Raw genomic sequence first — 57671 nt, forward strand, 5'->3', positions numbered from 1 at the left:
GTTCCGAAAGCTTCGACGCAGGCCGATTTGCAATCGGCAGTGACGCGCGAGCGAAAAGATAAGGGCTGAAGCAGATCGGGTCTTTGCGATTGCGTTTCGGTTAAATGTTTGGCCACGTGCCTTGCCGGCGGGCAAGTTCCCAGTCCGCATCGTATCCACGCTCCGCGAGCAACATTGTTTGTGGAAGCAAGGCGTTGAGGAGAACCGAACACAGCCGATTGTCATGCGCCTCACGCAGCTATCCCAGCAAACGGGCCGCCATTCGCCACATCGTCGATATCGGCTTCAGTCAAAGCCCTTGGATAAGCTCCTGTCCGAAGCACGGTTTGGGCCGTTCGGCGGCGTTGCGGGCAACCAAAAAATTCAGTCAATGATCTGCCGTCAACGCGGCGGCCGGGTGGACCTAACCAAACTCGCTCTCTGCGGCATCGACAGCTCCCGCCCCAAAAAGGCCACTGCGCCAATATTGCCTTGAGTACGATCAACGGTTGTGAGAGGTCGCGATGACAAGAGCAGAGCCGAGCGATATTTCGCTGACCTCAGCGATGCGCTCATCGCCAAAAACACACCTGCAGGCAGGAGCGAAAAGTGGCTACTAACGATCTGATATACGATGTAGGCGTAAATGACGGAGCCGACTCCGCCTATTATCTCTGGCGGGGATTCAGGGTGCTCGGCATAGAGGCGAGCCCGGTCTTGGCTGAAAGGCTAAGGGAAAAGTTCGAGCCGGAAATACGAGAAGACCGCTACACTCTATTGGAGGTTGGAGTGGCGGATGACGATGGCACAGCTGAATTTTGGATGTCAGACGTCACTGAGTGGTCATCTTTCAGCAAGAGTGTCGCGTCGCGCGACGGGACGCCTCATCGCGCCGTGCAAATACCAACCAGAAAATTCTCGGCGATAGTTGAAGAGTTTGGAGTTCCGTTTTATTGCAAGGTGGATATTGAGGGTAATGATCGGTGCTGCGTGAGAGGTTTGACCGGGGATACCGTGCCTCCTTACTTGTCGATCGAAATGTCACACAAGGATGGTGGTTTGGATCTCGACCTGCTCGACTCGTTGGGATATCGGTACTTCAAGGTAATTAGCCAGGTGACGCGCGCTCAGCCGACTCCATCGCTGATGAGAATTGATGGCTTGCTCTCGGGTTTTCCCAAGAAGGCGTTAAGGGCAGCGATTAAGCGAACTTTGGGTGTGCGGTCTTTCCAGGGCCGAAAATTTCCTTTGGGCTCGTCCGGTCCGTTTGCCGAGGACACGCCTGGCCGGTGGCGCTCGGTTGGCGAAGTCAGACGGCTTTGGGCATTTTTGAAGGATATCGATGAAGGTGCGGGCAAAAACCGTCTCGGCGAGTGGTTTGATTTTCACGTCAAGCGGTAGTTGCTCCTCTTTCCACCGGCGCGAGGGTGCCGCGAGATCGGTGGGCACGGTTGATCGGCCGCTTACATTGTGCTCACCGGCAGCTTATCCTTGCGATTTCCAGCGAGGCCAAAGCCTGATTGTCGGGGCTCTCGTCCAAGGAGATTCGCATCTTGCGCTATCTCTTCGAGAGAGTACGCATTCGACACCGGCCAGCGCGAGCTGCATCGCGGGGCGGACGTCGTCTCCGTCGCGCCGCAGGTATTCGATCTGCTTGACTACCTGATCCGCGACAGGGAGCGAATTCCGGAATAGGGCCGCGCACTCGACAACCACCGTCAGGACCTGCTCAACGCCGAGATCTCCAACGGACAGCGCCGTCTCAAGGAGCTGGCGGCCGAAATCGCCCACTTCAAGTTCATGAAGGCGGCGGCGCTGGGCCGCTTTCCGGACCACAAGGTTGTGATCGCCGCTGGTCACGGCGCGACGGCGCGTTCGACCCCAATATGATCCAATTTTCCGCCGACTGGCTGCTGCCGTCGTGCCTGATCGCCGCCGCAATTTCGGTAGGAATGGCGTTCGGTTCACGGAAGTTTCCGGGGCTTTGAGATTTCACCCCGAGACCGTCGGCAGTTGATGGGAAGCGGATTGTGGTCAGTTTGCTAGTTACGGGTTGCGCGGGCTTTGTCGGCTTTCACCTCGCGCGACGTCTGCTGGGCGAGGGTAAGCCAGTGATAGTAATCGACAATCTCAACGTTTATTACGATCCGGCGCTCCGCTGGCGTGCTCTGAGCCAGGGCTTGCTACCCCTTGCTGCTTTATCTTGCCGTGTTTCGTTTCATTCAAGTCGGCAGCAAACGTGAGATTGCGACGTCGCCTCGACACGTCACCGCCGACTCCGACGGGGCGCCAGACCTCTCGATCACTTTCGACGAAAGTTTTCACGGATGGTGCCGCACCCGGGCGACCGCGTGGATCGCGCGGGTGCGGAAGCGGATCAAGGTTTCTGCGGTCTGGTCAGGAACGAGTCCTGTACCCAAGTGGGGCTATTCGACCCGGCTGTCACGACCTGACCGGGATCGACCCGACCGGTTTGACCGGCCAGAGACTGGCTCAGGAGCGCAAAGCTGTGGCTTGCCAGGCACGACGCTGGCGAGCCGCCCTCACGCGGATCATCCGCCACGGTCATCGCCCCCGACCCAGAGTTCGCAACGCCGCTGTTGGCGACCAGGTCTCTGATCTCGCTAAGCAGAGCAGAAGCAGACCGCTGGCTTGCAAGCCCCCCGGTCCCGGTGCTCCTGCCGGTCGTGGTCGTCCCACCATTCGCGATCGAGTCCTGATGCTGACTTAGCCACCCGGGATCTTGGCCTGTGGTGGCCGAAGAATTCGCCACCGTGGCTTTCGGCGGTGACGTCGGAGCCGGCGCGGTCGCTGGTGGGGGATCCGTCACCGTGATGGTGTGTGGCGCACCTTTTATCACCGCGCCGGAGACCGGGTCTTTTGCGATGGCGGTTAGCGTGAGTGTCGAGGCCGGATCACCCCCGCGCGTGTAGTTCGATGTCAGCGTCAACCCGCTGTCGACCTGCTCGGCGGTCAAGGTGACGTTATTTCCGTTGAACGTCTTGCCATCGAGCTTGTCCGTGATCGTCTCGTACTGCGGCAAGCCCGTAATGCTCGCGGTCACGACATCGTTGGGATCGGTCGTTGCCACCTTGACTCCCAGATCGACCGTGCCGCCCTTCCCGTGCACCGACAGTGTGGGATCCGCGATGGTCAGGACCGGCGTGTGCGATGACGTGGTCGTTACAGGTGTAGACGCGGATGCAGATGCCGATGTGGCTGTAGGTGGGTCGCCGAAATACCTGGCCCATGCCGCAGCCTCGAGCGGCTTGTGGTCGGCGGAACTGGTGAAGCGATATTGTCCGCCGGAGTTCGAATCCCAGGCATTCACGAAGCTGACGTTGACGCCCGATTGATGCAGCGTGTCGGCGAGCCACTTTACGAAGGTCGGATTGTCGGTGAGACCCGCGCCGTCGTGCGTATTGCCGGCGCCGGTCTCGGCAATTGCGAATGGCTTGCCTGCCGATTTGGCGAGATCGATCAGCTGCTGCAGCGTGGTCGCATGGCCCGCGCTGCCATCGAGTGACCATTGGTTGGAGGCCGGGTAGGTGTAGTAGTGCTGGAGGTTGACCGGATCCGTCGCCCATTGCTGGACGCTTGAATCGTAGACAGGGTGAGATGAGTTGAGGACTTGCCCGCTCTTGTCCCAGTCATACAGGTGTGTCGGCGTACCGTAGGGGAAGACATCGCCGTAGACGTCGGCGGCGATGATATCGACATACTGGTTCCCGGGGTAAGCCGTCTTGATAACGTTGCTGGCGTTGCTGTAATTCACGACACTCGGATTCCACGCCACCTTGACATCCACGCCATTGGCCTGGCCCGCGGCGTGCAAGACCGTGGAGATGTGCTGGAAGGCCTTGACCCAATCGGCGCGTGTCGCGGCGTCATTGCCGGCATAGGACGGCATGGTGTCGATGTTCATCTCCCAGCCGGGTCGCCAGATCTGTGTCGTGAAGCCATTGTCGGCCCAGGCCTTGACCATGCCCTGCAGAACGGAATCGTATTTCCCGGCCGTGAAGTCCTTGTAGAACTGATCAGGGGTTCCCGAGCCTGATGCCGTCGAGGTCATCGGCAAGCCGATCACCGGTGTAACACCTTTAAGCACTGGCGACTGCGCCATCGAGGCGGCATTCCAGCTCGATTGGCCAACCCAACCCGAGACGGGCAGGCGCTGATCGCCATACTGGTCGATGAACTGCGGCTTGGATTTCATCAACGTTGAGAAGGCGCTGAAGTTTGCTTCGAAACTCGCCTCCTCGTTCGAATCAAAATAGTTCGGGTTTCCCACAAAGACGCCGAGAGGAAATGGCGTTGCGCCGGCAGTGTTCTGACTCATTGCTTGGTGTCCTTGCTGCTATTTTCTTTCAACCGCGTCTAAGCGGCGATTGCGAAATAGTAATGTCGTCTCTCGACACCCAGCCGCCGCGACTCCGCCACGTATCTGGCAGCTCAATCGCGGTGCCGATGACGCAATTGAAATGCCGACGCGGAAGGGACTTCACGATAACCTCCGGATAGCAGGACCCGCACGTCGAGGCATGACGGGGAGACCTTGCCCGACGCTTGCCTTATCAGGTGCCACCAGACTCGGTGGGCTTTGGCTGTTCTGCGGGCAGACGAATCCTTGCGGGCAAAAATTCGCAACGGGGCCTGGAAGACGACAGCCTGCGCTACGCAGGTATCGTATCGACCGACCGGGGGCTGATGGTGCTCAAGGAATGTTCTTCGTTCGGGTCATCGACGACTTCGCCGCTCACGACGGCCACGAAGCCGTGGCCATGTTTGCGATCGCAGCGCAAGAAGATCGCGCCGTAGTGCTCTGTTGAGCAGGATGCCGGTGTATATGCGATGTGCCTAATCAATTCGCGGGTTTCAAGCAGGAGGGCCGAGCGAGACTCTGCCATGGTCCGACAACCGGCGCGCGCAAGTGCTTTCGGCCTCAGCGAAGCTGCGGGTTCCCTATGGGAGCCGTGCCGCCTTCGACAGTCGCGGGGCCGATCGTATGTTTCAACAAGGCGCTAAGGACGTATCCCGCCTGAAGAGCAGCGGCGAATAGGACGGTCGACCACAGCGCCTGCGCCTGAGGCCACTCCTGAACGATCGACAACGTGGTCAGTGCGATGGAACCGAGGAACAGGAGCGGCAGCACAACAAAGAAGCGAAACCGGATTCCCAAAGCCAGTCCAATCAATGCACTACAAACTGCCGGCGTGGTCACACCCTGTTTCTCCTTTACGCCATACTTCTTAATGGCCGGCGTCTAAGATTGGTTTAAGGGCTTGAGTCAAATTGTGCTGACGTGGAGGTTGCGTGCTGGTCCAATCCACATGCGCAGAAGCAGTATCGACACATCTTTTTGCAAGGCTGCCGCGCGCATGTCTGCTGCTTGCCGAGGTGTCAAAGGCGTGATGTCAATCCGTGCAGTTGATCAATCTTCGTTGTGCGACTCGCGCTGCGCGCAAGTTCTATGCCCCTGTGAGCAATCGCGCATCACGAATTGATTGATCGTGCATCATGCTGTGATCGATCGACGCGCGTCACAACTTTGCAATGCGGAGAACGAATGAGTTTGTTGGTGCGGTGCCACAATATCGCTGCGTTTGATAAACAACTTCCCCAGCAATTCGCGCGAATTCCAACCTTGTTGGCAAGCCTTGATGCAAGACCTTTTCGCAGTGGCCGACTCTTTTCCGTTCTCATTTGATGCATGTGTTCGTTTTCGTCGTGCGGCCTACGGCCGTTGAAATGAAGAGGTTCGTGATGTCCGCAACTACGTATGGCTCCGACGGTCTCCGCGTACTGACGTCAAACCGCGGGACCTCATTGCAGAGACCGTTTCAGCTTTTCGTCATCGCCGGCGACTTCGTGCTCGTCGTGTTGAGCTACATGGCTGCGGGCCTGCTCTATCGCGAGTACATGAGTCTGCCGACCGATCCCGATAATTCACTGGGTGCCGGATTGATCGTAGGCATCGTGTTTATCATGGCCGCTTACTTTCAGGGCGTCTATGACAACCACAGATTGCTGAATACACTTTGGCAGATGCGCAAGGTCGTGGTTATCTGGCTGTTTGCGCTCACCACACTCGCGGTCGCCGCCTTCCTGCTGAAGTCCACGGCCAATCTGTCCCGCGGGACCATCATCCTGTTCACCGTCCTGGGAGCGACTGGACTCATCGCGCACCGCGTCATCTGGCGCTACTGCTTGTCGTCGGCCTTCGCCAAGGAACGGCTGATCGACCGCAAGGTCATCCTGCTCAGTCTGCGGTCGCTGGATTTCACCTCCAACCGGTTCAAGGATCTCCGCAAGCATGGCTTTGACGTCGTGTGCCACTTCGTGCTCGACGCTGCGCCGGATCTGGATGACAATGCCTGGAACCTGCAGATCGCTGATGTGATCCGGCAATCGCGCGCCGCCGACGTCGATGAATATCTCGTGGCGATCGACTGGAACGAACTGCCGATGCTCCAGAAGCTGTGTCAGCACCTGCGGATGGTTCCGCAACCGATCCGCCTGTTGCCCGATTTCCCGATCGCCGATCTGGTCTCGAGGCCCTTCCTGCCCGTCAGTGGAACCGTCGCCATCGAGATACAGCGGCCGCCGCTGACGGTGCTCGAGCGGATCCAGAAGCGCTGCCTCGACATCGGGCTTGCATCCTTTGCGCTGCTGATGCTGGCGCCGCTGATCACAGTGGCCGCGATCCTGGTCAAGCTTGATACGCCGGGGCCCATCATCTTCCGGCAGTCGCGTCGCGGCTTTAACGGCAAGCCGTTCCAGATCTGGAAGTTTCGCAGCATGACCGTGACCGAGAACGGCAGCACGATCACACAGGCCAGGAAGCAGGACTCGCGGGTGACCCGGGTCGGGCGTGTGCTGCGCAAGACCAGCATCGACGAGCTGCCGCAACTCTGGAACGTGCTCCGCGGCGAGATGTCGCTGGTCGGCCCGCGCCCGCACGCGTTGGCGCATGACAATTACTACGACCAGGTGATCAGCAAGTACGTGTACCGCCATCACATGAAGCCCGGCCTGACCGGCTGGGCCCAGGTCAATGGTTTCCGCGGCGAGACGCCGACCATCGACTTGATGGAGAAGCGCGTCGAGTACGACGTTTGGTACGTGAGCAACTGGAGCATCTGGCTCGACATCCGGATCATCCTCCGGACCGCGGCCGCGCTGATGTATCAGGAAGCCTATTGAGGCCGCGCCTTGGCTTCAGACCGCGAGCATGCTGCTGCCCTGGATCGTCATCAATGTCAGGTTGCCGGTCGCATAGGCGCCGGTATCGATATTGGCACGGTTTTCCAGCAGTTCTGGAGTGCGCACCGGCGTGTGGCCGTGAACGATGTACTTACCGAAGTTCTGCTGGCTTCGCAGAAATTCCTCGCGGATCCAGAGCAGGTCCGCTTCCTGCTGTTCGGCGAGCGGTACGCCGGGGCGCACACCAGCGTGGACGAAAAAGAAGTCTCCACAGGTGAAGGTCAGCCGCAGCTTGCTCAGAAACTCCAGGTGTTGGCGTGGCATCGCGCGCGCCAATTCCCGTACCAAGGCGTGCCGCTCCTTTTCGTCAGGGCTGGGGGATGGGGCTAGCCCATAGGACATCAGCGTGTACAGCCCACCGACGCGGAGCCACTCGGTCAGGAGCGATGGGTTGCGCAGGACGTTGCCGAGGAACACTTCGTGGTTTCCCTTCAGGAAGACCGTGTTGCCTCGATGGCTGCGGTTGATCAGGATATCGAGGGTCGATCGTGAATCCGGGCCGCGGTCGACGTAATCACCCAGGTATACCTCGATCGCATAGCGCGGGCGGCTGCGCGCGACGTCGGCGTCAATGACCCGCAGCATTTGCCTCAGCAGATGTGCGCAACCATGTATGTCGGTCATCGCATAGATTCGTACACCATCCGGCAGTTTTGGCTTGTTCTTGGACGAACGCGATCGGAGCGGAGGCGACATCTGATGGTGGGAGGTCTCGATAAAGTATTGCAACATCTTAGCTCTGAAACGGCGCTCCCGCGAGGTACGTCTCACGAATCGAAGTCCATGAGCCCGCATAGGCACGCCGAAGCACGGGCAAGATGACACCAAGACGGCGCGGCGCTGCGTCGCACAAAATTTCAGGGGGTGAAGCGAGGTGATTTCCGGTCGCGTCGCGATCCGCCTCCCGCCGGTGCGGCTCAACCGGAAATAGCTGCCCTGTCGTCGACCTTGATAGCCTCTTGGCTCGAAGAGGTTGTTCGAACAACCTCGCTTTTGGCCTCCGTCCAGCAGTCGAAACGGGGGTTAGCTCAGTATTGAAACACCAGATCAGGATTGCGCGGGTTCACATACCGGACGTAAGTCCGGTTCGGACCATAGTAGTAATGGGGTTCTTCGCTCTTTGTGCGCGGATCGAGAGTGTAGGAATAGGCCTGCTCGAGCGAGCGATGCCGAACATAAACCGCTTCCGGGCAACCGCATCTCGGACCGCAGTAGGGATTCGGCCCGCGATCGATCTGCACGACGGTTGCTGCGGAGCGGGCCTGCCGCGGATGGACCGCATAGTCGGCAGCGCACGCCGGCGTGGCGAAAATGATCAGCGTCGAGGCGAGCGCAACAAGGTCTACATAGGATCGTGACATCGCTTAGGTTCCCGTGATTGCCATCAACCTTAGACGTTCGCTTCAGTATGAACAACCAGGCGGATATTTTGGAGTGGAAAGATTGGATGAAGTGTGGCGGAGATGGATCAGTAAGTCTCGCGCGCATGCGCTGCTGGTCACCTCCGCGTTCGTGGCTTTTTTGCGCCCGATTTCAGCCACGCAGTGTTGGAGCGAACGTCGGATCGATAGATTGAACCACGTCTTGCAGAAACGCTTTGCCGCGATCCGATGCCCTCCGATAGGCGGATACGATCGCTGGTTTTAACTCCGGCCGGCGGGTCATGATCAGCCGGACGTCGCTTCGTACGAGGTCCTTGATGTCCGGGTCGGCGAGCGCATCGAAACGGCCTGCTATGTCGAGCCGCACCGGCATCAATCGCGCATCGGTTGGCGCGGTCAAATAGCCCATCTTCAACGCCTCGAACACGACGGGATCGTGCGGGTCGCGTTGAGCCTGCAGGAGCGCCAGAGCCAACCATAACTCAGGGCTGTACGGCGAGGTCGACAGAGTCTGCTTGACCCTGCCAAGCGCGTCGGTGTGCTGGGGTGATCGAACGGTCGCCGGCTTTTTTCGGCCAGACTCGATCGCCTGCAACGCAGCGATCAAGGTATGATTGTTTCTTAGTTCCGACCCGAAAGGGGAGAGCGCTGCAAGAAGGGACGGCACGTCTCCAGCCCAGGGCGAGCTTATCTTGGTTGCATCCGATGGAAATGCTGCGCGCTCCAGCGCCGTCATCTCCGCCAGGGCCGAGACCATGACATAAGATCCGACGGCCAGCGCCAATGCCATCAGAACGATGCGAATTCTGCTCACGGAAGTCATTGAAGCTTCGCTAGCGTTTAAGGCCACTGGTCCGGCCCGCAGATTGTGCAAGTCCCAGTCCGATCGTCACCGCCACGATAATCCGGACCGCGGGGCTCAAGAGGCTCGCATCGAGGAAGCTTTCGCAGAATACAAGCAGGACGCCGGCGGCTGCGGCCGACGCGAAGAAGAAATCGCGTCCCCGTCTGACGGCGCCGCGAAAGGTAAAGAAGAACAGCTGGGCGGCGAAGCCTGCCAGGATCACGAGCGCCAGTCGCCCCGACTCGATCGCGATCAAGACCGCTGAGGAAGGAGGGACTGCCACTGCCGCGGCGCCGAAGTCCTGATAGGCTCTCGATGCCAGAGCGAATGTTCCGACGCCAATTCCCAGACGCGGTGCATCGGAGAGCAGGCGTCCGGCCAGTGCCGCCGCTTCCGGGGCGAAGCTGACGAGTCCAAGTAGGCCCGAATCACCGGACTGAAGGCGCTGCACGGCGAGGGCGCCGGCGATCGCCACGAGAACCACAAACAAAATCGCCGATGGCCAGGAGCGAAATCCCAGGCGGCGGGTGGCGGCAATGAAAACGATCACGGTCAATCCCAGGCCAACTGCCGCCAATAGTGTGCCTCGTGCGAGGCTCGCCATTGCGGCGACCGCCGCGGCAATTCCGAACAGGCCGCAAAGAAGCCCAAGCCACAGCGGAACGGAGGCCAGATTCCGGATATCCTGCTGGTGTAAGTGCCGTTCGATTGCCCGGGCGACGAGCGCGGCATTGGCCACCGTGGCGAGCGCGGCTGCTGCCGGAAATGAGCTCGTGGGCGCGCTTGCGTCGGGAAGCATGCCGGCGAGCAGATCGAGCCGGCCGAGCAAGACCTCGACCGACATGAAGGTCGTTACCGCGCACAGCACGAACAAGATTGTTTCGGCCCTGTGGCGATCCTTGGCGAGGATGACGGTCGACACCACCAACGACACGTCGGCCAGATAAAGAAAGAGGCTTCGCAGCGTCGCGCCGGGATCAAGGCTGATGCGGCCCGGCAGCAATGGGTCGTTCAGTGCGATGGAAGTCGCCGACCAGATCGGATGTGCCAGCGATGAAGGCAGTGGAAAGGTTTGCAGTACCATCCAGACAACCGGAATCAGAATCGCGGGCGCAAATCGCTTCAACAACGGCGCGGTCGACGCGATTTCAGCCTCCGGTCCCCTCGCCGCAATGGCCAGCATGATTGCGGCGACAAGCGCTCCCGCATGCTGTGCGAAAGCAAGATTGGCTATTGCCAAGATCGGAGTTGCGGCCAGCAGTACGATCAGAAGGTAGGAAGCAATCAACAAAATGTGAGACTTCAAAGCAGGATTGGGATCGGGGCGGGATGGAGTTCACCGCGACAAGGGGCGGCGAGCGCCAACTATCGCATACGCGGACACACGACGCCAACGCGGTTCGCCGATCGCGCTGCTTCTCGAGCATGTGACCCGACGGGTAGACAGCATCATCACCGGTCCTTGGCACCATCGGTGGAATGCAGCATCGAGTTGCGAAGTTGTACGAGCGGGATGCTCCGCTCCTTGTTCAGCCAAGGGAACCGTGACGAGGCCGTCGCCGGCTGGGTTATCGAGCATGGCAGTTTTGCGACAAGTAATGGAGAGCCGTAGGCAATCCGCCGATCGGCACCGCTCCATGGATCGCGGTCGGCTTGGTCGCAATTTCGACCGAAAGGTCGGTCGCACCCTGCCAGTCGCTGGCCGCAAGCCTCGACGCGTCCGCAGGCAGCAATAGAGCCGCACCGCCCTGGATCACGGATGCTTCGAATTGCGCGCGCTTTTCTCCTGCTAGCAGGACCACGTGCGGCCGCGTCAATCGTGACAGCGGTTCCAGAACGATAAGCACGACTTCAATGCCGTTCTTCCCGCATTGCAGGCTCAAACCTGCGAGCCGCGCATCCGATCTTGCGCTGTCGACAACATGCATCGCTGAAACGGCGTCGGCGCCGCCGTCAGGGTCTCTGCTCTTCACCAGCCGCCATCCGCCTTCAAGCTGTGTCGATTGGCTGCCGGTCTCGACCTGCCTGAATGCCTCCTCGTCGCACCGCTGACGCTGCTCGGGGCTGACGCCGAACGCGCAATTAAGCATGCCCGACCGCGGCGGTTCGGCACGGCCGGAACCACTGGCAACAATCAATAGGGCGGCGCAGAGGAGGGCTACACGCATCATAACAACGCTGACGGAACTCTCATGGAACAAGATTTTTCACGTCTTGCCCAACAACTGCATCAGAAAGATGATCCATCGCACCGCGCAACTTTGTTGAATGCGCCAGGTAGCTGGTTTCCTCAGAACGCAATCGTCGCCGACCGATCACCATGGCACTTTCTTATCATACTACGTGTCTCGCCCATCACGGGCGCAGATGAGGGCTCGCAACGAAACCGCGCGCGTGGAACAAGAACCAAAGAGTCGCTTACGCGCTCGTGTTCATCGACAAATGCGGACCTGCCTGGAACTTAATCGTCGACGCGATGCAAATGAGGCGCGCCCTTGCCTAATTCATGATCGAGGGGCCGGCGATCTGTAACTGCGCTGCAACTACATCCTCATATTCTCGGCTGCGACATTCTCTCCTTATTCTGACCATCTCCTGCGGCTTCGTTTGCGCCACTTCGGGATTTGGCCAGATCTAAATTGGCCAGATCTAAACTGGCAAGTGATGGGGATCAGTCTTGAGACGCAGCGTTTTAGTTTGGGGAGTCTTGCTCGGCATTCTGCTGTCCTCGGCGGGGTGCGCGATCATGCCCATGTCTGGTCCGGAAGATCACGTTGTCAAAAGTGAGATAACGCGATCAGGGCCTGACTACGCACTGGTCAAGCTCACAGCGACTGTCGTCGATATCCTGAAGGAATATGGCCCCGGCGCAATCGCGGGGTCATTTCCTGATCACCGGCCGCCGCCAGGCATCAGGTTTGGCATTGGGGACACGGTGGCGGTGTCGATCTTCGAAGCCGCCGCGGGAGGCTTGTTTATCCCGGCAGAGGCCGGTGTGCGGCCAGGTAACTTCGTGGCTTTGCCGAACCAAAACGTTGACTTGAACGGGTTCATTACCGTTCCCTATGCGGGCGCGGTGAAGGCCAACGGCCGCACCCCGGCCGAGATCCAAAAGGACATCGTGAAGGCGATCGGAAATCGCGCTATCGAGCCGCAGGTGGTGGTGTCCCTGATCACGCAAAACACCTCGCTCGTCAGCGTGCTGGGCGAAGTGAAAACGCCAGCCCGTCTGACGGCGAATGCGGCCGGCGAGCGGGTCCTTGACTTGATTGCGCGCGCCGGTGGCCTGTCGGGGCCGGGCTGGGAGAGTTGGGTGACGCTCGAGCGCGCCGGCAAGCGTGCCACAGTTCCGTTTGGAGCCTTGATGTATCAGCCGGCCAACAACATTTGGGTACATCCCGGCGACACCATTTATGTCTACCGCGAACCGCAAGTCTTCCTCGCTTTTGGGGCGTTCACGATAGGAGGAAGTTTTGGAGGACAGGCTCAGTTCCCGTTCGATATGTGGAAGATCAGCATGGCGCAGGCGATGGCCAAGGCTGGCGGTCTGATTGATGCGCAGGCCGAGCCCGCAGGCGTCTATGTCTATCGGCGCGAGCCGCGCGAGCTGGCGGAACGACTGGGCATCGACTGTTCGAAATATCCCGGGCCGCTAGTGCCGGTGGTCTATAACGCCGACTTCCGGGATCCGGCCGCCTTCTTCCTCGCAAGCAAGTTTGAGATGCGGGACAAGGACGTGCTGTTTGCTGCGAACGCCGCTACCGTCGACACGGCCAAGTTCCTGCAATTCGCTCGGTTGGTGATTGGCACCGCCAACGACACGATCGTCACCGCGAACAACGCGCAGATCCTGAAGATCAGCACGCGCCAGTGACTTTCCTTGGTCCAGGACGCTTGGCCGGCACCGCCGGCCCAGCCGCCCTGGCCTGAATTCACGGGAGTCGACGCAGGGTCTCGGTATGGCATGCCCGATCAAGCTGAGTACGGCCGCCGGTTTTTGGGTTTCGAACAGTTTTCGAAGTCTCGCTAATCGCGCCGCTCTCATTGACGACGGTCCAGTACGTACGGAGCCGGATTGGTCCGTTAGTCGGCGGACGGCCGCGCACCGCGCCGACGAGGCACGTTACGCCTTCACGCCCCCACCCCACGCAAACGCCTTCGGCGCTTGGTGTGGTTGAGGCGCTTGTACGTCCCCAGATCACGCGTCAGTCGACGTATCCGTATCTCTCGTAATACCGGTTGCGATAATAGCCCGCGCTGTAGATATCGTAGCGGGTCATCACCGCCATGTTCACCTTGTTGAGCACTGCGCCAAGCAAGCGCTCGCGGACGATCGGAGTCTCGCTGAGCACGCGCTCCAGGATATCGACCTTGGCCTTGGCCCATTCGATGACGAGTACGTAAGAGTCGGCCAGCGCTCCGGTGGCCCGGACGTCGATCACTGGCGCGAGCGGGCTGAGGTCGAGAACGATGCGGTCATAGTGCTCCCGCAGATGCTGGAACAGACGTTCCATTTGGGGAGAGGCCAGCACGTCGCTGGAGTTGGAAAAGCGCGAGCTCACGACGCACGGAAGGAAATGCAGATTGGTTTGTGGATCAATCCAAACTGCTTCCGTCCAATTAACCCTGCCCAGGACGACATCGATCAAGCCGGCCTTCGCCGTGGGGGCAAGCCGCGCGGTAAGGCTTGGATTGCGGATATCGCCGTCGATCAGAAGCGTGCGGGAGCCGCCTTGTGCCACGGTTTGAGCGAGTGCCTCGCTGATCGTAGATTTACCTTCATTGGGGAGCCCCGAGGTGATGCCGACGACCTTATTGGACGATCCGTAGCTGCTGAGATCGCAAGCAAGCTTGATCGAACGAAAGCCCTCGGCAAAACGCGAGAAGGGCGAATTGATCACGTATCTGCCGACGCTGTCGTTGGCGGTAAGCAGACGATCGCGATGTGGCTGCGGGAAACTGGAGCCGAGTTCGGATCGTTGCGGCAGACCCGAGGCCTGGGCGGGGGCCGGCCTTGCCGCCGGCGGTTGGGCTCTTTTCGCCCGTCTGTTGAATAGCCGCCCTGCTTTGGACAGCAGAGGATGCCCGGATAGACCCACGCTCTGCTCGCTGCCGATCGTTGGGATTGAAGCGAGACAGCTGGTGTGGAGATGCTGCTCGACCTGGGAGACGGTTCGGAACACGCGGTCCAGCATGTCGAGCAGGATGGCGACGCCCCCAGCGAGGATTGCGCCGCCGATCAGCGTCGCCAGCAGAATGAGGGTTGTCTTGGGCGATGTCTTGTTGGGAGCATTGGACGCCTGTGTGATCACACGCGCTTCAGTAATCGGAAACGATTGCTGCTGAACCGAGACCATGTACAGCTGGAGGAAGTTGTCGGAGAGTGCCCGGGCGCTCTGCGCATTGCTTTCCAGATCGCGGAGTGCGATCTGCGCCTGGTTGGTTCCGTTGGACAGTGCGATTGTGTCGTTCAGGCTCTTCTGACCGGATTCCTCGCGCGCTTTCGCGATTGCAAGGTCGCTCTTGTAAACCTCGGCCGTACGCCGCAGTTCCTCGGTGATCGAATGCCTGATTTCGCGCATCTGGTTGCGCAGATTGACGACCGCAAGGTGAGTCGGCCCGTATCGATTCGACCAGTCGGCCTGGCGCGCGGCATAATCAAGATAGGTCTGGCGCAGCTTGGTAATCACCGGATTGTTCATGGTGTCGGTCACGGTCGCCAGATCGTTTAGGATGACCTTGGAGTCGTTGTCGTCCGCATTCAGAATGGACGTGATCCGCTCAAGCTTGGCCTGCGCCTCGGCACGCTGAGCGCGGGCCTGGGTGAGCGAGCTGTTGATCTCCGCGAGCTGCTGCTCGGTGAGGAGGCGCCCGCCGGCATCGACGATGTTGTTCTTGGCCTTGAAGTCGACGACCGCGCGTTCGGCGGAGGAAGCTTGCGCCCGGAGTTCCTTCAATCGATCCTGCAGCCAAACCGCCGCCCGCCGCGACGCCTGATATTTCGATTCCAATGAATCGTTGATGTAGCCGTCGGCCACCGCATTGGCGACCCGGGCGGCCTGATCGGGAGAAAGCGCCTGATAGGAGATCTCGATGACATAGCTCAGGCCGACGCGCTTGATCGAGAGATTGCTGGCCAATTTGCCGATTGCGATTCGCATCAACGCGTCTTGGGACGGACGCTGTTCCGGAAACAGCCCGGAAAACAGGTCGGAGATGCTAGTGAGCAGTCCACCTTCGTTGCCGGTGAACTCCCGCGAATCGAGCAGGTTCAGTTGCTTGATGACGGATGTCGCGATGGTCTCCGACTTAAGGACTTCGACTTGGCTGTCGACCATGGCCGAGTCGATCGGACTGTCGCCGCCCGCTGGTGCCTGGGTCTGCAGCCCCTGCATCTTGCGGCTGTCGATCAAGAGCACGGCAGTGCCCGTATATCGCTTTGATGCCGTCAGCAAATAGACACCGGCAAGGCCCATGCAGAGGCACATCACGAAAATCATCACGGGATACTGGCGGCCAATCAGCGAGACCACGACAGAAAGCGTCTGCTCCAGCGAAGCCGATTCTTGGGTGGGAGATTCGATCTCGCGAGGGGAGGGGATTCGAGTTTGGAGCATCCGGCTCGTCTACCTGACCTGGGTTCTTGGATTGTGCCGTGTCGAAGCAAGCTGAAACCTGTCAGCCCGCACTGAACGCATCACCGGATTGAACGTGCCAAATAAATGTGTCAGCAAGAGTGCGGTGCATCATACATTTCCGGAACCGCCGAACATCGACGTGTACCGGTTCAGGACGATCTCGCGCGCTAGGTACGGCCCCGGCTAATTACCAACACGGCAATTCCCATGCCGTTCAGCAGCGATATCGCGAGCGATAAGCCAGGATATATGCAACAAAAAAATCGACAATCGAGCGGAAAGGGGTGTGCAAACTGTCGCGGCCAATGCGACCAGAACGGGCGCCCCGACCCGTGATGACCAGAACTGTGACGGGAGAGCTCATTTCGGTGGCAACCTCGCGTGGCCTGTTCCCGGATTCCACAGGCAGAAACGGGAACCCCCAAGTTGCGCTTGTCCTTGATGTTCAGTGAAAAAGGTGCCGAACCAGAGATGGTCCTTCGGCAACCTGCTCGGAACCGACCACGGTCATCAATCAAAGTCTTTGATGCCGGAATCGTGTTTCCATTCGACGAGCGAACTTGCCACGTCGTATTCGAACTTGAACCCGCTGGCGACCAGCCGTTTCGGCAGGATGTTGGTGGAGAACCATAGTTTCCGGATTCGCTCACGATTGATCCCGGTCTTGATGCCGACCTTGTGCAGCATCTCGAACGGAAGGACGGCGAGGTTCATGAACCACACCGGAATGGTCAGTGTCGGCTTCTTGTAGCCCGCGGCTTGCGAGAAAGCCGTGCAGATCTCGCTGATCGTGTAGCGGCGCTCGTAGCAGAAATTGTAGACCGACACCCCGTCGTTGCGCGTCGCCATGAAAAGCATCGACGAGACGAGATCCTTGACATAGCCGCACGACTTGATGGTGTCGGTTCGGCCAGGATAGATGAAAGCCCGTCTTTCCAGCAGCCTCGACAGCCGCGTGAAATTGCCCTGCTCGTAAAGGCCGTAAATGACGGCGGGGCGAACGATCGTGAGCCGCCTTGCCGCGTCCTCCGATTGCCACAGCCGATGGATGGCTTCGGCCGAGAGTTTGGAGCGTCCGTAGGCGCTGACAGGCGCGGGCTGCGAATCCTCGTCGAGTGGGGCCTCGCTCGGGCCGTAGATGGATATTGAGCTTGTGAATATAATGCTCCTGCTGCCGGTCTCCTTCGCAAACCGGCACACGTTCACCGCGCCGAGGACGTTGGTGTAGTAATACTCGCCTTCCGGGTGGCCAGGCGTCGTGTGGATCGCCGCCAGATTGAAAATATCGACGGACGCTCCGCGCGCGAGCTTCGGGTCGAGCGGCTCGCGGACATCGTGGTTGACGTATTCGACGCCGGCAATCTGCTTTCTCGGTTTGCCGATATCGACGGCGACGATCCGATCGTATTGTCTGGAGGCGATGAGCCTGTTCATCAGATGAGTTCCGATGAAGCCGGCGCCTCCGAAGACGATGGCCTGAGTGGGGCTCGACATGCGCTCAGGCCCCAATTCGAGTGAAGGTGCTGAATTCGGTGCGATAGCTTTCCACCTGGATCTCATGATTGACCGCACCCATTGGATCGACTGGGACGCGTGGTCCGACAAGGACTGCGGTGGGTGTTGCGCGCGCCATCAATACAACTCGCGGTATTCATAGCGGAATGAGGTCGAACCCGCAGAGATGCCGAGGATCCGTTGCAGCTTCTGATAACCATTCAGCGCCACGGTGATACAGTCCGTGCTGCCCGCATAGCAGACCTGAACGTTGATGGACTGCCCGCACGAGTTGTTCACGGTCACGATCTGATCAATGATCTTCGGATTGATGACCTGCGGGTGCGTGGATGGATGGACCGATATGCAGGCCGTTCCGTCCGGCGCCTTATGGGCGGGGGCATATGTGCCCTTCATCGGGGGGAATGGGTTCGCGGGCATCGGCGACACTCCGGTTCCTCCATACATCGGCGCCGATGATCTTCCAAAGCCGACAATCTGGGCTTGCGCAGCTGATGCGCAGAGCAGCGCAGCGAGGACAAGGCTGCATGAAATGCTGCTGACGTGGCCGAAGCGGCCTGACGGATGATCTTTGTTCATGCTCTAGTCGCTCAGCGTTCAGTGCCGGTCTCGAGAATCTCGATGAGACCGAAACCGGAAACATGATGAAACGAGACTTTCTGGCCGCCGAACAGTATCGCGGGCTCGGGCGAGCTGACCGGCACGATCTCGACGCCTGATGCCGCCAGGGCATCTAGCGCCTGCTCGGCTTTGGGGCATGCGTAGCACAGGTGATAGATCATGGTGCCGGTTCGCTTGATCAGCTTGTCGATCGGAGAGGGACCGTCGCCCGGCCAGATCACCTCCACGTCGGGCATCGCGGGGTGATGCCACATGGCGAGGTTGACGCGCTGTATCGGGTCGAAGGCAGAGTTTCCCGCGCCATAGCCCAGTGACGCCAGGTAACGAAAGGCCTCCTCCGGGGATGCGACCGCAAGCCCGAAGTGATGGAAAGCCAGTGCAGCCAATGCTGGTGCGATGTCTTTCGCCGAGCGGTCCACGTGGTCTTACGCTTTCTTCTCGATCAGATCGGCGAACTCGCCGACATTCTTGAGACCTCCGATCTCGGTCGCGGAGAATTTCACGCCGAAGGCTTTCGAGACAGCCAGCACAAGGCGGATATGGGACAGGCTGTCCCAGCCATCGACGTCGTCGGCCGTGGTGTGCGGCGTAATAGCCAGGTCATCCTCGTCGAACACGTCCTGAAAAACAGCGGTGAGTTTGCTGTAGACCTCGGCCTTTTCCATTGCGTCATCCTTTGTCGATTGTGTTGGCGGTGCCGGCGCGTGGATAACTTGCCGGTTAGTTGCCCGGTGCGGCGGTCACCAGCTCCGAAGAGCGCAGGGTGGTGACCTTTGGTGCTGATTTGTCAGGTGTCTCCTGGCAGACGAACGAATCCAGCTTTCCCGCCAGCCTGGTCGACCAGATATCGGCCAGATGCCGCTTGGCATGCACCTCGTCCGAATAGTCGAGGTCGTTGTCGAGGTCGTCCATGCTCAGCGAACTGAAGTTCCGCCGGTCGCCGAATTCCTGCAGCAGGTCCTTCAGCGCCTGCCGGTAGCTCGGTTGATACGGGCTTGCATCGCGATGCCATGCTGGGATCGGCAGGTCGACGAGCACAATTTTCTCCCCCGAGTCCAGCAACGCCTGGATGGTCTGTTTCAAGACTTCGACCTGGGCAGCGGAAATCTCGGTCGTGCGCCCCATGGTCTCCTTCCAGTATTCCAGCGCCTTCTGCTTGTCCTCGGCCGACATCACGACGCTTTCGCGCTCGTCGTCGGTGCGTTGGGCGCTGGTGCGGCCGGTCAGCGCGAGATTAACGCCGGCTCTGGCCTGGCGCGCGACCTTCTCGAGCAGCAGGAACGGTCGGATCGCCATGACGCCCGCGTCCAGCCAATGCGCGGGCAACACCGCGACGGGGCCGTTCTGCGTACGACGGTAGAAGCCATACCGGTACCGTTCGATATCGATATCCGTCTCGCCGCGATGACGGTCGCCCTCCGCATATTTCACGTCCGAATCGACGAACATGCCGAACCAGACGCCGATGACGAAGGTGTTCAGTCGGCGCTCCTCATCGCTCTGCACCTCGTGGACCAGATTGATCACCTGCCTGACCTCGGAAATGTTGGCGCCTCCCATTGCGAGGTTGCTGACCTTGGCGCAGCCAAGGTTCGCCTGCACGAGCTTCTGCCGGAACCCGACTCCGGTGTTCGATGCTCCCACCAAAATGACCTTGCTGTCCGGGTTGGCCAGCACGCTGCGGCCGAGGAAGACGTATTTGGGAACCGTCATGTAAAGCGTTTGTTCCGCGGCCTGGAAATCCCGCGGACCGGCGCGCGATGGATCCGGAAAGACGACGAACGACGCACCGGCGAGCAGCACGTAAAGGAAAGCGAAGGACAACAAGGCCATCGCCGACTGCCGAAGGATGTATTTCAATTTCAAAACGCCTTGTAGACGAAGTCCGGAGCCTTGTGCAGCAGGGTAGCAACGGCGACGATCGCCATCATCTTGCCTGCCAGGTGCAGATTCTTTGTGATCTCGCTGCCCTGGATTGCCGACAGAGTGATCGGGATGCGGAGGCGAGCCTGGATGAGATCCAGGCTTAACGCCGCCATGCTGAACGCCGCGGCTACCACGACGAAGGTGCCCACGACGCCGGCGACGCCGAGCCGCGCCAACAGATAGGTGAATTGCGGCAGTTCGGGGACCCATAGGCAGGTCAGTGCGAGCACGAAATAGGCAATCGTGAGGCCACGCGCTACATAGATGTAGGCGGTGGACTCGGTGAGTGCGCGATAGCGCTTCTTGCCCAGGCGCTCGGTGCAGGCCACCTGCCAGAGCTTGTTGATGCTTGCGCCGGCACCCATCAGGAGGCCGTAAATCACGAAGACCGCCGTCGTGCCGTGCCAGACGCCCATCACGCCGAACGTGATGAAGAACGCCAGCACGCCGAGATACGACGTGAGCGCAGGCGAGGGGAGCCAGGTCATCAGGAGCATCACGAGCGGGTTAAAGAGATAGAGCTTGAACCACTGCGATAGCGTCATGTGCCAGCGCTGCCAGAACTCGAGGAAGCTGCGCGCCGAGAACGGCTTGTCGAAATTCTCCGGCAACTGCTGCCCGAGCAGGGTTCCGATGCCGATCACGATGTCCATGTATCCGGAAAAATTGAAATACAGATAGACCGTGTAGAGCGATGCGACCGTCGCATAGACGGCGCATAGCTTGAGTAACGGCAGGCCGGTCGGCTGTAGCAGGTGCGGACTGAGAAACGTGAAGGCGTAGTCGGCGGTCGCGGCAATGATGACAAACTTCACATAGCCGGTGGCGATCCTGGAAAACGCCGCGTAGACCACGGACTGGTCGAGCTGAACCGCCGCCTTTCCATCCATCGTGCTGAAATCCTGATAGCGCTGTATCGGACCGGAGACGAAGCACAGGAAGTTGCAGGTGAAGCGAAAAAACGCCAGCGGACCGATTCGCTCGGCCAGATCTCCCGACCGCACGTCGACCATGATGTGCAGGATCCGGAACAGGATGTACGAAAGCCCGACGGTCAGATAGGGGAACGAAAGCTGGCCGAACACTTCGAAGAACGAGAAGCGCTTGAGGAACACATAGCAGCAAAGTATCGCCACGACACCCACCGCCAGCACGAGGGTCGACTGGCGGAGGTGGAGCGCGGATATGCAGACATAGCCGAGCGCCAAAAAGGCGGCCAGCGGCAACACCTGCGTGACGTCGCTAAGGTAGCTTGCGATGAAGACGGCATTCGCGGCCCCCAGCACGAACCGTCGATAGACGACCGATTCACTGATGTGGAAGGCAATGACTGCCGCGGCAAGAAACGCAAAAAACAGGGGGGATGTCAGACTCATGTCCGTGAGCTCGAGGCTGTCCGAAGTTCTCGTTCAAGTTTGTCGGCGATCTGACCAGATCAGGCCGGCTCAAACTGCTTTTCCTCGCGCTGGACCATCATCGGCAAATCCTCCAGCTCAATGTCGGTCCGGAGTTGCCAGCGGCTGCTTCCGTCGGTCCCATCGTCGAGACGCGAGAACCCCAGCTTGCCGTAGTGTTCGCGGACCATCTCGTTCCTGTCGGTCGGAAGATAGATGCCCTCCAGGGTCGTGATGCCGGCCGTGCGCGCCCGCAATACGATCTCGGCGAGCACGGCCTGCTCGACGCATCGTCCGAGCACTCGGCAGCTCATGAGCCAGCTGTCGATCGTCCAGGTGTCGTGCCGGGTCGCGCTGCAGATGATCACGCAGATGATGCCGTTGTCGCCGAACTTGTCGATCAGCCGCGCGTGCAGCGTCATGACGCTGTCGTCGGCTTCCAGCTTCTCGATCTGGGATTCGGTGTAGCGGCGCGTCGTCAGGTTGAACTGGTTGCTCTTGTTGATGAGCTGGGTGACGCGGGCGCGCGTCGTCCGGTCGAACGGACCGAAGACGATGCGCATTTCCAGCGACCGCAGATAGGACTTCAGATCGGTTGCTTGACCCTGCAGGCTCAGCCGGCGCGCATTGGCCTGATACATTTCGGCGCGGGCACGGTCTTCCTCGGAGAAATTGATCGCCTCGAAATAGCCGGCCGCGGCAAGCGTGCGAGCGTAGCTCGCCGGATCGGTTTCGAGCTCCGGCACCGCTACCTCAGGGATTTCCTGCCGGATCAAGCCCCGTTCGACCGGATTGTCATCCAGGAAGACGAAGGAATCCAGGCCCAGCGCGAGCTCTTTTGCAATGGCGCGGATGTTGGTCGCCTTGTCGTTCCAGTTGGCTTGGAACACCGCGATATGCTCTTCCTTCAACAGCATGTCCGGGTGTTCCTTGAACGGCTTGCGCGCGATGCTGTCAGTGTTCTTGGAGCTCACCGCGAGCACAATGCCGCGCGCACGCAAAGTCAACGCGAGTTGCTGCACGGCAAGATGCGCCTCGCCGGTTGCATCGCCCTGGGCGATTTGAATGCCCTCCATGCCGTCGTCGCCGATCACACCGCCCCAGACGGTGTTGTCGAGGTCAAGCACGAGAACACGGCGGCTCTTGCCGCGCATGGCGCCGATGATGCGCGCGACATGCTCGGCGTAAAGCGGAACCAGGGCATCCGCGAACGGCAGCTTCGCCAGGTTCCACTGGGCGGGCGAGTGCCAGTCGGCAAGGCCAACGGTCTCGGCGATGCCCGCCACGTCGAGCACCATGTCGGTCGATTGCAGCACCGCCTGGGAAATCTTCTGGTTGACGCGATCGACCAGATTGCGCGCCGTGCCGGCCAGCGCGCGGTCGAAGGATCCGAACAGCCCCTCGGGCGGCGCGGCGAGCGTCTGCAGGACACACAGCGCACCGCTGTTGCGCGATATGCTCGCACGGATCGAATCGAGAAGTCTAATTGCCGCGTCAACGGCCTCGGTGGCCAGTTGCTCATTTCCCGGGCAGGGCTGCAGGGACAGCCCGCGGTGATCGAGCGCAAGCAGGACCGCGTCGGGCCGCGCCTTGTTGAGCGGGGAATCCGGTTCCAGCGACTCTTGCAGGAATTGATCATAAGCGCCCGTGATACATTCGAGCGCAATACCATGACGGGCGGCCGTGGCAACCAGGACGGGAACGATTAAATCGAGCGTTCCGTTTCCGATCAGGCCGAGGCGAAAGGGCGTGAGCGGTGCAAGCGATATGCCGCTGAGTTGCAGTGATCGAATTGTCCGACCCAGCCGGGAGAGTTGCTGCTCATCGAGCGCGTGGGTCGCGAGAGCTCTGATCTTCTTTCCGACGGCGCCGCCGGAACCGTTTGCCAGTTCTTTGCAGCGGATCGAGAAATCGGAAGGAGGTTTTGGAAGCCAGGCGAGTTCTCGATACAGCTCTGCGGACACGGCCGTTCCTTTTTTTGGCAACACGGTGATTGCCCACCTTGCTTGCGTTCCCCCTCATTGTTGTTAGCCACAATCTTTATCCATAATTCGACAGTTTCATGGCGATTGAAAACGCCGCTACATCTTCGAAGTGCGATGACACAAGTTTGTCGTGGTCAAGCAGGCAGAGCGAGAGCGCGCTGCGATAATCCGTTGTCACGTCGCGCAAATACGAAATAAGAACCTGGTTTCGATTGCGCGTGAGGGACCCGAAGTGACGAATGAACTCGTTTTGTCGGTCGTAATTCCAAATCACAATTACGCCGATTATGTAGGCACTGCGGTCCAGAGCGCGCTCGACATTCGCTGGCCGAATGTCGAGGTGATCGTCGTTGATGATGGATCGACGGACAATTCGCTCGAGGTCATCGAGGCCTACGCCGACAGGATTACGATCATCAATCAGGCCAATGCCGGCCAGATGCCGTCTTGTGTCAACGGTTTCCGCCGCTGCACCGGCGACGTCGTTATATTTCTCGATTCCGATGATGCACTTCATCCGGACATCATGACTGAAATTGCGGCAGTCTGGTCCGATGCGGCCAGCAAATTCCAGTTTCAGATGCGGGTCGTCGACGCCAAGGGAAATCCGACGGGCAGCATCCTCCCGCAATATTTTGCACACCCCACCCCCGAAGACATCCGCACATGGGTGGCGACGACTGGTGTCTATCCGACGCCGCCGGGATCGGGCAGTGCGTATCCGCGGGCGGTGGTCGACCAAATCTTTGGATTTGAATCTGATTTTGTCGATCGCGCGCCCGACAGTTACTTGATTGCAGCAGCCCCTGTATTTGGCGACGTCATCACGATTCCGAAGCCGCTGGTGGATTATCGGGTTCATGGGTTGAATCATGGCGCGCACCTGCATCTGGACGACAGCCGCTTCGCGCGGGAAGTCGACCTGACCCGTCGGCGTCACAAGTTCTTCACTGAAGTGGCAAGCAGTGCCGGGATGTCGGTGGATGCCGGCGCGCTCAACAGGAATTTGCTGTTCCTGTGCCTGCGCGCCGCGTCGTACTCCCTGCGACCGGACATCCATCCGATTGCGGACGACAGCGCGATGCAGATTGCTTCCGCCACCTTCAAGGCACGGGCGTTTCCGCAGGGCTTTTCACAGGCGCAACGGACGTCGTTATTTTTGTGGATGATTTTTGCATTGTTTGGGCCGCGCGGCCTTCGCCGGTCCGTGGTGAGCTGGCGCTATGTGCCGACGGCGCGGCCGCAATGGATGAGAAGAACGCTTAGCCTGCTTCGGGTGGTGAAGAAAGCGCCAGGAACAAGTGCGGGGCGAGAGCTGGCCTAGCGCGAACATGGAGGCCTTCACTCGGCGAAATGCGGTTGCTGGACCCTGCGACGCGGCTTGAGAAATTCCGCAAGCGGGCGCTCGAACAGTCGCCATGCCGCTACGCCTATCAAGGCGGAAAGGACCAGGCTGGCGGCGAAAAACGACAAAGGGTTGAAGTGTGCCTTGAACTTCCCGATCGCGGAGATGGTCAGCGTATGCGTCAGGTAGACCGAATATGAGGCGTCGCCGAGCACGGCAAGGGCAGGAACAAGAGGGACGCTCCTGTTCTTCTCAATGATGACGGCTCCGGCGACGAGTAGGAATGCCGGTATTCCCCAGACCATCGCACGTGGCGAGTCGATCTCGAATCTGACCGAAACGAAAAGCAACAGCAGACCAGCAGTCAGCGAGATGTAACCCCAGCGAAGCTGCGGCAGGCGATCTTGTTCAAATGCTCTGCCCAGCAATACCCCGGCCGGAAATTCGAGCACGATCGGGGCGGTGTAAAAAACGATCAGCGGGCTGCCGCCGGTGTAAAGACGGCCGATCAAGGTCAGGACAAGGAATACCGCGGCCAGGAAAACCAGTCGGGTGGTATTCTCCAGAACGAGTGCCATGGCAAAGACGGCATAAAAGAACATCTCGTAGTTCAGGGTCCATCCCGGCACCACCACTGGCCAGATCTCGCCGTCGCTCGGAGATCGCATCGGAACGAAGAAAAGTGAGGCGAGAGTGTGCGTGGTGCTGACAACAAGCCGTGGAAACAGGATCGGAAAGACCATCGCCGCGAACACGAAAGAAAGCGTCACGAACCAGTACATCGGAACAATTCTGACCATGCGGTTCAGGAAGAAATCTGTCGGCGCCTGCGTGCGGTAGGCGGTCACGGTCCACATGACGAACCCGCTGACGACAAAAAAGACGTCCACGCCGGCGCTGCCGATGACGAGCGTCCGTCCGTACGTGAAGCCTTGCGCATGAAACGCCACAACCCCGAAGGCCGCAAACGCTCGCAAATATTGGATGGAGAGAAGCTTTGCCAAAGGCTGTCTCCAGTAGTGACGACCACTGTCCGAATGACGCCCACAGAAGTCCGTGCCGCGTCCTTGCATGCGCGGCCTTACGTCCATCGCATTTCGGGTGAGTTCGGCGCGAAGCGCGGCGGCCAGCATCACTGGCGTCGGCTTCCCGTGGGGCTTCTCATCTTCCCAGGAGAGTTCGTTGTTCGTGTGGATGTTATGCGTTCTTTTTGCGCCGCGAGGTCCGTCATGGACCGGCGCAGCGCATCAGTAGAACGAGGAACGCGCTCAATCTGCTCGGAGACGGAGTGGGCAATCTGGCTCGCAGGACCTGAACGGCACGCAAAACCAGCGGAGGTTCAGCCCGATTGCGAGGGTAGGCGTTGAAGCGACTGACGCGCTGGGGGTCCCACCAGTGTCAGCAGCCAGACGATCAGCGCGAAGCTTGGCTTCAGCACGACCCCGATACTGATCCAGCTGAACACGAGAAAGTTGCAAATCTCCACGCCCAGCCGGCTCGAATACAGCCGTTGCAGAAGAATAGCTGCGATAAGGCCAAACCCGAGCAAGCCGTATTCATAGATCAACTTTGCCCAGGTCGGATCGTTGACCTCATAGTTCATGCGATACAGCTGGACGTCCCTCAGATAGCTGCCTGCCCCGTTGCCAAACCATGTGGTAAGGGGGCCGTTGTCGAAGCTGTGTCCGATCATTTCCATCGGTGCGACGAAGCGCGCATAAGCGCTTGTATTCGGTGTCTGAAACTCGGAGAGACGGTCGAACCACAGGTCTAGGCCCGGAATGTTCAAACTGTAGAGCAGGTACAGCGCCAGGATCAGGCCAACGAGATAGACGACGAAGAGCGGAATGCGAGCGAGTGATCTCGGCAGCAACAATCCAGCGGTGATTGCGAGCAGGCCGGAGCCGGAAAGCGAACAAAGCAGTCCAGCCGCGAGAATGCCCATAGTGCGCAGCCTCGCCCGCGACCCGAACTCGATGATGAGGGCCAGCGCCACCACGAGGGAAAGATCAGCCGACTCGCGGAGGAAAAAGCCGTTTGGCTTGATGATTCCGCCGCCTTCGCGGACGAAGGTGTAGTGCCCGGCACCACGAATGGCTTCGGGGAGGCTGAAATAGATGTTGGTCAGAAGCGACGATTTGGTGGCGTTGACCAGCACGATCTGCACGATCGCGATGCCGGCGATGACCGTTGCTGCCGAGACATAGGCGGACAGAATATATTCGTGGACACCCTCCGGTGCGCCCTTCAGCCGAATGGCGAACGGAGCATAGAGAACGAAAAGAAGCATCAACGACGTCCATGACGTCGACGTTGTCGCGGTATAGGTTCCGAAGCAGGCGAGGATCAAGGCGACCAAGAACAGCGCCAGAGACAGGAACCCGATCGAGGCGAAGCCACTCATCAACAGATACGCCGTTACGAGGGCATAGCAGATGAGATCGGTCGACGCCGGAAAGGCGCTGATATTGTAGGCAATCTGCGACAGGAACAGAACGGAGATGATCGATGCCCATATGGCACGTCTCCCCGACTTGCTGAGTTCGGTGTCAGATGACGTTAACTGCGGCCGCGTCACCCCAGCCGGTGCCGCCAGAGGAACTTGAATCTCAAAGGTCATCGCGGCTTTCGCCTGGGTGGATCGAGATCACGCTAACACACTCCGGTCATGTGCAACGGCCGATATCGGAATTCAGTTTTGACGTCACGTCAGTCCCTCCGGAGCAGGATGTCACGAAGGCGCTCGGTTCCCTGCTCGAGCCCGAAGCGGCTCGACATCAGTTCGAACAGCTTGGCCTGGTTCCGGTTAAGGACGGCGAGGTCGTCGATACTGCCGATGATGACATTTGCCAAGCCTTCCATGGTGTCCGCGAGATACATGGCCGATTGCTCATCGGTAGTGGTGCCATCGACTGCCGTTCGAAGTCCGAATATGGGAAGCCTCGCGAATGCGTAATCCAACAGTTTCAGCTTGAAACCCCCACCGAGCGTCTCCGCGACCAGTCCGCCGCGCGACCTCGCAACCACGCCCGAGAGATCGGCAACCGGGCCATGGAACACCAGATTCGGTCGCTCATGGGCATAGCGGGCCTGGATGGCCTCTGGAACGTTTCCGACTACGTCGAGAGTGACGTTCTTGGATTTCAGCACGGGAAGCAACGTGCCAACGATGTGCTCGAGATTGCGCTGCTTTGCTACCCATTCGAATGAACCGAGTAGCAGGATGGATCGCGGCCGGGTTGGCTCGATGCAATCGCTCGGCGCGATCGTTCCGAGATAGATCGGCGGCACCACGAACGTGGTCTTGCCTGACGGCGCGAAATAAGCTGCGTCGACGTCGGTGATGCAGACAATGCGGTTGGCGACCTTGACGATGCGGTGCTCCAGCCGCCGGTACTTTTCAGCATCCCAGCGCATGATCGTCCGCCGCACCGGGTTGGCGAAGTCCTTCGCGATCTCGCGCCGGATCTTTTCTTCGGCGTTATGCGCCACATAGCAGATTGAGGCTTGCTTTCGCTGCTGTAATACCGTCGGCAAGAACGCGGCGGAGCGGGCGTGATCGAACACGATCCAGTCCCAGTGTTGATTCAAGAGTTCTGTCAGAGCAGTCCCGATCAAGGGCGGTGCGAGACTGTAGGCGTCCCTTGGCAACGATGTGAGCAGGCTCAGAATTCCGAATCGCCTTGGCCACGGCGGCTCCGGGAAGGCCGTGCGCGGCAAGCGGAGCAAGCGGTCTTCGATCGGCCCGTTCTCGCGTCGCGTGCCGACGACCGTGACGGCAGCCCGCTCGGTCCTTGAGAGCGCTGTAAGCATTCCCGCTGTATAGAGCGCATCGCCGCTAAAGAGCGGTGAGGGGACGCGGCCGGCGATCCAGAGAACCTTCTTCATCGCTCTATCTCGAAACAACGCTCAGAACGGAATGCCGAGGCCGAGCAACGGCGACTTTGGATCACGCGACGGATGGAGATTTCGCGGCGAGCAGGCGTCGCTTGACAAGGAGCCTTGCAACGTAGGTGATCCGCTTTGTGCCGCGAGCGATGGAGGCAAGCCTCTGGCGAAGCCGCTCCGTGGACTGCAAGGGGGGAGCATCGAGATTGCGCGGCTCGATGCTGCTTTCGTAGGCCGCCTGGCTGACGAGAAACGGTTGGGTCTCGGCGAAATCAATCCCGTGCCGATCGTAATAGACGAGCTTGTGGTCGAGTGGTCGGTCGGCGACCGAGAGTGCCCTGATCAGCTCAACTGCGCCCTTTCCGGTGATGGCATAGGCGGCGGATCCCAACGCAGGCTTTAGAGGAACGACGAGCTGGGCCGTTTCGCCCTTGACGAGCGAAACGCCAGATTTCGACGTATGCGCATAGTGAATGCCCTCGAATTTCACGATGTCGCACCTCATCAGAAAGCGCGACAGATCGTGCCGATAGAATTGCGCAAAGCGTTCGTCGAACGCGGCGTCGTCCTCGAGGATGATGGCCATCGGCAAGTTCCTGCGAACGATGCGTTTCAGCGCGGCGATGTGCGAAAGGTAGCAACCGATTTCGCCTGCCTTCATCGAGCGATTGGCAGGGGTAAAGTGAAATTCGCGGCGGATCACCCGGCGGATGAGCGTCGCGCGCTTCCTGGCGTCAATCGCGGGGAGTCTTTCAAAGGGGATCCCGAGCCGCGTCAGCGTACTCGAAATGTCCTGCCATCGCGCAACGTCCCGATCAAGATTGATGACGAAGGCCGGTATGGTAGCGTCGGTTGCCACAACTTCTCTCACGTTTGATTTGTCGCTTGCTCAGAGCAAGTGGTGTTGCCGCAAATTTCGTCATTCTCCAGACAAAAATTCGGCAGTCCGACCACATCATGGCCAAGCTTGACGTGTCTTATGCGAAGCCAAACTCCCGTCTTCTTCCATTTCGTCAATGTGAATGGCTGAACGTCGGGAAACTCCTAGAGTGCGAGGCTAACCTGTCCTACCGACGCAAGGCTGTCAACTTGAGCGAGCTCTGTTGATGAAGACAGGAGTCGCCGTCATCGAAATTTCACACGCGCAAAAGGCTAGCTGAATGATCCTCGCCGAGATTGGCAAACGCGTCCTCCCGATATTGATGATCCTCACTGCCATTCCGACGCCGGCGCGGTCTGCGGGATGGGAACTGGTGTTTTCTGACGAGTTCAACGGCGACAAGCTCGACCGCACCAAGTGGGCCACGCGTTATCTCTACAACAACGAGACGATGGACCATTTCAACGACGAGAACCAACGTTATCGCGACGGCCACGTCGTGGCTGACGGCGTGCTCAACCTGATTGCAAAGAAGATGCCCGGATCGGTCAGCCTGTACGAATCCGCCATGATCCGCAGTCATCGAACGTTCTACTACGGATATTATGAAGCGCGTGTGTTCCTGCCCAACGCCAAGGGCGTCTGGCCGGCGTTCTGGCTCGAGGCCGACTACGACATCGATGGCAAGACTTGGCATCCGCCGGAGATCGACATCTTCGAATTTGTCATAAATGGCGTCGAGGACAAGGCGAACTCGCTGCACTCGAATGTGGTGGCGCCCTTTAATCCGCAGCAATACACCTATGTCGATCGCTCCTTCGAGCTCAAGTTCCAGAATATGTATGGAAGCGAGGACCTCAATCAGGGTTGGCATACTGCTGGCTTCGTGTGGGCGCCCGACAAGATATCGCTGTTCTGGGATGGCAAGCTGATCTACACGCGCAATTACCAGTGGCTGCGCAGCGACGGAAAGCTCGGACCGCCCGCGCATGTCGATCTCAACTTCGCTGTCGGCGGCAGCAAATGGGCGGGCCGGCATGGCGTTGATGAGGCGGCGTTTCCGCAGACCTTCAAGATCGATTATCTCCGCGTTTGTCAGTACACAACCTCCGAGCGCGGAGGCCGGCAATGTGGTCCGAGCGAATTGACGCCGGATCCAAAGCAATTTGGTTATTCCGCGCCGCTCAACGACATGGCGAAGCCGGCGTTCCTGGGCGTCAGCAAGGTGGTGGTGGGCAAGAAGCCCAACGCGGGCGTCCTGGCGCTAACCACAAGCGACAAGCTCGATGTCGAAATTCCGCTCAAGGTCCCGGACGACTATCCATCCAACCGGACGCTTCAGCTCACCATTTACGACAAGGCAACGGGATCCATCGTGTCGTCGGCCAATGCCAAACTTCGGGTCGAGCCCGACAAGAAGCGAGCCGACGGCTCCGTTATTGTCGCGGCCTCAATGCCTGCCATTCAGAGCCCCGGAAACTACATCCTATTTGGCAGGTTGGCTGCAGAGGCGACCAACGGCAGTGGAAAGGAGACGCTGTCCAGTCCGGCGACGTGCGGCACGGATGTCGTCCAGCCGGCCAAGGCGACTGTGTGCAAGCTGTTGTACATGGAAGTGCAGGCGCAGTCGCATTGATGAAGGTGCGCGCCGGCGTCGGCGGCGCCTTCATCCGTGCAAGTCAGCTTCGGCGGCATGGCAGGTTCGCTATGCCCGCTTCGCTCCGAAGAACTCGCGTCGCAGCTTCGGCGTCATCAGCCTCAGCGAGAGCGCGGTCTTGATGAAACGCAGCGGATGGGCAAGCGTCGCCTTGTTGAAGAAGGTTGCGATCAGCCCGGACGAATTACTGTGGGCCCCCGGATGTCCGACCCGATAGATCGCGCCAAAGAAGGGGAGGGGCGATAGCGGGGTTCCCGCTGTGGCCAGTTCCTGGGCGACGGCGATGTGGCTGCCAAGCATGCGCTTCATGTAGTCGTCCGCGTCGTTTCCCTTGAGCTTCTCGAGATCGTAGAGCCGGGCGTTGATGATGTGCGACGTGCCGCAAAGCATGAAGAACTTTGAGATGGCACCGAGCAGCCGGGTGCCTTCGGTCCACATGTAGCCACGGTCGATGTACCATCCATTGTCGTCGGGATGCCTGGCGACGTGGTCGGCTAGCCTGGAACTGACAAAATCGTCATCGTCGACGATCATGAAGAAGGTGGTGTCCCGAGCTGCCAGCATTCCCGCGCGTACGCGACGTCCTTTGTCGATGCGGAAGAAATCACGGAAAACCTCGACGTCGTCTGTGGCACCGCGTTCGTGTTTCAGGTTCGGCGCAAAGTCGACACGTTCGACCGAAAAGCCCTTCGGCAGGGCAGGCAGGTCTGCGCCGGCATTCGCCACAATGATGGCTTGCCAGCGGTCACCATTCTGACCCGAGATTGATGTTATGGTCTGCGCAAGCCGCGCCTTGAGGGCGTCCCAGTTCTTGGAATTTGCCGGATGGCGAACCGGTATGATGAAGGTCAACATGAGTTGTCTCGCATGGACGTCGTGGGCTTTGATGCTGCGCATCGCGCGATGGCTCCGGCAAGATAGCATGTCCTGTTGGCCCGGCAGATGCATAGCACCAAGTGACTGCTGCCGCCCGGATTGGTCATCGTGGTTGCATGAACTGTCAGCGAGAGGTTTGTGGCAAAGCTATGAAACGGCGCTCGACGTTCCCTTGCGATAGATCGTAGTGCAGCCGTGACGATCCCTCTCTTGGAACTACCCTGCTCTCTACCGATCGGTTCAGCACGCTTTCTCCCTTCTTGATGTGAACGACAGATGACTCCTGGAATGCCGCCGGATCAAAAATCACCTACGCAGCTCTTGACCATCCAGTACTTGCGCGGTGTCGCATCCGTGATGGTGGTCCTGCACCACATCAGAAATCCGTGGCCGAATCTCTACAATCCGCTCGAGAAGTTCGACATGGGCGAGGCCGGGGTCGACATCTTCTTCATCATCAGCGGCGTGGTGATGTACGTCTCGTCGCGGGTTGAGACACCTGCGATCTTCGCCGGATTGCGGCTCATCCGGGTCGCGCCGCTGTACTGGATCCTGACACTCGCCGCGGCTAGCTTGCTTCTATTGTCTGGCGGGGCGAAGCCCGGTATCGCGCTCGTGAACGACGTGATCCTTTCTGCGCTGTTCATTCCACATCACAGCTCGATCTTTACCGGCACGATCTGGCCGGTGTTGAACCCGGGTTGGACCCTGTATTTTGAAATGTTCTTCTACCTGATCTTTGCGGTTGGCCTTTTTTTTCGTAAACCGCTGCTGATCTCGCTATGTCTGATTGCCCTGCTTGTTACGCTGGGACAGTTTGCCGCCACCGACGAATCGATCTTCCGCACGTATACGCACCCGCTGCTGATGTACACGCATCCCCTGATGCTGGAATTTGCGGCCGGCATCGTCTTGGGATGGTTGTTCCTGAGCGGGAAAGTTCCTAACGTCTGGCTGCTCCTGCCGGCTGGCTTCCTGGCGTTGTTCGCGGCGCATATCTTGCGGCTTCCGTACTTGTTTCTGCAAAACGGACTGTGCGCAGCGTTGATTATGGTCGGCGCGGTCGCCGCCGAGCGATCATTCAAGATTCCCGAGATTCGCTGGCTGCGATTTCTGGGGGATGCGAGCTATTCGATCTATCTGACGCACGCGCTGACCCTCTTCGTATTTCGCCGCCTGTTTCTTCGGCTACCGTTGGAAGGTGTGCCGCAATTTGCTTTGTTCGCGGCTCTCGCCGCAACGGCTTCGCTGCTGGTCGGATTTCTAGTCTACTTCAAAGTGGAGCGTGCGATGACGCGCTGGCTGCGTTCGCAATTCCTGACGGTCTTCGCGGTCAAGCGCGGAGGTGCAGGCCAGCGATTGCTGGAAGTCAGCTCGTCTGTCACCGTGGCCCAGCCGGCGGCTGACTAATAAGCGGACTCTTGTGCCTCCTCCCTGGGCAGACATTCACGGGGGTCGGCGCCTTGCCTTCAGTCGACTGAAGCGGGGCAGGCATGCGCATGATGCAGGTGCGCACCCCGCAATCCAGTGACCTTGATGTCCCGGTTTTTCGGGACCCCATTGGGCCTCACTGCGTTAAGCAATCAGCTTTTTGAACACCAGTCCATTGCGAGATCGTTGGTACAGGAACCGACGACTCTCATAATCACCTCAGGGCCCAACGTTATCGGCTTCGCCGCAAATCTTGCGTTCGTTAGTGCGATTACTTGGTCATGCGGGACGACAGGAACATGAAGATTGCGTATCTCATCCTTGCCCACAGGCATCCGGAGCAGCTTTCTCGACTGGTCCGTCAGCTGCGGTCTCCGACTACAGAAATGTTTGTGCATATCGACGCCCAGGCGGACATCGACCCGTTCCTGCGGGTGGTCGGTTCCGATGTACAACTCATAGCAAAGCGAATTCCGATCTATTGGGGCGACTATTCGCTGATCAGCGCGGCCCTTGTGCTCATGGAGGCAGCATTGGCGGCGCCTCGTCGCTATGACTATTTGGTTCTAATCAGCGGCGCGGACTATCCGCTGCGTACGACGACCGAGATCGAGAGTTTCTTCATAGAGAATAACGGCATTCAATTCATCGATTCGGTGGCGATGCCGTCCGAGGCCGCCGCGAAACCGCTTTCTCGCCTGACGGCCTACAAGCGCCGCCCCGGGCCGCTGGGTTGGTGCAGCGGCAAAGGGCGTCGGCTGATTAGCGGACTCGGCCTGATGCAGAAGGGGCGCGACTACAGGAAGTACCTCGGCGAACTAACCCCTTACGCCGGTAACCAATGGTGGGCGCTGACGCGCGATGCTTGCATCTACGTCCAGAAATTCGTGGCCGACAATCCGAGGATCATGAAATTCTATGAGAGTACCCATGTCCCGGATGAAATGGTGTTCCAGACCATCCTGGCGAACTCACTGTTTCGTCCGAACATGCGGCGCAGTCTCACCTATTCGGATTGGAGCGGGGGCGGCGCAAATCCGTCGGAAATTGGCGAGCGTCACATCGCGATGTTTCGCGCCAATCCGCGCCTGAAGATAGATGGCATTTTCGGCGCGGGTGAACTGCTGTTTTGCCGCAAGGTCATGGACACTGCGGTCTCGGATCAGCTCGCGGTCATGATCCAGCAACGGAATCCAGGTATGTGACACGCTTCCGACCCATTGCTTGCATTTGATGGCGAGGAAACCGGGCACAGCCAATATCTGCCAGTCGAGTCTGACGTCTCCGGCTACAATTTGGTCGCATTTCGGAGCTGGTTGAAGGCTGATACTTGTTCCGCACAAACGTCGAAGGGCAGGCCTGCCTCTTGCATCTACAGCTGTGACAACTTGCCAGGCATCCTCGGTTGGCTGGCAACGGATGGGGCGCGTGGTCGCGGTCGAGCGCGCGCTCCGCCGATTCCGCTCCGGGGAAGCGTCTGATGGCAATCGAGTTGCGCGCGATCGGAAACTGTCCGCTGGGCCGTCAACTTCGCGCAAGCGAGTCTTTGCACGGTTCCATACATTCAAGGTGACCGCCCGTCATCGCGCCGGGAGCTCACGAGCTGGGAAGAAATCTGCAAATGGTAGGTACTGAACCCGGCAACCGCACACACGCCGTTCGGGCGATCCGGGGCGTGTTCTGGTCGAGCGTCAACTCGGTCATACCGTCGCTCGCCGGTTTTCTCGTTTTCCTGGTGACTTCGCGCTATCTCGGTCCGGGCGAGTTCGGTGTCGTGGCCCTTGCCGGCAGTCTGGTCGCGTTGCTTGCAGTGCTATTGCCGTCGGGTTTCGCCGAGGCGATCGTTCAGCGGTCGTCCGTTGACGACATTCATCTCGACTCGATCTTCTGGGCGGCAACGATCTGCGCGCTCGTCGCGTATGCCGTGCTTGCGATCTGCAGTGGACCGTTCAGCCGAATGCTCGGCTCGGAATGGATTGCGGTGTTGCTGCCCGTCGCCGGACTCAGGCTGTTCGCGGATGCCGCCGGTATCGTTCCGCAGGCCATCATCACGCGAAGAATGTCCTTTGAGTTGATTGCCGGCCGGACGTTGCTTGCCACAGTGGTATCGGCGGCGCTGACCGTGCTCCTTCTCGTCGCCGGTTATGGCGTTTGGGCTCTCCTCATCGCGCAACTGTCCTCATCCGTCACCGCGGCGGTGGCCGCGATGTGGGGAGCGGGGTGGCGGCCGAAATTCCGGATCAGCCTGGATGCGCTCAAATCGCTCGCGCGTTACGGCGGGTTTTCATCGGGCACTCGCGCCATGCAGGCCCTGACGACGCAGGCGGATCCCGCGATCGTGGGACTGTACCTGGGGCCGCATCAGACGGGCGTCTATGCCTTTTCCCGGAACCTGTTCCAAATGATCCTCAATGTGCTAGCTGCGCCGATCGGCGCAGTGGCTCATCCGATGTTCTCAGCCATTCAGGAGAATGTGGATCGGGTCAGGAAAGGCTTCCTGCTTGCGACTTTTCTCTCCTCTGCGTTGTCGTTTCCAGTCTTCATCGGGTTTACGATGGTGGCGGACCTTGCGGTTCCCGTCATATTCGGATCGCGCTGGGTTGATACGGTTGCCCCGATCAGGCTGAATTGTGGCTTGGGCTTGATGGCCTGCATCGGTGTGATTCAGGGAAGCCTGATCAACAGCCGTGGTCATGCGCATTGGTGGTTTTATTATCAGCTTGCCGCCGGAATAGTCACGCTTGGGATCCTGCTGCTGATGTCGAGATTCGGCGTGACCGTGCTTCTGGCTGCCGTCCTGATCGCAACCATCGCCCGATGGCCGTTCGCGGTGATGAAGACCTCCCGACTGTTGTCGGAACCAGTGTCGGAGTACTTGCGGGTCTTCGTCGGCCCGACGGCCTCCTGCATGGTCATGGTGGCGTGCATTGCAGCCACCAGACATCTTCTTCCCGAGCTTCCGCCAACGCTTACGCTGAGCATCAGCGTTGCGGTTGGAGCAGTGTCATATCTCGGGGCGATGCTGGTCCTCGCCAGGGATCAGACGCTCGATGTCGTGCGGTTGCTTTTTGGCTCGATCTCGTCCGGATCACAGGGCCGGCGTGGGGTTGCGTCGACGCCTGGTTGAGCACGTTGGTTGCACCTCGTGGCTCAATAATGCTACCCGACGACTATCTCGTCTTATGTTCCTCTGTTCTCGAACCTGACTAAGGCCAGAGCAAGTAGAAATGCATGAAGTTGCACTAACGTTGGTCCTGTGCTCTCGAAATGGAATGAGGACCGTCGGCAAATGCCTGGATCATATTCGCTCGATGGACGGCGCTTCCGCCATTGAGGTTGTGCTGGTCGACAACGGCTCGACGGATGGCACCTTCGCGGCCATGCAGGAGTTCTGCCGGGCTAACCCAAATCTGTGGCGTACTATCCAGGAGACCAAGCCGGGCAATTCAGCGGGCCGAAATACCGGGATCATGGCGTCCTCCGGCGGAGTGATCCTGTTCATCGACGACGATTGTTATCCGGACAGGGATTTTGCGTCCGCGTGGAAGGCGGTATTCGCGCAAGATCCCGGGCTGGGCTTTGGTTCTGGGAGAATCCTGCCGTACGATGCACGGCAGTCACCGCTCGGTTGCAACACCAGTACCACGATAAAGATTCTTACGTCGTCCACCTTTATCCAGCGAGGGTTTGTCCAAGGATCCAACATGGCGTTCAGGCGCCAGTGTTTGATCGATGCCGGCATGTTCGATGCCCACTTCGGGGCCGGTACGCCGTTTGCCGGAGAGGAATGGGAAGTTGCTGTCAGGTCGTCATATGCTGGCTGGACGGGCGGATATTTCCCGCAGCCAAGCGTGGCTCACGATCATGGTCGTTTTGTCGACGAGGCATTCGTGCGCGGACATTACTATGACATCGGTGCCGGCGCCGTCTACGCCAAGCACCTTCTGACGGCGCACGCCTCGGCGACGATCGTGGAGATCGCGCGGGACATCCGCAGACAGATCAGGAAGGGTGCCGCCGTTGGGCCTCTGTTCGGAGGAGCCATGCAATATTACTCGACCATGCTGCGTCAGGCGCGATCATGAAACTCTACTACTATCGGAGCACAGCACCGAACTTCGGTGACGACCTGAACAATGTGCTCATGCCGAAGGTCTTTCCGCGCTTCTTTGATGAAGACGATCTGACCCTGTTTCTGGCGATCGGGTCGGTCCTGTTCGACCATCATCCGCAACAGGCCCTGAAAGTGGTCTTTGGGTCGGGATTTGGTCAATACACTGCGGCTCCTCGACTCGACGACCGTTGGAAGCTCTATTGCGTGCGAGGACCGCTGACTGCGCAAGCGTTGGGACTCGACGAACGCCTTGTCGCGGCGGATGCGGCAGTGCTGGTCAATCGCCACCTGAGGGATGAAGTCCCGAAACGTTTCAAGTTCAGCTACATTCCGCATTGGCAGAGCTTATTGAACGGCAACTGGCCCAAGGCATGCGAACTGGCCAATGTCGAACTGATCGATCCGCGTTGGCCGGTCGATCGCGTCCTTGAAATGATCCGGGCTTCGAACACTGTCATTACCGAAGCGATGCACGGAGCCATCGTGGCGGATGCGCTACGGGTGCCGTGGGTGCCGGTTCTTCCGTTCCACCGGTCGCATCGATTCAAATGGTCGGATTGGGCCGGCGCTCTTATGATCGATCTGAAACCCTACGCCACCTTTCCCGCGACGTTGCACGACCTCTGGGTCTCGAAGACGGGCAGGGATGGCAACTGGATGTCCAGCAAGAACGGGCTGGTTCAACTGGCCGTCGGAGCGGCCAACAACGTGCTGCCTCATATCGCCGCGCGCGGATTGCAGCGGCTGAGCGAAATGGAGCCCGTGCTCAGCTCAGATGTTGCCCTCGCAAAGGCCGTGTCGAAGCTCGAGGACGCCGCCGACCGCATCCGCCGGGATTTTCATCGTTGAACGAGACGCGCCGCGTCTCGTTCTAAGAGCGTTCAGAACTGGATGACCTTTACGCCAGCGATATACATTCTGGCGGGGAAGCCGCCAGGACCGTTCGGCTCGCCCGCCGGACCGCCGACGGCAACGTCCATCAGCATGTACCATGGCCCGGCGCCGACCCGGTTCGGCATGGCGCAATAGGGCCGGCCGTTGAGGTAATAGATAAGCTGCTGCTCGCCGATGAAGCAGCCGAAGCGGTTGAACCGGGAAAAAAGATCGACGCCTTCTTCAATCAGGCCAAGCGGCATCGCCGCGCCGCGGGCGTCGGGTCCCTTTTCGCCTTTCCAGTGAATGCTGGAGAATATGACGTCTTCCCGATACTGCGGCGCCCCGGTGATGTAGGTCTCGAGGAGATCGATCTCTGGCGGCCAGCCGGGCTTGACGGGCAACAGCCACAGCCCCGGCCAGCTGCCTGTAACTTTCATCAGCCTGACATTGAACTCGACGTAGGTGTTGAGCGTAATGCGGTTGAACAGGGTACGCGATGTTACGATCGCAGAGGAAAACCTGAACGGCGTTTCCTTCCGCCACCCCGGCACCAGTTTGCCTCCTTGCCCATCCGACAGCCCATCTTGGTGGTATTCGGCCTGAATGAAGCGACAGCCCGTTAGCGGATCTATTCCCCACACTGTTGTTTCCGGGTTTAGCGATGGGTCGGCGTAGTAGCCTAATTCCTTGTTGCCATCCAGACGGCGCCCGGTCGCAAGACGGCTTTGCCAGCATGGCGTGCCACCAGCGACATATCCCTCGTCGTTCGCAAAATCGCGATCGAGCAGGCGATCGGAGAAGATCACCGAGCCGTGCGAAGGAAGCGGCGGCAGCGGGACATCGTCACTGACATGGGGGGCCGCGACCGAAGGCAGATCGCCTGGTCTTACCTCTGCGCTGGCGCGCGCAAAGCCGAAAAGCGGATGTCCGAAATCCGATATCTGGAAGATGATTGACTTGCCCGCCTCAAGCGGCCGCGCAAGGCGGATCTTCACCACTTTGACCTGCTCGCCGGGCTGAAAGATGAGGAAGCCGCGGACAACGAAGAAATCGGCGTCCTTCGTCGCCTCGCCCGGCAAAACCCCAATCGTTCCGGTCCCGTTAAGCGTTTCATATTCCAGCACAATCGTGCAGGTGGTCGGCGCGTTGAGCTTGACGGGCACTTCTGCCCAGAGCTCTGCTGGTCCGACTGTCGTATCCACGACGGCGATGGTGGAGTCGCCGAATGAGAACGCGCCGTCCGCCGCAGCCGGCGTGTCCAGGACCGTCAGCGGGCCGATGGTCGTCAATGCGAGTCCGACCGAGCCCTTGAGCAATGTCCTTCGCGTCGCGCGCATCATCGCCAATTCACCGGCTCTTTGTTGCCCAGAGGCGACGCCCGGACGAGAAGCCGAAGGACACGACAGACTGGAGTGCCAGCGCGACAAGGCCCACAGGGACGGCGAGGGCAAGCGCGCCAAATCTGCGCTTGGCGATCGCGTATTGGCCCGCCGTGCGCAGCTCGGTCCGGAGTGTGCGAAGTCCTTGCCAGTCGCGCCGCCGCCAGGTCGAGCTGAGCCAGCGCAGGATGAAGGTCGCGCGGGTATCGGGCCGCAGGATGTATTTGGCATAAAAACTGCCGCGGCCGCGATCATAGGAATTGAGCAATGCGGGCACGTCCGCTTCGACGCGGCCATGGTCGTGCTGCACGGTCGGTCGGGGGTCGAAGCAGGCGTCGAACCCCGCCCACAGCACCGCTGTCACCGCATCAATGTCCTCGCAGGGAAAGCGCGTGCCCGCGCCGAGTTCGGAATCGATGCCGCCAATGGCCCGCAGCGCCTCGCGCCTAAAGGCGAGGTTTGCGCCCTGCAGCGTTCCGGCCCGGACAAAGGTCCGTTTCGGATAGATACACGGTGCTTCGCTTTCCTCGATCGTGATCCTGGCGTGGTTCGGATTGTGCAGCAAAATGCGGCCTCCGATCACGCCCGCGCCGGGATGATCGGCAAACGCCGCGAGTATGGCGTCAACATAGTCTGGCGCCGGATAGCAGTCGTCATCGGTGAAGGCGACAATCCTGCCGCGCGCGCTTTCCCAGCCAATGTTTCGGGCCGCGCCCAGTCCTATTCGCTCGCCGACGACATATCTCGAGACCGTATCGTTGGCTAATTCACGCTGCAGCACGGCCGCCGTATCGTCGGTCGATGCGTTGTCCACCCAGATCACCTCATAGCGGTGATCGGGGCGCAATGCCCGTAGCGCGCCGAGTGTTCCCGACAGGCGGCTCGCACGATTGCGCGTGCAGATGACGATCGATATCTCGATCTCTCTGGTCGGATCAGCATCCACCATCAGGTCCTGCGCATGTACGAGGCTGAGAGAATGATAGCCCGTGTTCCCCACGTGGCTGCAATGCTGGCCGGGAGTGAGGTCTACAGGCTGGCATGGGTATCGTACCATCCGGGCAGCGAGCCGCGTTGACCTGTACAGAGCTTATAGACCGCCTTGAACGGCAAAGCCAAAACAGGAAGCCTGGCCAGCAGGGAGTCGTCGCCGAAATACCGATAGTCCCGAAATATCGATCGATATCGATGGATGATGCCGTCAAAGTCCAGCCACGGCCCGCCGAGATCCTCGCCAAACGGACCGGAGGCGCCGGCGTCGAAGACATGCGCGACCGTTGAGCCGTCAAGCGCCTTGGTCTCAACCCGCGATCCCGGAATTCGCTGCTGCTGCACGGCCTTGAATTTCCGGTAGCCAAGCTCGCGCAGCAGGCCGAGCTGGGCTTTAACCTCACCAAAGTCGACCTTGTCGGACTCGACAGAGATGTATTGAGGGCGGTTGTGTTGCTGCTTCAATCCCTCCAACACCAGCTGATCGGCTCCCTCGACGTCGATCTTGAGAAAATAGGGCACGCCACAGGAGCGGTAGATATCGACGACGTCGATGCGCGGCAGCACGATGCGTTCACTCCTGTGGCCCAGTTTCTCGGTTCGCGCAGCCCTGTTCTGGTCGATGGTGCTCAGGACGGAGTCCGAATTCTTGTAGAAGGTGATCGTGGGTCCTTCGGACTCCGATGCAATGGCTCCCTCGATGATCCGCAACTGCCCGCTCGCGACTTCGGTGTGAAATCGCCCCTGGCAGTGTCGCACGAGCTCCGGGTTGGCTTCGATCCCAAGAACCTTGAACCCTTTCTTGAGATAAAAGGCCGCATCCTCACCCTTGTGCAGGCCTACGTCGTAGATCAAGTCTGCAATCATTGCGAAGCTCCTACGAATTACACTGTCGAGCCTTCCAAATGATCGTAGCGGCCATCGTCTGGTCTGCCGCGCGAACGTACTCCGGTGCGGAACCTTCCGGCGGGTTGGGCCGCCCGTCAGGCGGCCGCCCTGGTATTGCTGCGAACCTGCCGTTCAATCCACTCATAGGTCTTCTCGAGACCGGAGCGGAGTGTTGCGGACGGCTTCCAGCCGAGCTTCTGGCCGATCAGCCGGTTGTCCGAGTTGCGGCCTCGCACGCCGAGCGGCCCGGGAATGTGCTTCTTGTTCATCTTCTTGCCGGCGATATCGGCTACGATATCGACAAGCTGGTTGATCGTGACCATCTCCTCCGATCCGACGTTGACCGGACCTTCAAAGTCCGAACGCGTCAGGCGGATGGTGCCTTCCAGGCACTCATCTATATAAAGGAACGAGCGCGTCTGGGTGCCATCACCCCAAATTTCGACTTCTCCATGATTGGAGGCCTGCGCAACCTTGCGGCACACCGCCGCGGGCGCCTTCTCCTTGCCGCCTTCCCAGGTGCCCTCGGGGCCGAAGATGTTATGGTAGCGCGCGACGCGGTTTCGCATTCCATAGTTGCGGTTGTAGGCGAGATATAGTCGCTCCGAAAACAGCTTCTCCCAGCCGTATTCGCTGTCGGGCGCCGCCGGATAGGCCGAATCTTCCGCACAGTTCGGATTGTCGGGATCCTTCTGGTTATGTTCCGGATACATGCAGGCCGACGACGAATAGAACATGCTACGCACGTTGCGCTTCTGGCAGGCGTCGAGCATGTTGAGATTGATGGTCGCCGAATTGTGCATCACGTCGGCATCATGCTCGCCAGTAAAGATGTAGCCGGCGCCGCCCATGTCGGCGGCAAGCTGATACACCTCGTCGAACTTCCGGTCGGTGATCTGTTTGCAGAAATTTTGGTCACGAAGATCGCCAACCACAAAATCATCGGCCTCGGTGTCCGTGAATGGCGGAAATTTCAGGTCGACGCCACGCACCCAGAAGCCTTCACGCTTCAGTCGCTTGACCAGGTGGCCGCCAATGAAACCACCCGCACCGCAGACAAGAGCTGTGGGCTTGTTCTTCGTCGCCATTAGATGTTCCTTTCCGTAGCTTTCGAACCGATTGCATAGTCAAATACCGATTCAAATCGGTCGGTTACCAATTTGATGTCGTAGTTTTCGAGCGCAAATGATCTCGCTTTGGCGGCTGCACTTGCTCTCAAGGCTTCGTCGTCGAGAAGCCGCAGGGCAGCCTTCAGGAAGGCCGCCTGATCGACGGGATCAACGACCAATCCGGCGCCATTGCGGCGAATCAGATCGGAAGAGAGATTTTCCTTGGGCGCGGCAAGCAGCACCGGACGCCCGGCGCAGAAATAGGATTGCACCTTCGAGGGCACCGAGAATATTCCTGCTTCCGGTTCGATCGTCGCAACGGCGACATCGGAGGTGGCTAGCACCATGGGAAGATCTGCAAACGGCTGCAACGGCAGCAGGACGAGATTGTCCAGCCCGAGCTCGGCCTTGGCCTGCTCGAGATGCGCGACGCCGACGCCCTGGCTGACGGTCACGACATTGGCGCGTCCCTTCACCGCCTTGGCGAGCTGTACCAGCAGGTCGGGATTGTGCTTCAGTCCAAGCGTGCCCGAATAGAGAAAGTTGAACGAGTCGTGCAGCCCGCGACGGCGCGCCCACTCGTTGTCTTTCGGATGAGGCGCGATATCGTTCAGTGCACCCCAATTCTCGATCACGAAGACGTTGTCTTTCGTGCCGGTCCACTTGCTTGCAAGCGGCGAGAAGGCATTCGTGATGACGACGATCGCGTCAGAGCTCTGAAACTGTCGTCGCTCCAGAAACCTGTAATAGGCTCCGACCATGGCACCGGGGGGGCCCAGCTTCTTGCGCAACAGCTGCGATACGGCAACGCTATAGAAATCCTGGACCCAGAACACGAACTTCGAGCCGCTCTGCTTGCACGCGTTGACGATGGCCGATTGCGCCTCTGTCGGCGTATTGCCGGAGATGACGATGTCCGGCTTGTCCGAATGCACCAGTTTCGCAACCGCCTTTCCGTAGGCGACGTCGTCGAATCTGCGGCGCACGAAGGAAGCCTTGTCGTAGGGGCGCGTTAGCTTGACGCCGGTAAACGACAGGCGATCGGGATCGGCAGGCGATCTCTCGAGCTTGCCCTTCGGGCCAAGGTCGCCGTGAAAATAGGCGTGGCTGACTTCATGTCCCCGGATCGCCAGTTCGCGGCTGAGATCGACCTGGAACGGATGACCAGCGTAGTCGTGGACGAAAATCTTCATGACAGCGCTACCCGACAACCGCACGATGACTGTGGTGGCAATGCGCGCGACGCGAGGTCGCCAGCCATGCGTAGATGGATCGGAGTTGTCTGTCGTCGGTTTGCATTATCCTCAATTTCGAACCTTGTTGATCGCCACGCGGTTTGATGTTCCCGCGGGCCACGTGTTTTAAAGACGTTCTGCTCGAATATTGGACAGCAGCGGAGTGAGACATGATGGCGGCTTCTATTCGACGAGTAAGAAAATCTTGTGTCGGTGTGAATTCAAATTCGGTGCCAATTGGCGGAAGTGGCGAGCGACACCACACGATGTGCTCACAAGTCGTCGAGGCATGCGTCCTTGCCTCAAAACAGCCACGTAAGCAGTGCCTACGCGAAGGATCGCTGGTACCGCGCGTCCAGGCGTGTCCGTTACCTGTGCTGCAATGGTCTGATCGCGCGGGCAAGACAGCGTGCCCTTGGAGCAGATCCGATTTTGGGGTCCCTATGTCATCTAGGTTCATTGCTGTTGCGTTGGCCGGATGGCTGGCAGGATGTCATTGCGCCTTTGCAGATCCGATGACGCTGGATTTTTCCTGGCGTGGGGCCCAGGGGTGCGTGACACTGTTTCCAAATCCGGAGTTTCATCTTCACAACATTCCCGCCGGGGCTAAAATGTTGTTGCTAACGCTAACTCAAGGCGTCAGGGAAATGGGCGGGCAGGAACTGCCGATCCCGGAGGATGGCGTTTTGCCGGCGGGAACATTCCGAACGTTCGCTCCGTGCAGTCCTGGCGTGTACCAATGGACTGCGCAGGTTAAATCGGCGGCTGGAGAGGTGTTGTCCGAGGCGCACAAGGCGCGCTTTTATCCGACCGACGCGCTTGCGCAGGACAGGCCGTGAACCGACCCATCCGGTCGATAAGCTCCGCTTTCAATAACGACGCTCTGCAATGCGAGCATCATCGTCTCGATTGACTGTTCGTGGACGAGTCGTCCGGGTCCGTACATCATTGCATCTTGGCGGAACCCGCGATCGGATCTGCCTCAAACGTAGGCATAGCGATGTTGCGCCTTTACCAGGGAACGAGCCCAGGTTCCAGGCGAGCTGATCCAGGCGAACCTCGAATCGCAAACGTGCGACTCGTCCGCGAGCGAGCAGTGGCGTTCCCGGACTGTGCAACGGAACCTCAGGGGTGTGCGCCGAAGCGATATGCAGGTTGCTCGTTCGGTGGCTGCAAAGCCGAGCAGCGTCGCGAGTGGATAGCTCTTCGCTGGTCACGTGCTGAGATTGGAACCGAAGTCATCAGTTCGTGTTGTGGTGCGCGCGCTTGTTGCTCAATCGCGAAGAAGCCGCATTTTGAATCGATAGGCAGGTCTCCCGTCCGCGATCGCGGACTGCGACTCTGAAGAAGTTTTGTGCGTGAACAGGAGCCGGGCGATCGAATCTCGGGGCAAATTAAAAAGTGCAGTGCGCTTCCGGTTTTCGCAGGTCAGCCCGCCATGACGTGCGCGCACGAAAGCCTCTCTTGTTCGCCGGGCGCGCAGTTGCGTGAACGATTTGCAGGCGTGCCAAACCGCAACCGGGCCGGAGAGACAGCATGACCAGGACGGTATTGGTTACGGGCGGTGCGGGATATGTGGGCTCCCACTGCTGCAAGACGTTCGCCAGGGCTGGCTGGAATGTGGTGACGCTCGACAATCTCTCGCGCGGATGGCGCGAGGCGGTGCGTTGGGGGCCGCTGGTGGAATGCGATATTCGCGATCCGGTCGCGGCAGGCGGGACACTGGAAAAGTACAAGCCGGATCTCGTCGCGCATTTCGCGGCTTTGGCCTATGTCGGCGAGTCGGTTGAAAATCCTGCGATCTACTACGAGAACAACACCGCCGGCACGCTCGCGCTGCTGAATGGCATGCGTGCGACAGGGTGTCGCCATATCCTGTTTTCGAGCACCTGCGCCAGTTATGGCGTCCCCCGGCACATCCCCATCAATGAAAGCCATTCGCAGGCGCCGATCAATCCCTACGGCTGGTCGAAGATGATTATCGAGCGGATGCTGGAGGACTACGGCAGGGCTTATGGCATCGGTTCGGTATCCTTGCGCTATTTCAACGCCGCCGGTGCCGATCCGGAGGGCGAAATTGGCGAGCGACACGAGCCTGAGACCCACGCCATTCCCCTCGCGATCGAGGCCGCGCGCCGAACAGATCAGCCATTCACAATTCTGGGCACGGATTTTCCGACGCCCGATGGAAGCGCGATCAGAGACTATATCCACGTCAATGATCTGGCGCGGGCCCATCTGCTTGCAGGCGAAATGCTGATCGAGCGGGGTGGCACGCATGTGTTCAATCTGGGGACCGGCGTCGGCATCAGCGTGCTCGAATTGATCGAGGCCGTGGAGCGTGTCGCCAGGTGCAAGCCGGTCGTGCGCCGTGGCCCGCGCCGTGCGGGCGATCCCGCCAAGCTCGTCGCCTCGTTTGCGAAGGCCGAGCGAGAACTCGGCTGGCGGCCGCAGCATTCCGGTATCGACTTTATCATCAAGACCGCGCTCGAGTGGCGCGACCGTCATCCGCCCGTTTGACGCGGTAACGGGATGGCCACGCTCGCTTCCATCGCGGACCTGCCGTTAGGCGAGGGTGTCACGCACGTCGCGGGGATGCTGCCCGCGGACATTGCCGCAGTAGGATTGCGCGAGGGCATGACCGTGTTTTGGCACGGCGATCGACCAATCGGCCATGTGTTGGTGCACGAGGGACAGCAGATCGGCTCGCGCGTTGATCACATCGACGCTGACTATCTGCTGGCAATCGAGGACGAGTTACGAAGGCAGGTCGAGCCTGCTGTCTCGGCAAGCGTGGTGATCTGCACGCGGGACCGACCGGATGAGCTGGCCGCATGCCTTGCTTCGTTGCCCAGGCAAAGCCGACGACCACGTGAGGTCGTCGTAGTTGACAACGCCTCGCGGGATCAGCGCACGCGGGATGTTGCGTTGGCTGCGGGGGTCATCTACATGCGCGAAGACAGGCTCGGGCTCGATGTCGCCCGCAATACCGGCGTGCTTCGTGCCACCGGCGACATTGTGGCTTTTACCGACGACGACGTGGTGCTTCACCCGCATTGGCTGGAGCGGCTGTTGGCCGCATTCGATCAGCCACAGGTGGCTGCTGTAACAGGCCTTGTGCTTCCTGCAGAACTTGCAACCGAGGCGCAACGGCATTTCGAGACCTACTGGGGATTTGGCAAAGGCTATCGGGAGCAGGACTTCGACAGTTCATGCTTCAAGTCGCATCGAAGGAACGCTTTCCCCGCGTGGGAGATCGGCGCCGGGGCCAGCATGGCGTTCCGCCGCGAGGTGTTTGAAAAGGTCGGTCTTTTCGACGAACGTCTCGACGTCGGCCAGGCAGGCTGCTCGGGCGATTCGGAATACTGGTACCGGTTGCTCGCGAGCGGATACACCTGCCGCTACGCACCTTCCTCAGTGGCATTCCATTCCCACCGACGGACGATTGAGGGGCTCGCGAGCCAAATCTACTATTACATGCGAGGCCACGTCGCCGCGCTACTGGTGCAATATGAGCGGACCGGGCTCGCAGAAAATCCGGCTCGCGCGTATCTGTATCTTCCGAAATGGTATTCGTATCGGCTGCTCCGCAGAGCGTTTGGCCCCAAGCGCGTTGCTGATCGTTTTCTCAAGGAGGAGATCGCCGGCTGTGTGTCGGGCTTCCGCTTCTATCACGGTGAGGGGAAGCGCAAATGACGGCCACTTCTCTTACCTCGATCGTGATCCCCGCTCGGGATGCCGAGAAAACCATCCCTCGGACCCTTGAAAGCCTGCTCGCTCAGACCGACCCAGAATGGGAAGCGCTGATTGTTGACGATGGCTCTCTCGATGCGACGCCGGCCATCGTTGCCGGCTATACGGCGCGTGACGCCCGTTTCATCGCACTTCAATCCGATGGGCGGGGTGTATCGGCGGCCCGCAATGTCGGCCTGTCCAGCGCAAGCGGAGAGCGGCTTCTTTTCCTCGATAGCGACGACTGGATCGACGAGCAGTTTCTGGCGAAAATGAACGCGGCGCTGGATGAAAATCCTTCGGCGATCGCCGCTTGCTGCGATCATTGTCGCGTGATGCCTGATGGCGACCAAACGCCTCGCTATAGTAATGCCTCGGTTGCGATCAATCCGCTTGAGGCGTTTGCGCGCAGCTGTCCGGTCGCCGTCCACAGTGTCCTCGTCAAAAAAAGCGCAGTGCTGGGCGTTGGTGGCTTTGAGACTAGCCTTCGTACGTGCGAGGAATGGGACCTTTGGCAGCGGATCGCGCGAACGGGCGGCGGCTGGATTCATGTCGATGAGTTGCTGAGCTATTATCGGGCAAATGAGCATTCCCTATCCAAGGACGTCCGGCAAATGCTGGTCGACGGGAATGTTGTTATCGCTCGCGGATTTTCGACCGACGAACGGGTGAAAAATCCTGTGCCGGCGCATAAGAACGGAGCATGTGCCGCTCACGGCAGACCGCAGGCGGCAGCACATGCTTATTTTGCGCTTTGGTGCTGGGGCATAGAGTGCGGTCGCGAGAACGCGAGCCATCCTTCAAGGAATGTCCTCGCCGACATTCCGCAATCGGTGACTTCGGCGGATCAGATCGCCTTTTGCCTGCTGGATGCAATTGCGGTAGGCGCTCGAGCAACGCCGGCGAAGCTGGCAAGTCGCTGGGCACAGTTTGGCGCGCATGTGACCGAACTGATCACCGCGATCGGGCAGGCCTGGAACGATCCGGCGGAAGCCCGAAAGGTCCAGTATCGATTTGAGCGCATGCTGCTCGACTACGATGACCTTTCGGCTCCGCGCGAGCTCGCGCTGACACTCGGCCTCCGCGTCGACCTTCGGCAGCTTCCGGAATTCAGCCCGCCCAATCATGTAGACCGACTTTATATCTACGTTAGCGATGGACCGGAGGTCCTGGCCCTGGTCGACGTCGGATTGCTCGGCGCGGTGGATCTGGGTTTCTGGACGAAGCTTGTTCACGAGCATCTCGCCCATTTGCATATCCGGGTCCCGCAGGATTGGCGATCCCGGAATCTGGGCCGGCCGGCCGGGTTGATGAGACGCGTTCGGCGACTGGGGCGCAGCAATGCGGATAGTCATCGGCACCGGTTGCGGGTGTTGCGGGACAGCGTCGGGAGTAAAGCCAAGCCGCGGCCAGCTTCAAGCTTGCCGGTGTCTCGCCGCGGCGAGAGCCATGCCGTTGGAGAAAGCCAGTGCGACATTGGACGTGAGTTGTTCTGGGAACGGTTCTTTCAAAAGGAGGACCCCTGGAATTACTGCTCGCCCTATGAGCAGGAGAAGTACCGGCGCCAACTGGACTTGCTGCCGGCTGAACCGGCGGAGCGCGCTATCGAACTAGCATGTGCCGAAGGGCATTTTAGCCGGCAGTTGGCTCCCCAGGTCGGCCACCTCCTTGCATCCGATATTTCGCCAACCGCGCTCAAGCGCGCGCGTCGGCGATGCAACGGGATTCGCAATGTGGATTTTCTCAAGCTTGATCTGTCTGCCGACCGTCTCCCCGAAGCGATGGATCTGATCTGCTGCTCCGAGGTGCTTTACTACCTGGATGACGAAGCCGAATTGGCGCTCGTCGTGCAAAAGATCGCGGAAGCCTTGCGTCCCGGTGGTCATCTGATCACGGCGCACAGTTTCGTCCTGAAGGACGAAAAGTCGCGGACCGGGTTCGATTGGGAGAATTCCTACGGGGCTGAAACGATTGCTCGGGTAATGATGCAGCGTTCCGATCTTGCGCTTGAGGCATCGATACAAACCGAGCTCTATCGTGTCGATCGTTACAGGCGACCGAAGCCTGGCGAAGCCGCGCCGGATCCGCTGGTGACGACGACGCAGATACGCGCACCGATCGAACGAGAGGTCGCGCGATTTATCGTGCGAAATGGCGCCGTCAGGCGGCGATCGGAAGTTCTGCAATCGGAAAGACGACCGCACGTTCCGGTCTTGATGTACCATCGAATTGCGACCGATGGGCCGGAAGGGCTTGGACGCTATCGGGTCGATCCGGATACCTTTGCGGAGCAGATGCTGTGGTTGCGGAGAAACGGCTACCACACCATCAATTCGGAGCAGTTGGCGTGGTTCGTGGCCAACGACTACCCGTTTGAGGGCAGGCCGCTGCTGATCACCTTCGACGACGGATATGAGGATTTTGCCGAACAGGCGTGGCCGATCTTGAAAGCCAATGATCTGTCCGCGGAGGTGTTCATTGTCACGGATCTGGTTGGCGGGCAGGCCGAATGGGATAGGCCATTCGGAACGCCTGCGCCACTGATGGATGTCGACAAGATTGTCGCGCTTGCCGGCGAGGGGGCGATGTTTGGCAGTCACCTCGCGCGCCATCCCCGTAGTGACCGGCTTTCAAGCTCGGAACTTGCCGAAGAACTGCTGCGGTCCCGCGTGCAACTGGAGACGTGGCTGGGGCGGCCGACGACATCGCTTGCCGCTCCATTTGGCTGCACCGATCAGCGGTTCAGAATTCTCGCGGCGGAGTGCGGCTATAAAGCCATATTCAACACGGTCGACCGGGCTGCCGGGCTGACTGATAATTTGCTCGACTTGCCGCGCATCGAAGTGAGAGGCGATCGTAATTTGAAGGCGTTTGTGCACTGCTTGGAGCAGTATCAATGAGTACCAGTAAGTATTTGGTCAGTGTGGTCATTCCGGCTTTCAACGCCGAGGCAACGATCGACGAGACGCTTCGCAGCGTCAGATCGCAGTCGTACGAACGGCTCGAGATCATCGTGGTGGATGATGGCTCCGCCGACGGCACGCTTGCCGTCGCGGAGAGGCATGCGGAGTGCGATCCCCGTATCAATATCGTGAGGCAGGATAACGCAGGCGTTGCAGCCGCCCGCAATACCGGATGGCGGGCTGCTCGTGCGGATTTCATCGCGTTCATCGATGCCGATGATCTGTGGGCGCCCGGCAAGATCGAGCGGCAGCTCCAGGCCATGATGGACGGAGGAGAGAGGACGGGCCTCGTCTATAGCTGGTACGCCTGGATCGACGCGAAAAGCCGTGTGAGCGTCAAATCCGATCCCGTCTTTCATGCAGGCGAGGTGCTGGACTATCTGTTTGAAGGCAACTTCATCGGCAACGGAAGTTCAGCGATGGTCCGCAGGGAAGCCCTGGTCGCTGCGAACGGGTTCGAAAGCGGCCTCCGGGCATCGGGCGCACAGGGCTGCGAAGATCTTCTGCTTTATTGCCGCGTCGCCGAAACCTATCACTTCGCGGTGGTGCCTGAATACGAGATCGGCTACCGGCACCTGCCGAACAATATGTCCAGCGATATGACGCGGATGTTTCGCTCATGGATGCTGGTTGCCGACGAGATGGCCGCACGCCATCCCGATCGCATTGCCTTGCTGGACCGCGGAATCAGCAACTACGCCCGGTGGTTGCTTCGACGGGCGTTGATCGGCGGCCGATTGCGGTACTTCGCATCGGTCCTTTGGTTGCTCGCCCGGCGGAATCCCCTGTTGGCGGCCAAGGTCGCCACGCTTGGCCTGCCGCGGGATATGATCTCCGCAGGGTGGTGGATGTCCCGCGGTTTGCGACACAGAGAGTTCCGACGGCCATCGCCGTCGTTCCTGATCGGCGACCCCAGTCAATCTCAATGGCAGAAAACGCAGGCGACGTGACAAGGCCGAGAGCAGCGCGGCGCGCGGCATTGGCCGAACTGTGGCGACTTCTCAAGGTGGCTCCGCTACCGCGTTGGGCGACGCCCGTGCTGATCGTTCTCGGCCTGGCCTCGTCGCTGGCGGAAACGGTCGGGATCACGCTCGTGCTGCTCTTCTTCTATCTCGCAATGGGGCAGGTCGAGCTTACCACGTCGACCAGCGGCATCTTGGGCGATGCGCTCCGACATGCGACCGGCTGGTTTCACAGCTCGGCTGAAACCGCTCTGGTGGTGCTGCTTCTCATCATTTTGCGCGGCGCCCTAGCTTTCGCCAATACGCTGATCAGCGCGCGCGTTGGCGAGCAGATCAATGAAGTCGCGCGCAATCGCGTCCATCTGCAGTATCTGTCGACCTCATATCAGTTCTTTCAGCGCCACGACGAGGCCTATCTCATGGAGGTTCTCGGAACGGAGACATGGTTGATCTCGGCGGCTTATAGCAGCCTTACCCGCATCATCGTCAGCTCGTGTTCGATCTTTCTTTTTGTGTCGTTTCTCTTTGCGCTCTCGGTGAAGATTACGATTATGGCCATCGCTGCGTCGTTGGTCGCGTCTGCCGGGCTGCGCTACCTGTCCAGACCCATTCAGGAGCTCGGCGGCGGGGTGAAGTTGGCCCATCAGAGGCTGGGAGAGCATATGCTGATGACACTTCAGGGCATGCGCACGATCCGGGCGTATGGTCAGGAGAGGGCGCACCAGGAACGCTTTGAGTGCGCGTCAGCGGAGGCGCGCCGTGTCGCGCTGGGACTTGCGCGCCTTTCCGGGCTGGTTTCTCCGCTTACGGAAATCGGATACCTGGTGGTGCTTTGCCTCGTCATCGCGTCCGCCGACATGTGGGGAATCGGGTTTGCGACCAGTCTTACGGCGGTCGCCTTGCTCTATCGATTGCAGCCGCATGTGCGGGAGCTGGAGGCCAGTCTGTTGTATATGGCGCAAATCGAGCCACAGCTGCGCTCCATCCGTCTCATGCTGGCGACGGACGACAAGGAATACCCGAAGCCGGGGCGCCTGGCGATCAGCAGGCTGAGCGACAGCATTTCGTTTCGCAACGTGACCTTCCGCTACGACGCCGGATCCGAGCCCGCGGTTCGCGACGTGTCCTTTGACATTCCGGCGGGCAAGATCACCGCGCTCGTCGGCGCGAGCGGGGCGGGTAAGACCACGATCGTGAACCTCCTGCTTGGACTTTATTCGGCGACCGGAGGAAGCATCAGGGTTGACGGCCGTCCCCTCGAAGACCTCCGCCGCACCGATTGGCTTGGCCTGCTCGCGATTGCCGGCCAGGACGTCGACCTGGTCGAAGGCACCGTGATCGACAATGTGCGCATGTCCAAGAATGACGCCTCGGACGGCGAGATCTTGCACGCGTTGCGTGTGGCCGGCATTTCGGAGATCGTCGAAGCGTTGCCCGACAAGTACAACACCTGGATCGGGCAGCATGGCATGCGCTTTTCGGGCGGACAGCGTCAGCGCATTGGACTGGCCCGGGCGATTGTCCGCAATCCGGAGTTCCTGATCCTTGACGAGGCCATGAGCGCGCTCGATCGCTCACTGGAGGATAGCGTCAAGCACGCAATCCAGCAGCAGCTCAAAGGCCGGAGCTTGTTGCTCATTACCCATCGGCTGGAGTCTGTGCTCGACGCAGACCACGTGGTGTGCCTTGAGGCCGGCCGGGTTAGCGCGGAGGGGCCCCCAACGAAGTTGCTGGCGGACTCCAGCAGCCTTTTTTCCCGGAACCTGCGGGTGGGCGCCGTCGGAACTCGACATTGAACTTGCCGCCGCGCGGTAATCCAGCGCGGATCGAGATGTCGAAGGTCCGCAATTGCGCGCGTCGGCATCGCGCGATCATGTTCTCACCCGTTAGTCCTACGGATGAAACGAAGAGTAGGAAACGCGATTGCGAAGCCGGTGTGCATGACGAAAGTAACGCTCTGAGTAGATCTAAGCATTGCTGCTGTTCCCTTCGAGGAACTTGCGCGCAATGGACTGCACGTAGATGCGGCACTGACGACGTTCCTGAGTGAGGCGTCGCGCTTTCTTTCGCGTGCTTCAAGTTTTCCCGAATTTCATAAACCGGTGTGAACGCCTTCGTGCTGGTTGTGGTGCGAAGGAGAACTCCCGTCATGACAACAAACCAAACCTACGCGAGCATTATCGTTGGAACTTCTGGGTCTGACATTCTCTTCGGAGCCACTGGAAACGACCTTCTTACCGGCGGAGCCGGCAGCGACATCTTCGCGATTTCGAAGGGCTACGGCTCCGACACCATCAGCGACTTTCAGGCCGGCGCTGGTGGTGACGTCCTGCGTGTCCAGAACTACGGCTTCGCAACCTTCGCAACCTTCGTTGCGGCTGCCAGGCAGGTGGGGGCCGATACGGTCGTCACCCTGTCGAGCACCGAAATCCTGACGTTGCAGAACCTCACGCTCTCCTCTCTCGTCGCCTCCAACGTCGTCCTCGACAATCCGCTTCAGGGTAGCGCTCCGCCGAATACGGCGGCGCTTACCGTACAGGCTGGCGGTACGTTGATCGGCAGCGCGATGAACGACTCCCTGCAGGCGCTCGGAACCGGGGTTATCCTGATCGGGGGCGCGGGCGACGACACCTACTTCATGTACGACCACAACACGAAGGTCGTCGAACAGGCTGGCCAGGGTATCGATACTATCAACGATGGGATGATCGACGGCTACAGCCTCGTCAATGCGCCGAATGTCGAAAACCTGATTCTGGGCGGCAACTATGCATCGCCGGCTACCGGCAACGATCTCGATAACATCATCATCGGCAACTCCGGCAACAACATCATCGATGGCGGCAAGGGCAATGATGTGCTCAACGGCGGCGCCGGCATCGACACCTTTGTCATCGCCGTCGGCAACGGCAACGACGTCATCACCGATTTCAAGACCGGCGCCGGCGGCGACATCTTGCAGCTCAACGGCACCGGTTTCCACACCCTTGCCGACGTCACCGCCGCCATGAAGCAGGTCGGCACCGACACCGTCCTTACGCTCAGCAGCGGGGAAAATATTAGGCTCAACAATACCAAGGTCGGGGATTTTACCACGGCCAACGTCAATATCGTCACGCCGCGCGCCGACATGGTGCAGACCTTCAACGACGATTTCAACACGCTCTCCGCGGGCCAGGATCCGCATCTGACGTGGCGCACAAGCTATGCCTGGAGCGGCGCGACGAGTTACTCGCTCGCGGGCGAGCAGCAGGTCTACGTCGACCCGAGCTTTTCGGGACTGCCGGGAAGCCAGGCCGCCTCGGCGCCGCTTGGCCTTGATCCGTTCTCGATCCAGAACGGCCATCTCGTCATCACGGCGCAGCCGCTGCCCGCGAGCGACGCGGCTTATGTCGGCAACCACCAGTTTTCGTCGGGCATGATCTCGTCGCAGAACAGCTTCGCCCAGACCTACGGCTATTTTCAGATGACCGCCACGTTGTCCGGCACGCCCGGCGCGTGGCCTGCTTTCTGGATGCTGCCCACCAACACGCACGGTCTCGCAACGGAGCTCGACGTGCTCGAAGCCCTCGGCACACATCCTGACCAGTCTCATTGGGGTCTCCGATCCTCGACCACACCTGATCAGGGGAATTGGGCGAATACCGCCAACCTGATGGCAGGCGAGCACACTTTCGCGGTGGAATGGACACCGTACACACTGACCTATTTCGTGGATGGCGCGGAGGTGGGGCAGGTGGCCACACCCTCGGACATGAATACCGCGATGTACATGATCGCCAACCTTGCCATGGGCGGGAGCTGGGCCGGCAATGCCGCCCCCGATGCGACCGCGACAGTGTCGATCAATTCGATTGCTGCGTATCAACTGCCGGAATACTCGCTTGCGAACTATACGCTGCTCGCCAGCGGAACGCCGATCAACACGATCACCGGGACCGCGAGCGCCGACACCCTGACCGGCACGTCCGGCAATGATCTGATCGACGGAGCAGGGGGCGCCGACACCCTGAGCGGCGGCGCTGGCGACGACACCTATATCGTCTCCGATCCAAACGCCAAGGTCGTAGAGGGCTATGGCGGCGGCATCGACACGATAAAGTCATCGGTCACCTACAAGCTTCCCGACTATGTCGAGAACCTGACGCTCACGGGCTCGCCTGCGATCAACGCAACGGGCAATTCCCAGTCCAACATCATCATCGGCAACAATGCCGCCAACATCATCACCGGCGGGCTCGGCAACGACGTCATGACCGGCGGCGGCGGCGCGGATACCTTCGTCATCAATGCCGGCGACGGTTCGGACATCATCACCGACTTCACGCCAGGTTCGGCGGCGGGGCACGACGTCGTTCAGCTCAACGGCTTCGCCTTCACCTCGTTCAGTGACATCCAGGGGGCGATGACTCAGGTCGGGAACGACGTCTATCTGGCGCTGACGAACCAGGACACCCTTGTTTTCCGCAACACGACGATCGCGTCCTTTACCAGCAACGATTTCCAGCTTCCTGTTTCACTGCCGGTCGGCGGCCTGATCACATCATGGATCAACGGAAGCGCCAGCAGCCACATGGTCTACGGCACCTCGGCCAACGACAAGATTACGGCGTATAACACCGACGATACGATGGTCGGATGGACCGGTGACGACACTTACGTCGTCAACAACGCGAACCAGAAAATCATTGAGAATCCCGGCGGCGGCATCGACAGTGTCGAAGCATGGACCTCCTATACACTGCCGGACAACGTCGAAAACCTGACCCTGATGATGGGCGGGCTCACCGGCACCGGCAACCAGCTCGCGAACCGCATTGTGGGCTCGAGCGGCGACGACGTCCTCAACGGTGGCGGCGGCAACGACTGGATATCAGGAGGCGCGGGTAACGACACGTTCGTCTATACCCCTGTCAGCGGCAACGTCACGATCGCCGACTTCCACGTTCTGACCACCAACAGTTCCGAGCACGACGAGCTGCTGCTGAAGGGCTATGACGCCTCTGCCTACCTAACAAGCGTTGGCGACGTGTGGACCGTCCACTACGCGAGAGGCTCGGATACGCTCAATCTCGTCGGCGTCACCCAAATGACCTCATCGGACTTCGCGTTCGTCACGGACTGGAATACGCCGATGACCATGACGGGGCTGGCGCCGCCGACGGTTTCATTCGCCGCCGGTAGCAGTGGGGCCGCATCGGGCCTCACTGCGGCAAATCACCTGACCCTGGCCGGAAGCGCCCAAGCCGGCGTCACCGTGGAAATTTTCGACCAGGCAACCTTGATTGGAACCGCGATCGCCGATGCAACTGGCGCCTGGTCGTTTGCGACGGCAACGCTGGCCGACGGCGGCCACGTGTTCACCGCCAAGGCCGCTGATGCCGTCGGCGATCTCAGCGCCGTATCGGCGGCGTTGAGCGTGACAGTCGACACGCAGCCGCCCACGGCGCCAAATTTCATCTCGGCCACGCTTGCATCCGGGAGCATCATCACCGCTTCCGGCGCAGCAGAAGCCGGAAGCACCGTCAAATTGTACGACGGCGCGGTGCTGCTGGGCACCGTGGTAGCGGCATCCAACGGTACGTGGAGCGTCAATACCGGCGCGCTTGCCACAGGTCCGCATAAGCTCTCCGCGACCGCGACGGACGCGGTTGGCAATCAAAGCGCATCCTCCAATGTCCTCGCGGCGGTGGTCGGCGCCACGGTTGAGGCGATCGGCACGACGTCCTTCACCAAGGTTGGAACCAGCTTTTACATGTCGGATGCCGACGCTGCGGTCCTGCTGAAGTATAGCGGCGT

Annotated in this window: 43 protein-coding genes and 2 pseudogenes (1 of these 45 only partly in view); 19 read left to right on the plus strand and 26 right to left on the minus strand. The window is 59.8% G+C overall.

Going from position 1 to position 57671, the window contains the following annotated elements:
• Window positions 1–103: 103 nt before the first annotated feature.
• Window positions 104–232 (minus strand): annotated as a pseudogene (locus tag K289_RS52330) (IS5/IS1182 family transposase); the annotation flags it as partial.
• A gap of 356 nt (window positions 233–588) precedes the next feature.
• On the opposite strand from K289_RS52330, the gene K289_RS0118305 reads away from it, so the two are divergent.
• From K289_RS0118305 to K289_RS53090, 3 genes and pseudogenes are all read left to right on the plus strand, one after another.
• Window positions 589–1380 (plus strand): FkbM family methyltransferase, encoded by a 792-nt coding sequence (locus K289_RS0118305; protein ID WP_027552865.1) that lies wholly within the window; start codon window positions 589–591, stop codon window positions 1378–1380.
• A gap of 300 nt (window positions 1381–1680) precedes the next feature.
• Window positions 1681–1869: pseudogene (locus K289_RS52335) on the plus strand (hypothetical protein); the annotation flags it as partial.
• A 140-nt stretch (window positions 1870–2009) separates the two neighbouring features.
• Window positions 2010–2222, plus strand: a complete 213-nt coding sequence (locus K289_RS53090) for an NAD-dependent epimerase/dehydratase family protein (protein WP_084788638.1) — start codon at window positions 2010–2012, stop codon at window positions 2220–2222.
• 134 nt (window positions 2223–2356) lie between these two features.
• On the opposite strand, the gene K289_RS47750 is transcribed toward K289_RS53090, so the two are convergent.
• Together K289_RS47750 and K289_RS0118325 are read right to left on the minus strand one after the other, a co-directional pair.
• Window positions 2357–4318 carry a hypothetical protein gene (locus K289_RS47750; protein ID WP_051310641.1) on the minus strand — a complete coding sequence of 654 codons (1962 nt, stop codon included), beginning with the start codon at window positions 4316–4318 and terminating at the stop codon, window positions 2357–2359.
• A 603-nt stretch (window positions 4319–4921) separates the two neighbouring features.
• The gene (locus tag K289_RS0118325; protein ID WP_156918040.1) at window positions 4922–5200 is read right to left on the minus strand and encodes a hypothetical protein; all 279 of its coding nucleotides are present in this window, start codon (window positions 5198–5200) and stop codon (window positions 4922–4924) included.
• A gap of 605 nt (window positions 5201–5805) precedes the next feature.
• Between K289_RS0118325 and K289_RS0118330 the strand changes: the two genes are divergently transcribed.
• Window positions 5806–7182 carry an undecaprenyl-phosphate glucose phosphotransferase gene (locus tag K289_RS0118330; RefSeq protein ID WP_245283947.1) on the plus strand — a complete coding sequence of 459 codons (1377 nt, stop codon included), beginning with the start codon at window positions 5806–5808 and terminating at the stop codon, window positions 7180–7182.
• 15 nt (window positions 7183–7197) lie between these two features.
• Here K289_RS0118330 and K289_RS0118335 read toward each other — a convergent pair whose 3' ends face one another.
• The 5 genes from K289_RS0118335 to K289_RS0118355 all read right to left on the minus strand — a co-directional run bounded on the left by K289_RS0118335 (window position 7198) and on the right by K289_RS0118355 (window position 11636).
• A complete protein-coding gene (locus K289_RS0118335; protein WP_027552870.1) occupies window positions 7198–7938 on the minus strand; it encodes a metallophosphoesterase in 741 nt (246 codons plus the stop codon).
• Between the two features lie 332 nt (window positions 7939–8270).
• Entirely contained in the window at window positions 8271–8603 is a 333-nt protein-coding gene (locus K289_RS0118340) for a hypothetical protein (RefSeq protein ID WP_027552871.1), read from the minus strand.
• 172 nt (window positions 8604–8775) lie between these two features.
• Window positions 8776–9447, minus strand: coding sequence for a hypothetical protein (locus tag K289_RS0118345; protein ID WP_027552872.1), 672 nt, complete (start codon window positions 9445–9447; stop codon window positions 8776–8778).
• Between the two features lie 10 nt (window positions 9448–9457).
• Entirely contained in the window at window positions 9458–10774 is a 1317-nt protein-coding gene (locus tag K289_RS0118350) for a hypothetical protein (protein ID WP_145927678.1), read from the minus strand.
• A gap of 262 nt (window positions 10775–11036) precedes the next feature.
• Entirely contained in the window at window positions 11037–11636 is a 600-nt protein-coding gene (locus K289_RS0118355) for a hypothetical protein (protein WP_198024729.1), read from the minus strand.
• A gap of 539 nt (window positions 11637–12175) precedes the next feature.
• Here K289_RS0118355 and K289_RS0118360 point away from each other — a divergent pair.
• Entirely contained in the window at window positions 12176–13342 is a 1167-nt protein-coding gene (locus tag K289_RS0118360) for a polysaccharide biosynthesis/export family protein (protein WP_035685059.1), read from the plus strand.
• A gap of 331 nt (window positions 13343–13673) precedes the next feature.
• Here K289_RS0118360 and K289_RS0118365 read toward each other — a convergent pair whose 3' ends face one another.
• From K289_RS0118365 to K289_RS0118400, 8 genes are all read right to left on the minus strand, one after another.
• Window positions 13674–15944 (minus strand): polysaccharide biosynthesis tyrosine autokinase, encoded by a 2271-nt coding sequence (locus K289_RS0118365; protein ID WP_245283948.1) that lies wholly within the window; start codon window positions 15942–15944, stop codon window positions 13674–13676.
• A 672-nt stretch (window positions 15945–16616) separates the two neighbouring features.
• Window positions 16617–17600, minus strand: coding sequence for an NAD(P)-dependent oxidoreductase (locus K289_RS0118370; protein ID WP_027552877.1), 984 nt, complete (start codon window positions 17598–17600; stop codon window positions 16617–16619).
• Window positions 17601–17738: 138 nt separating this feature from the next.
• Window positions 17739–18200 carry a hypothetical protein gene (locus K289_RS50540; RefSeq protein WP_145927680.1) on the minus strand — a complete coding sequence of 154 codons (462 nt, stop codon included), beginning with the start codon at window positions 18198–18200 and terminating at the stop codon, window positions 17739–17741.
• A gap of 11 nt (window positions 18201–18211) precedes the next feature.
• Window positions 18212–18661, minus strand: a complete 450-nt coding sequence (locus K289_RS0118380; RefSeq protein WP_027552879.1) for a VOC family protein — start codon at window positions 18659–18661, stop codon at window positions 18212–18214.
• A gap of 6 nt (window positions 18662–18667) precedes the next feature.
• On the minus strand, window positions 18668–18907 hold the full coding sequence (locus K289_RS0118385) for an acyl carrier protein (RefSeq protein ID WP_027552880.1): 240 nt from the start codon (window positions 18905–18907) through the stop codon (window positions 18668–18670).
• 55 nt (window positions 18908–18962) lie between these two features.
• Entirely contained in the window at window positions 18963–20075 is a 1113-nt protein-coding gene (locus K289_RS0118390) for a hypothetical protein (protein WP_027552881.1), read from the minus strand.
• A gap of 29 nt (window positions 20076–20104) precedes the next feature.
• Window positions 20105–21544: an MBOAT family O-acyltransferase gene (locus K289_RS0118395; RefSeq protein ID WP_027552882.1), complete on the minus strand. Its 1440-nt coding sequence runs from the start codon at window positions 21542–21544 to the stop codon at window positions 20105–20107.
• 59 nt (window positions 21545–21603) lie between these two features.
• Entirely contained in the window at window positions 21604–23526 is a 1923-nt protein-coding gene (locus K289_RS0118400; RefSeq protein WP_035685070.1) for an HAD family hydrolase, read from the minus strand.
• A gap of 253 nt (window positions 23527–23779) precedes the next feature.
• Here K289_RS0118400 and K289_RS44620 point away from each other — a divergent pair, with 253 nt between their 5' ends.
• Window positions 23780–24871 (plus strand): glycosyltransferase, encoded by a 1092-nt coding sequence (locus tag K289_RS44620; protein ID WP_051310644.1) that lies wholly within the window; start codon window positions 23780–23782, stop codon window positions 24869–24871.
• A 17-nt stretch (window positions 24872–24888) separates the two neighbouring features.
• Here K289_RS44620 and K289_RS0118410 read toward each other — a convergent pair whose 3' ends face one another.
• The 4 genes from K289_RS0118410 to K289_RS47755 all read right to left on the minus strand — a co-directional run bounded on the left by K289_RS0118410 (window position 24889) and on the right by K289_RS47755 (window position 29639).
• On the minus strand, window positions 24889–26025 hold the full coding sequence (locus tag K289_RS0118410) for an acyltransferase (protein ID WP_084788640.1): 1137 nt from the start codon (window positions 26023–26025) through the stop codon (window positions 24889–24891).
• 206 nt (window positions 26026–26231) lie between these two features.
• Window positions 26232–27512, minus strand: coding sequence for a hypothetical protein (locus K289_RS0118415; protein WP_027552885.1), 1281 nt, complete (start codon window positions 27510–27512; stop codon window positions 26232–26234).
• 89 nt (window positions 27513–27601) lie between these two features.
• Window positions 27602–28612 carry a glycosyltransferase gene (locus K289_RS0118420; RefSeq protein WP_198024730.1) on the minus strand — a complete coding sequence of 337 codons (1011 nt, stop codon included), beginning with the start codon at window positions 28610–28612 and terminating at the stop codon, window positions 27602–27604.
• 229 nt (window positions 28613–28841) lie between these two features.
• Window positions 28842–29639 (minus strand): glycosyltransferase family 25 protein, encoded by a 798-nt coding sequence (locus K289_RS47755; RefSeq protein ID WP_027552887.1) that lies wholly within the window; start codon window positions 29637–29639, stop codon window positions 28842–28844.
• A 301-nt stretch (window positions 29640–29940) separates the two neighbouring features.
• Between K289_RS47755 and K289_RS0118430 the strand changes: the two genes are divergently transcribed.
• Window positions 29941–31296, plus strand: coding sequence for a family 16 glycosylhydrolase (locus tag K289_RS0118430; RefSeq protein WP_027552888.1), 1356 nt, complete (start codon window positions 29941–29943; stop codon window positions 31294–31296).
• Between the two features lie 69 nt (window positions 31297–31365).
• On the opposite strand, the gene K289_RS0118435 is transcribed toward K289_RS0118430, so the two are convergent.
• Window positions 31366–32172, minus strand: coding sequence for a hypothetical protein (locus K289_RS0118435; protein ID WP_027552889.1), 807 nt, complete (start codon window positions 32170–32172; stop codon window positions 31366–31368).
• A 309-nt stretch (window positions 32173–32481) separates the two neighbouring features.
• Here K289_RS0118435 and K289_RS44630 point away from each other — a divergent pair, with 309 nt between their 5' ends.
• The 5 genes from K289_RS44630 (at window position 32482) to K289_RS0118460 (ending at window position 38587) form a co-directional block, all read left to right on the plus strand.
• A complete protein-coding gene (locus K289_RS44630; protein ID WP_161491267.1) occupies window positions 32482–33603 on the plus strand; it encodes an acyltransferase in 1122 nt (373 codons plus the stop codon).
• Window positions 33604–33923: 320 nt separating this feature from the next.
• Window positions 33924–34829, plus strand: a complete 906-nt coding sequence (locus K289_RS47760; RefSeq protein WP_198024731.1) for a beta-1,6-N-acetylglucosaminyltransferase — start codon at window positions 33924–33926, stop codon at window positions 34827–34829.
• Window positions 34830–35299: 470 nt separating this feature from the next.
• Window positions 35300–36751 (plus strand): lipopolysaccharide biosynthesis protein, encoded by a 1452-nt coding sequence (locus K289_RS44640; protein WP_051310648.1) that lies wholly within the window; start codon window positions 35300–35302, stop codon window positions 36749–36751.
• Window positions 36752–36851: 100 nt separating this feature from the next.
• Window positions 36852–37709, plus strand: coding sequence for a glycosyltransferase family 2 protein (locus K289_RS0118455; RefSeq protein WP_084788643.1), 858 nt, complete (start codon window positions 36852–36854; stop codon window positions 37707–37709).
• On the plus strand, window positions 37706–38587 hold the full coding sequence (locus K289_RS0118460) for a polysaccharide pyruvyl transferase family protein (protein ID WP_027552892.1): 882 nt from the start codon (window positions 37706–37708) through the stop codon (window positions 38585–38587). The genes K289_RS0118455 and K289_RS0118460 overlap by 4 nt, the downstream gene beginning before the upstream one ends.
• Before the next feature lie 32 nt (window positions 38588–38619).
• On the opposite strand, the gene K289_RS0118465 is transcribed toward K289_RS0118460, so the two are convergent.
• From K289_RS0118465 to K289_RS0118485, 5 genes are all read right to left on the minus strand, one after another.
• On the minus strand, window positions 38620–39960 hold the full coding sequence (locus tag K289_RS0118465; protein WP_156918042.1) for a hypothetical protein: 1341 nt from the start codon (window positions 39958–39960) through the stop codon (window positions 38620–38622).
• Between the two features lies 1 nt (window position 39961).
• The gene (locus tag K289_RS44645; protein WP_051310649.1) at window positions 39962–40942 is read right to left on the minus strand and encodes a glycosyltransferase family 2 protein; all 981 of its coding nucleotides are present in this window, start codon (window positions 40940–40942) and stop codon (window positions 39962–39964) included.
• A gap of 80 nt (window positions 40943–41022) precedes the next feature.
• The gene (locus tag K289_RS44650; RefSeq protein ID WP_051310651.1) at window positions 41023–41850 is read right to left on the minus strand and encodes an FkbM family methyltransferase; all 828 of its coding nucleotides are present in this window, start codon (window positions 41848–41850) and stop codon (window positions 41023–41025) included.
• Between the two features lie 116 nt (window positions 41851–41966).
• Window positions 41967–42959, minus strand: coding sequence for an NAD-dependent epimerase/dehydratase family protein (locus tag K289_RS0118480; RefSeq protein ID WP_027552894.1), 993 nt, complete (start codon window positions 42957–42959; stop codon window positions 41967–41969).
• Entirely contained in the window at window positions 42959–44173 is a 1215-nt protein-coding gene (locus tag K289_RS0118485) for a glycosyltransferase family 4 protein (protein WP_027552895.1), read from the minus strand. The genes K289_RS0118480 and K289_RS0118485 overlap by 1 nt, the downstream gene beginning before the upstream one ends.
• 557 nt (window positions 44174–44730) lie before the next feature.
• Between K289_RS0118485 and K289_RS0118490 the strand changes: the two genes are divergently transcribed.
• From K289_RS0118490 to K289_RS47765, 7 genes are all read left to right on the plus strand, one after another.
• Window positions 44731–45054: a hypothetical protein gene (locus tag K289_RS0118490; protein WP_027552896.1), complete on the plus strand. Its 324-nt coding sequence runs from the start codon at window positions 44731–44733 to the stop codon at window positions 45052–45054.
• 697 nt (window positions 45055–45751) lie between these two features.
• Window positions 45752–46735 (plus strand): UDP-glucose 4-epimerase GalE, encoded by a 984-nt coding sequence (gene galE / locus K289_RS0118495; RefSeq protein ID WP_027552897.1) that lies wholly within the window; start codon window positions 45752–45754, stop codon window positions 46733–46735.
• A 12-nt stretch (window positions 46736–46747) separates the two neighbouring features.
• Window positions 46748–47911 carry a glycosyltransferase family 2 protein gene (locus tag K289_RS0118500; protein WP_198024732.1) on the plus strand — a complete coding sequence of 388 codons (1164 nt, stop codon included), beginning with the start codon at window positions 46748–46750 and terminating at the stop codon, window positions 47909–47911.
• Window positions 47908–50847, plus strand: coding sequence for a trifunctional glycosyltransferase/class I SAM-dependent methyltransferase/polysaccharide deacetylase (locus tag K289_RS0118505; protein WP_027552899.1), 2940 nt, complete (start codon window positions 47908–47910; stop codon window positions 50845–50847). Before K289_RS0118500 ends, K289_RS0118505 begins: the two co-directional genes overlap by 4 nt.
• Window positions 50844–51860, plus strand: a complete 1017-nt coding sequence (locus tag K289_RS0118510; protein WP_027552900.1) for a glycosyltransferase family 2 protein — start codon at window positions 50844–50846, stop codon at window positions 51858–51860. Before K289_RS0118505 ends, K289_RS0118510 begins: the two co-directional genes overlap by 4 nt.
• Before the next feature lie 86 nt (window positions 51861–51946).
• Window positions 51947–53668 (plus strand): ABC transporter ATP-binding protein, encoded by a 1722-nt coding sequence (locus tag K289_RS44655; protein WP_245283949.1) that lies wholly within the window; start codon window positions 51947–51949, stop codon window positions 53666–53668.
• Between the two features lie 353 nt (window positions 53669–54021).
• A protein-coding gene (locus tag K289_RS47765; protein WP_051310654.1) for a family 16 glycosylhydrolase crosses the window boundary here: on the plus strand, window positions 54022–57671 show its 5' portion. The gene runs 1333 nt beyond the window's last position; the window shows 3650 of its 4983 coding nt (coding positions 1–3650); the start codon lies at window positions 54022–54024; its stop codon lies beyond the right edge, outside the window.

Origin of the sequence: Bradyrhizobium sp. Cp5.3, assembly GCF_000426265.1 — a bacterium.
Taxonomy (GTDB): domain Bacteria; phylum Pseudomonadota; class Alphaproteobacteria; order Rhizobiales; family Xanthobacteraceae; genus Bradyrhizobium; species Bradyrhizobium neotropicale.

Excerpts from the sequence above, each read along its gene's own strand:
- K289_RS47760 (WP_198024731.1), top strand. The coding sequence starts at position 33,924 with ATGAAGATTGCGTATCTCATCCTTGCCCACAGGCATCCGGAGCAGCTT.
- K289_RS44645 (WP_051310649.1), bottom strand. The coding sequence starts at position 40,942 with ATGGTGGATGCTGATCCGACCAGAGAGATCGAGATATCGATCGTCATC.
- galE (WP_027552897.1), top strand. The coding sequence starts at position 45,752 with ATGACCAGGACGGTATTGGTTACGGGCGGTGCGGGATATGTGGGCTCC.
- K289_RS0118355 (WP_198024729.1), bottom strand. The coding sequence starts at position 11,636 with ATGCGTGTAGCCCTCCTCTGCGCCGCCCTATTGATTGTTGCCAGTGGT.
- K289_RS0118455 (WP_084788643.1), top strand. The coding sequence starts at position 36,852 with ATGCATGAAGTTGCACTAACGTTGGTCCTGTGCTCTCGAAATGGAATG.
- K289_RS0118460 (WP_027552892.1), top strand. The coding sequence starts at position 37,706 with ATGAAACTCTACTACTATCGGAGCACAGCACCGAACTTCGGTGACGAC.
- K289_RS0118385 (WP_027552880.1), bottom strand. The coding sequence starts at position 18,907 with ATGGAAAAGGCCGAGGTCTACAGCAAACTCACCGCTGTTTTTCAGGAC.
- K289_RS0118415 (WP_027552885.1), bottom strand. The coding sequence starts at position 27,512 with ATGACCTTTGAGATTCAAGTTCCTCTGGCGGCACCGGCTGGGGTGACG.
- K289_RS0118395 (WP_027552882.1), bottom strand. The coding sequence starts at position 21,544 with ATGAGTCTGACATCCCCCCTGTTTTTTGCGTTTCTTGCCGCGGCAGTC.
- K289_RS0118480 (WP_027552894.1), bottom strand. The coding sequence starts at position 42,959 with ATGGCGACGAAGAACAAGCCCACAGCTCTTGTCTGCGGTGCGGGTGGT.
- K289_RS0118490 (WP_027552896.1), top strand. The coding sequence starts at position 44,731 with ATGACGCTGGATTTTTCCTGGCGTGGGGCCCAGGGGTGCGTGACACTG.
- K289_RS0118435 (WP_027552889.1), bottom strand. The coding sequence starts at position 32,172 with ATGTTGACCTTCATCATACCGGTTCGCCATCCGGCAAATTCCAAGAAC.
- K289_RS0118365 (WP_245283948.1), bottom strand. The coding sequence starts at position 15,944 with ATGGGCCTTGCCGGTGTCTATTTGCTGACGGCATCAAAGCGATATACG.
- K289_RS0118430 (WP_027552888.1), top strand. The coding sequence starts at position 29,941 with ATGATCCTCGCCGAGATTGGCAAACGCGTCCTCCCGATATTGATGATC.
- K289_RS0118390 (WP_027552881.1), bottom strand. The coding sequence starts at position 20,075 with ATGGCCTTGTTGTCCTTCGCTTTCCTTTACGTGCTGCTCGCCGGTGCG.
- K289_RS44650 (WP_051310651.1), bottom strand. The coding sequence starts at position 41,850 with ATGATTGCAGACTTGATCTACGACGTAGGCCTGCACAAGGGTGAGGAT.
- K289_RS0118345 (WP_027552872.1), bottom strand. The coding sequence starts at position 9,447 with ATGACTTCCGTGAGCAGAATTCGCATCGTTCTGATGGCATTGGCGCTG.
- K289_RS44630 (WP_161491267.1), top strand. The coding sequence starts at position 32,482 with ATGCCGCCGGATCAAAAATCACCTACGCAGCTCTTGACCATCCAGTAC.
- K289_RS0118370 (WP_027552877.1), bottom strand. The coding sequence starts at position 17,600 with ATGTCGAGCCCCACTCAGGCCATCGTCTTCGGAGGCGCCGGCTTCATC.
- K289_RS47750 (WP_051310641.1), bottom strand. The coding sequence starts at position 4,318 with ATGAGTCAGAACACTGCCGGCGCAACGCCATTTCCTCTCGGCGTCTTT.
- K289_RS0118505 (WP_027552899.1), top strand. The coding sequence starts at position 47,908 with ATGACGGCCACTTCTCTTACCTCGATCGTGATCCCCGCTCGGGATGCC.
- K289_RS0118485 (WP_027552895.1), bottom strand. The coding sequence starts at position 44,173 with ATGAAGATTTTCGTCCACGACTACGCTGGTCATCCGTTCCAGGTCGAT.
- K289_RS50540 (WP_145927680.1), bottom strand. The coding sequence starts at position 18,200 with ATGAACAAAGATCATCCGTCAGGCCGCTTCGGCCACGTCAGCAGCATT.
- K289_RS0118340 (WP_027552871.1), bottom strand. The coding sequence starts at position 8,603 with ATGTCACGATCCTATGTAGACCTTGTTGCGCTCGCCTCGACGCTGATC.
- K289_RS0118335 (WP_027552870.1), bottom strand. The coding sequence starts at position 7,938 with ATGTCGCCTCCGCTCCGATCGCGTTCGTCCAAGAACAAGCCAAAACTG.
- K289_RS0118410 (WP_084788640.1), bottom strand. The coding sequence starts at position 26,025 with ATGCTGGCCGCCGCGCTTCGCGCCGAACTCACCCGAAATGCGATGGAC.
- K289_RS0118510 (WP_027552900.1), top strand. The coding sequence starts at position 50,844 with ATGAGTACCAGTAAGTATTTGGTCAGTGTGGTCATTCCGGCTTTCAAC.
- K289_RS0118500 (WP_198024732.1), top strand. The coding sequence starts at position 46,748 with ATGGCCACGCTCGCTTCCATCGCGGACCTGCCGTTAGGCGAGGGTGTC.